55 protein-coding genes and 1 pseudogene (1 of these 56 only partly in view) are annotated in these 55,905 nt (G+C 71.1%); 17 read left to right on the top strand and 39 right to left on the bottom strand.

The annotated features are described in order from the left end of the window. Positions 1–935, bottom strand: the 5' portion of a protein-coding gene (locus BIV23_RS16315) for a hypothetical protein (RefSeq protein WP_071381579.1). 493 nt of this gene lie to the left of the window's left edge; the window shows 935 of its 1,428 coding nt (coding positions 1–935); the start codon lies at positions 933–935; the stop codon falls past the left edge of the window. A gap of 277 nt (positions 936–1,212) precedes the next feature. On the opposite strand from BIV23_RS16315, the gene BIV23_RS16310 reads away from it, so the two are divergent. Continuing rightward, on the top strand, positions 1,213–3,039 hold the full coding sequence (locus tag BIV23_RS16310) for an endonuclease/exonuclease/phosphatase family protein (RefSeq protein WP_071381578.1): 1,827 nt from the start codon (positions 1,213–1,215) through the stop codon (positions 3,037–3,039). A gap of 13 nt (positions 3,040–3,052) precedes the next feature. On the opposite strand, the gene BIV23_RS16305 is transcribed toward BIV23_RS16310, so the two are convergent. From BIV23_RS16305 to BIV23_RS50335, 4 genes are all read right to left on the bottom strand, one after another. Further along, the gene (locus BIV23_RS16305; protein WP_071381577.1) at positions 3,053–3,802 is read right to left on the bottom strand and encodes an SRPBCC family protein; all 750 of its coding nucleotides are present in this window, start codon (positions 3,800–3,802) and stop codon (positions 3,053–3,055) included. A 15-nt stretch (positions 3,803–3,817) separates the two neighbouring features. Next, positions 3,818–4,510, bottom strand: coding sequence for an ArsR/SmtB family transcription factor (locus BIV23_RS16300; RefSeq protein ID WP_071381576.1), 693 nt, complete (start codon positions 4,508–4,510; stop codon positions 3,818–3,820). Between the two features lie 87 nt (positions 4,511–4,597). Next, complete coding sequence (locus tag BIV23_RS16295; protein WP_071381575.1) at positions 4,598–5,284, bottom strand: hypothetical protein; 687 nt, start codon at positions 5,282–5,284, stop codon at positions 4,598–4,600. Continuing rightward, a complete protein-coding gene (locus BIV23_RS50335) occupies positions 5,281–5,439 on the bottom strand; it encodes a hypothetical protein (RefSeq protein ID WP_177239913.1) in 159 nt (52 codons plus the stop codon). Before BIV23_RS50335 ends, BIV23_RS16295 begins: the two co-directional genes overlap by 4 nt. A 183-nt stretch (positions 5,440–5,622) precedes the next feature. Between BIV23_RS50335 and dapA the strand changes: the two genes are divergently transcribed. After that, the gene (gene dapA, locus BIV23_RS16290) at positions 5,623–6,525 is read left to right on the top strand and encodes a 4-hydroxy-tetrahydrodipicolinate synthase (RefSeq protein WP_071381574.1); all 903 of its coding nucleotides are present in this window, start codon (positions 5,623–5,625) and stop codon (positions 6,523–6,525) included. A 46-nt stretch (positions 6,526–6,571) separates the two neighbouring features. Then, the gene (locus BIV23_RS16285) at positions 6,572–7,078 is read left to right on the top strand and encodes an HAD domain-containing protein (protein WP_071381573.1); all 507 of its coding nucleotides are present in this window, start codon (positions 6,572–6,574) and stop codon (positions 7,076–7,078) included. A gap of 53 nt (positions 7,079–7,131) precedes the next feature. Here BIV23_RS16285 and dapD read toward each other — a convergent pair whose 3' ends face one another. From dapD to BIV23_RS16270, 3 genes are all read right to left on the bottom strand, one after another. Next, positions 7,132–8,118 (bottom strand): 2,3,4,5-tetrahydropyridine-2,6-dicarboxylate N-succinyltransferase, encoded by a 987-nt coding sequence (dapD, locus tag BIV23_RS16280; RefSeq protein ID WP_071381572.1) that lies wholly within the window; start codon positions 8,116–8,118, stop codon positions 7,132–7,134. 73 nt (positions 8,119–8,191) lie between these two features. Beyond that, positions 8,192–8,725, bottom strand: coding sequence for a TetR/AcrR family transcriptional regulator (locus tag BIV23_RS16275; protein WP_071381571.1), 534 nt, complete (start codon positions 8,723–8,725; stop codon positions 8,192–8,194). A gap of 58 nt (positions 8,726–8,783) precedes the next feature. After that, entirely contained in the window at positions 8,784–9,107 is a 324-nt protein-coding gene (locus BIV23_RS16270; protein WP_071381570.1) for a DMT family transporter, read from the bottom strand. Between the two features lie 106 nt (positions 9,108–9,213). On the opposite strand from BIV23_RS16270, the gene BIV23_RS16265 reads away from it, so the two are divergent. Then, a complete protein-coding gene (locus tag BIV23_RS16265) occupies positions 9,214–10,023 on the top strand; it encodes an AbfB domain-containing protein (protein WP_071381569.1) in 810 nt (269 codons plus the stop codon). A 59-nt stretch (positions 10,024–10,082) separates the two neighbouring features. Here the strand turns inward: BIV23_RS16265 and BIV23_RS16260 are convergent, their stop codons facing one another. From BIV23_RS16260 to BIV23_RS16225, 8 genes are read right to left on the bottom strand one after another with little or no spacing between them, the layout of a single operon-like run. Next, complete coding sequence (locus tag BIV23_RS16260) at positions 10,083–10,415, bottom strand: metal-sulfur cluster assembly factor (RefSeq protein ID WP_031166063.1); 333 nt, start codon at positions 10,413–10,415, stop codon at positions 10,083–10,085. Then, positions 10,412–10,879, bottom strand: coding sequence for a Fe-S cluster assembly sulfur transfer protein SufU (gene sufU, locus BIV23_RS16255; protein ID WP_071381568.1), 468 nt, complete (start codon positions 10,877–10,879; stop codon positions 10,412–10,414). Before sufU ends, BIV23_RS16260 begins: the two co-directional genes overlap by 4 nt. A gap of 18 nt (positions 10,880–10,897) precedes the next feature. After that, positions 10,898–12,154, bottom strand: a complete 1,257-nt coding sequence (locus tag BIV23_RS16250) for a cysteine desulfurase (protein WP_071381567.1) — start codon at positions 12,152–12,154, stop codon at positions 10,898–10,900. Beyond that, positions 12,151–12,915, bottom strand: coding sequence for a Fe-S cluster assembly ATPase SufC (gene sufC, locus BIV23_RS16245; RefSeq protein ID WP_071381566.1), 765 nt, complete (start codon positions 12,913–12,915; stop codon positions 12,151–12,153). Before sufC ends, BIV23_RS16250 begins: the two co-directional genes overlap by 4 nt. Positions 12,916–12,922: 7 nt before the next feature. Then, positions 12,923–13,252, bottom strand: a complete 330-nt coding sequence (locus BIV23_RS16240) for a non-heme iron oxygenase ferredoxin subunit (protein WP_071381565.1) — start codon at positions 13,250–13,252, stop codon at positions 12,923–12,925. Further along, positions 13,249–14,433, bottom strand: coding sequence for a Fe-S cluster assembly protein SufD (sufD, locus tag BIV23_RS16235; protein WP_071381564.1), 1,185 nt, complete (start codon positions 14,431–14,433; stop codon positions 13,249–13,251). The genes BIV23_RS16240 and sufD overlap by 4 nt, the downstream gene beginning before the upstream one ends. Positions 14,434–14,490: 57 nt before the next feature. Then, positions 14,491–15,912: a Fe-S cluster assembly protein SufB gene (gene sufB, locus BIV23_RS16230; protein WP_071381563.1), complete on the bottom strand. Its 1,422-nt coding sequence runs from the start codon at positions 15,910–15,912 to the stop codon at positions 14,491–14,493. Further along, on the bottom strand, positions 15,909–16,643 hold the full coding sequence (locus BIV23_RS16225; protein ID WP_071381562.1) for a helix-turn-helix transcriptional regulator: 735 nt from the start codon (positions 16,641–16,643) through the stop codon (positions 15,909–15,911). Before BIV23_RS16225 ends, sufB begins: the two co-directional genes overlap by 4 nt. Before the next feature lie 183 nt (positions 16,644–16,826). Between BIV23_RS16225 and BIV23_RS16220 the strand changes: the two genes are divergently transcribed. The 4 genes from BIV23_RS16220 (at position 16,827) to BIV23_RS16205 (ending at position 20,457) form a co-directional block, all read left to right on the top strand. Further along, complete coding sequence (locus BIV23_RS16220) at positions 16,827–17,627, top strand: AAC(3) family N-acetyltransferase (RefSeq protein WP_071381561.1); 801 nt, start codon at positions 16,827–16,829, stop codon at positions 17,625–17,627. Positions 17,628–17,673: 46 nt separating this feature from the next. Continuing rightward, positions 17,674–18,597, top strand: coding sequence for an ABC transporter ATP-binding protein (locus BIV23_RS16215; RefSeq protein ID WP_071381560.1), 924 nt, complete (start codon positions 17,674–17,676; stop codon positions 18,595–18,597). After that, positions 18,594–19,379, top strand: a complete 786-nt coding sequence (locus tag BIV23_RS16210; protein WP_071381559.1) for an ABC transporter permease — start codon at positions 18,594–18,596, stop codon at positions 19,377–19,379. The genes BIV23_RS16215 and BIV23_RS16210 overlap by 4 nt, the downstream gene beginning before the upstream one ends. Positions 19,380–19,446: 67 nt before the next feature. After that, positions 19,447–20,457 (top strand): COX15/CtaA family protein, encoded by a 1,011-nt coding sequence (locus BIV23_RS16205; RefSeq protein WP_071381558.1) that lies wholly within the window; start codon positions 19,447–19,449, stop codon positions 20,455–20,457. Between the two features lie 57 nt (positions 20,458–20,514). Here the strand turns inward: BIV23_RS16205 and BIV23_RS16200 are convergent, their stop codons facing one another. The 4 genes from BIV23_RS16200 to BIV23_RS16185 form a co-directional block, all read right to left on the bottom strand. Continuing rightward, complete coding sequence (locus tag BIV23_RS16200; protein WP_071381557.1) at positions 20,515–21,255, bottom strand: nucleotidyltransferase domain-containing protein; 741 nt, start codon at positions 21,253–21,255, stop codon at positions 20,515–20,517. Positions 21,256–21,273: 18 nt separating this feature from the next. Continuing rightward, positions 21,274–22,380, bottom strand: a complete 1,107-nt coding sequence (locus BIV23_RS16195; protein ID WP_071381556.1) for an amidohydrolase family protein — start codon at positions 22,378–22,380, stop codon at positions 21,274–21,276. Positions 22,381–22,496: 116 nt separating this feature from the next. Then, positions 22,497–22,817: a hypothetical protein gene (locus BIV23_RS16190; protein WP_071381555.1), complete on the bottom strand. Its 321-nt coding sequence runs from the start codon at positions 22,815–22,817 to the stop codon at positions 22,497–22,499. 58 nt (positions 22,818–22,875) lie between these two features. Further along, complete coding sequence (locus BIV23_RS16185) at positions 22,876–23,880, bottom strand: heme o synthase (protein WP_425443496.1); 1,005 nt, start codon at positions 23,878–23,880, stop codon at positions 22,876–22,878. Positions 23,881–24,268: 388 nt separating this feature from the next. On the opposite strand from BIV23_RS16185, the gene tkt reads away from it, so the two are divergent. The 5 genes from tkt to pgl are packed head-to-tail and all read left to right on the top strand — an operon-like array spanning position 24,269 to position 30,861. After that, complete coding sequence (gene tkt, locus BIV23_RS16180) at positions 24,269–26,356, top strand: transketolase (RefSeq protein WP_071381553.1); 2,088 nt, start codon at positions 24,269–24,271, stop codon at positions 26,354–26,356. Between the two features lie 33 nt (positions 26,357–26,389). Further along, positions 26,390–27,508 (top strand): transaldolase, encoded by a 1,119-nt coding sequence (tal, locus tag BIV23_RS16175; RefSeq protein ID WP_071381552.1) that lies wholly within the window; start codon positions 26,390–26,392, stop codon positions 27,506–27,508. 1 nt (position 27,509) lies between these two features. Next, the gene (gene zwf / locus BIV23_RS16170) at positions 27,510–29,048 is read left to right on the top strand and encodes a glucose-6-phosphate dehydrogenase (RefSeq protein WP_071381551.1); all 1,539 of its coding nucleotides are present in this window, start codon (positions 27,510–27,512) and stop codon (positions 29,046–29,048) included. After that, positions 29,045–30,082 (top strand): glucose-6-phosphate dehydrogenase assembly protein OpcA, encoded by a 1,038-nt coding sequence (gene opcA, locus BIV23_RS16165; RefSeq protein ID WP_071381550.1) that lies wholly within the window; start codon positions 29,045–29,047, stop codon positions 30,080–30,082. The genes zwf and opcA overlap by 4 nt, the downstream gene beginning before the upstream one ends. Beyond that, positions 30,079–30,861, top strand: a complete 783-nt coding sequence (pgl, locus tag BIV23_RS16160; RefSeq protein ID WP_071381549.1) for a 6-phosphogluconolactonase — start codon at positions 30,079–30,081, stop codon at positions 30,859–30,861. Before opcA ends, pgl begins: the two co-directional genes overlap by 4 nt. 48 nt (positions 30,862–30,909) lie before the next feature. On the opposite strand, the gene BIV23_RS16155 is transcribed toward pgl, so the two are convergent. The 5 genes from BIV23_RS16155 to BIV23_RS16135 form a co-directional block, all read right to left on the bottom strand. Then, complete coding sequence (locus BIV23_RS16155) at positions 30,910–31,749, bottom strand: carbohydrate ABC transporter permease (protein WP_071381548.1); 840 nt, start codon at positions 31,747–31,749, stop codon at positions 30,910–30,912. Next, complete coding sequence (locus BIV23_RS16150; RefSeq protein WP_071381547.1) at positions 31,746–33,098, bottom strand: ABC transporter permease subunit; 1,353 nt, start codon at positions 33,096–33,098, stop codon at positions 31,746–31,748. Before BIV23_RS16150 ends, BIV23_RS16155 begins: the two co-directional genes overlap by 4 nt. Positions 33,099–33,112: 14 nt before the next feature. Next, positions 33,113–34,438 (bottom strand): ABC transporter substrate-binding protein, encoded by a 1,326-nt coding sequence (locus BIV23_RS16145; RefSeq protein ID WP_071381546.1) that lies wholly within the window; start codon positions 34,436–34,438, stop codon positions 33,113–33,115. A gap of 39 nt (positions 34,439–34,477) precedes the next feature. Continuing rightward, entirely contained in the window at positions 34,478–36,088 is a 1,611-nt protein-coding gene (locus BIV23_RS16140; protein ID WP_177239912.1) for a glycoside hydrolase family 13 protein, read from the bottom strand. A 154-nt stretch (positions 36,089–36,242) separates the two neighbouring features. Next, positions 36,243–37,514: an ABC transporter substrate-binding protein gene (locus BIV23_RS16135; RefSeq protein WP_071381544.1), complete on the bottom strand. Its 1,272-nt coding sequence runs from the start codon at positions 37,512–37,514 to the stop codon at positions 36,243–36,245. 132 nt (positions 37,515–37,646) lie between these two features. Between BIV23_RS16135 and BIV23_RS16130 the strand changes: the two genes are divergently transcribed. From BIV23_RS16130 to BIV23_RS16120, 3 genes are read left to right on the top strand one after another with little or no spacing between them, the layout of a single operon-like run. Beyond that, positions 37,647–38,153 carry a PadR family transcriptional regulator gene (locus tag BIV23_RS16130; protein WP_071381543.1) on the top strand — a complete coding sequence of 169 codons (507 nt, stop codon included), beginning with the start codon at positions 37,647–37,649 and terminating at the stop codon, positions 38,151–38,153. Next, positions 38,150–38,899, top strand: coding sequence for an ABC transporter ATP-binding protein (locus BIV23_RS16125; protein ID WP_071381542.1), 750 nt, complete (start codon positions 38,150–38,152; stop codon positions 38,897–38,899). Before BIV23_RS16130 ends, BIV23_RS16125 begins: the two co-directional genes overlap by 4 nt. A 19-nt stretch (positions 38,900–38,918) precedes the next feature. Beyond that, positions 38,919–41,201 (top strand): FtsX-like permease family protein, encoded by a 2,283-nt coding sequence (locus BIV23_RS16120; protein WP_071381667.1) that lies wholly within the window; start codon positions 38,919–38,921, stop codon positions 41,199–41,201. A gap of 91 nt (positions 41,202–41,292) precedes the next feature. Here the strand turns inward: BIV23_RS16120 and pgi are convergent, their stop codons facing one another. The 13 genes and pseudogenes from pgi to BIV23_RS51875 all read right to left on the bottom strand — a co-directional run bounded on the left by pgi (position 41,293) and on the right by BIV23_RS51875 (position 53,915). Then, positions 41,293–42,945, bottom strand: coding sequence for a glucose-6-phosphate isomerase (gene pgi, locus BIV23_RS16115; RefSeq protein ID WP_071381541.1), 1,653 nt, complete (start codon positions 42,943–42,945; stop codon positions 41,293–41,295). 225 nt (positions 42,946–43,170) lie between these two features. After that, positions 43,171–43,506 (bottom strand): RNA polymerase-binding protein RbpA, encoded by a 336-nt coding sequence (locus BIV23_RS16110; RefSeq protein ID WP_003957010.1) that lies wholly within the window; start codon positions 43,504–43,506, stop codon positions 43,171–43,173. 227 nt (positions 43,507–43,733) lie between these two features. After that, complete coding sequence (gene secG / locus BIV23_RS16105) at positions 43,734–43,970, bottom strand: preprotein translocase subunit SecG (protein WP_079173197.1); 237 nt, start codon at positions 43,968–43,970, stop codon at positions 43,734–43,736. Positions 43,971–44,092: 122 nt separating this feature from the next. Beyond that, the gene (gene tpiA / locus BIV23_RS16100; protein ID WP_071381540.1) at positions 44,093–44,869 is read right to left on the bottom strand and encodes a triose-phosphate isomerase; all 777 of its coding nucleotides are present in this window, start codon (positions 44,867–44,869) and stop codon (positions 44,093–44,095) included. A 6-nt stretch (positions 44,870–44,875) separates the two neighbouring features. Then, positions 44,876–46,087 carry a phosphoglycerate kinase gene (locus BIV23_RS16095; protein ID WP_071381539.1) on the bottom strand — a complete coding sequence of 404 codons (1,212 nt, stop codon included), beginning with the start codon at positions 46,085–46,087 and terminating at the stop codon, positions 44,876–44,878. 134 nt (positions 46,088–46,221) lie between these two features. Beyond that, complete coding sequence (gene gap / locus BIV23_RS16090; protein ID WP_071381538.1) at positions 46,222–47,229, bottom strand: type I glyceraldehyde-3-phosphate dehydrogenase; 1,008 nt, start codon at positions 47,227–47,229, stop codon at positions 46,222–46,224. Between the two features lie 353 nt (positions 47,230–47,582). Further along, positions 47,583–48,068 (bottom strand): annotated as a pseudogene (locus tag BIV23_RS16085) (zinc carboxypeptidase); the annotation flags it as partial. A gap of 269 nt (positions 48,069–48,337) precedes the next feature. Next, positions 48,338–49,327, bottom strand: a complete 990-nt coding sequence (whiA, locus tag BIV23_RS16080; RefSeq protein ID WP_071381536.1) for a DNA-binding protein WhiA — start codon at positions 49,325–49,327, stop codon at positions 48,338–48,340. Then, positions 49,318–50,385, bottom strand: a complete 1,068-nt coding sequence (locus BIV23_RS16075) for a gluconeogenesis factor YvcK family protein (RefSeq protein WP_071370848.1) — start codon at positions 50,383–50,385, stop codon at positions 49,318–49,320. The genes whiA and BIV23_RS16075 overlap by 10 nt, the downstream gene beginning before the upstream one ends. After that, positions 50,382–51,401: an RNase adapter RapZ gene (rapZ, locus tag BIV23_RS16070; RefSeq protein ID WP_071381535.1), complete on the bottom strand. Its 1,020-nt coding sequence runs from the start codon at positions 51,399–51,401 to the stop codon at positions 50,382–50,384. Before rapZ ends, BIV23_RS16075 begins: the two co-directional genes overlap by 4 nt. Continuing rightward, positions 51,398–53,482, bottom strand: a complete 2,085-nt coding sequence (gene uvrC / locus BIV23_RS16065) for an excinuclease ABC subunit UvrC (protein ID WP_071381534.1) — start codon at positions 53,480–53,482, stop codon at positions 51,398–51,400. The genes rapZ and uvrC overlap by 4 nt, the downstream gene beginning before the upstream one ends. A 68-nt stretch (positions 53,483–53,550) precedes the next feature. Beyond that, a complete protein-coding gene (locus tag BIV23_RS51880; RefSeq protein WP_245790547.1) occupies positions 53,551–53,700 on the bottom strand; it encodes a hypothetical protein in 150 nt (49 codons plus the stop codon). Then, on the bottom strand, positions 53,697–53,915 hold the full coding sequence (locus tag BIV23_RS51875; protein WP_107471181.1) for a hypothetical protein: 219 nt from the start codon (positions 53,913–53,915) through the stop codon (positions 53,697–53,699). The genes BIV23_RS51880 and BIV23_RS51875 overlap by 4 nt, the downstream gene beginning before the upstream one ends. Before the next feature lie 284 nt (positions 53,916–54,199). Between BIV23_RS51875 and BIV23_RS16055 the strand changes: the two genes are divergently transcribed. Beyond that, on the top strand, positions 54,200–55,147 hold the full coding sequence (locus BIV23_RS16055) for a hypothetical protein (protein ID WP_071381533.1): 948 nt from the start codon (positions 54,200–54,202) through the stop codon (positions 55,145–55,147). A gap of 108 nt (positions 55,148–55,255) precedes the next feature. On the opposite strand, the gene BIV23_RS16050 is transcribed toward BIV23_RS16055, so the two are convergent. After that, positions 55,256–55,681, bottom strand: a complete 426-nt coding sequence (locus tag BIV23_RS16050; protein WP_071381532.1) for a Rieske (2Fe-2S) protein — start codon at positions 55,679–55,681, stop codon at positions 55,256–55,258. Positions 55,682–55,905: the final 224 nt, after the last annotated feature.

Here is a 55,905-nt window from a genome sequence, read left to right as displayed (position 1 = left end):
TCGGCCTGGGCCGCCGACGGCCCGAATCCGGCCGTGCCGTCGAGCAGCGCGTCCGCGCCCTTGTCGGCCAGCTCCCCGACGGCCGGCGCCTCGAAGCCGGCGTCCAGCAGCCGCGCCCGCAGCCCGTACGCGCCGAGCGGGGTGAGCCGGACCATGCCGTAGCGGGAGACGTCGGTGTCGTCGACCAGCTCCGCCGGTTCCTCGCCGGTGTCGGCCATGAGGGCCTCGTCGACGGGCTGGTACTCCACGAGCCCGACCGGCTCCAGCACCCGGAACTGGTCGTCCAGCCGCATCATCGCGTCGGAGACCTGCTCCAGGACGTCGTTGGTGGGCTCGCCCATGTCGTCGGGGACGATCATCGAGGCGGCGAGGGCGGGCAGCGGGACGGGGCCGTCGCCGGGGCCGTCCTCACTCACGGTCAACAGGTAGAGGTTGCCGAGGACACCGTCGAGGAACTCCGACTCGGCCTCGGGGTCCCAGTCGAGTGACGAGAAATCGACCTCGCCGCCCTCGTCCAGCGCGTCGACCAGATCGTCCAGGTCGGGTACGGCGGCGTCGGCGAGGACGGTCTCGACGGCGGCCAGCCACACGGTGAGCACGTCGTGCGGGGAACCGCCGGTGAGCAGCGCCAGCTCATCTCCCGCCCGGACCGTCCCCTCCTCCTCGTCCACGATCTCGACCAGCCCGGCGTCCACCGCGACCCGCCAGGCCTCCCCGGCGTGGGCGGCGGCGTCGTCCCCGGTCAGTCCGAGCAGTTCGGCGGCGGCCGGAAGCTGTTCCTCGGCCAGGCCGCCGCCGGCGTCCACACGGGTGTCGGGTCCGGCCCAGCGGGCGAGGCGGGCGGCACGGGAGAGCAACGGCGTGGACAGCGCGGCACGCGCCAGCTCCGCTTCGGGACGCAGCCGTACGGGCGGCAGGGGGGAGCTGTCTGACATCGGCTGGTTCTCCTCGGACCGTGAACGGGCTCGACCGCTCAGCCTAGACGGATTTCCACCCATGCCGCCCGGTTCATCTCTCCGTCGGCCGCCGTACATGGCTGAAACCTTGACAACTCCCTTGCACAAGCTGGAGATTGACGCGCGTAGAAGTTCGGGGGACAACTGTTCACTCGGCTCTACGCGTGTCACGGAGGGCGACCAGCCCCCCACGCTCCCGGTCCGCCCCCGTGCCCCACCTCGTCCCGGCGCCTCGTCACATCCCCGGAGGGATCCCTTGCCGAGCAGGTCTTCCGCGCGTCTTGCCGCGCTCACCGTCGCCGCCGTCTGTTCCGCCGCGTCCGCCGTGGTGCTCACCTCTCCCGCGCACGCCGACTCCGTGCGCATCCACGACATCCAGGGCACCACCCGGGTCTCGCCGCTCGCCGGCCAGACGGTGACGGACGTGCCCGGCATCGTCACGGCCACGCGCGCGTACGGCTCCTCCAGAGGTTTCTGGATGCAGGATCCGACCCCGGACGACGACCCGCGCACCAGCGAGGGCGTGTTCGTCTTCACCAGCTCCGCGCCGAAGGTCGCGGTCGGCGACTCGGTGACGGTGACCGGCACGGTCTCCGAGTACGTCCCGGGCGGCGCCTCGTCCGGCAACCAGTCCCTGACGGAGATCACCAAGCCGACGGTCACCACGGTCTCCACCGGCAACCCGGTCCCGGCGCCGGTCGTGATCGACGCGAGGTCGGTCCCGAGCCGGTACACCCCGGCGGGCGACACGGCCGCGAACGGCTCGGTCAACGGCCTGACGCTGCGGCCGTCGACGTACGCCCTGGACTACTACGAGTCCCTGGAGGGCATGAACGTCCAGGTCGCCGACGCCCGCGTGGTCGGCCGCACCGACCCGTACAGCGAGCTGTGGGTCACGGTGAAGCCGCACGAGCACCGCAACCGCCGCGGCGGCACGGTCTACGGCTCCTACGACTCGCAGAACACCGGCCGGCTCCAGATACAGTCGCTGGGCGCGACCGCCGACTTCCCGAAGGCGAACGTCGGCGACACGCTCACCGGCACCACCACCGGCCCGCTCGACTTCAACCAGTACGGCGGCTACACGCTGGTCGCGAGCAAGCTCGGCACGCTGAGGAGCGCGGGCCTGGAGCGCGAGACCACGCGCAAGCAGTCCGGCCGCCAGCTGGCGGTGGCGACGTACAACGTCGAGAACCTCGACCCGTCGGACACCACCTTCGCCCAGCACGCCGCGGCGATCGTCGACAACCTGCGGTCGCCGGACATCGTGTCCCTGGAGGAGATCCAGGACGACAACGGCGCCACGGACGACGGCACCGTCGACGCGAGCGTGACCGTGAACAAGCTGATCGACGCGATCGTCGCGGCAGGCGGCCCCACGTACGACTGGCGCTCCATCAACCCGGTCAACGACCAGGACGGCGGCGAGCCGGGCGGCAACATCCGCCAGGTGTTCCTGTTCAACCCCGCGCGGGTGTCCTTCGTGGACCGCGCGGGCGGCGACTCCACCACCGCGGTCGGCGTCACCAAGGTGAACGGCACGGCGGAGCTGACGGCCTCGCCGGGCCGGGTCGACCCGGCGAACGCGGCCTGGAAGGACAGCCGCAAGCCGCTGGCCGGCCAGTTCGTCTTCCACGGCAAGACCGTCTTCGTGATCGCCAACCACCTGGTCTCCAAGGGCGGCGACCAGCCGCTGACCGCGCAGTACCAGCCGGTGACGCGCAGCTCCGAGATCCAGCGCCATGCGCAGGCGACGGCGGTGAACGCGTTCGTCAAGGACATCCTGAAGGTCCAGAAGAACGCCGACGTCGTCGCGCTCGGCGACATGAACGACTTCGAGTTCTCCGGCACCGCCAAGATCCTCGAAGGAGACGGCGAGCTGTGGTCGGCGATCAAGTCCCTGCCGAGGAGCGAGCGTTACACCTACGACTACCAGGGCAACGAGCAGGTCCTGGACCAGATCCTGATCAGCCCGCAGATCCGGCGCGACGGCGACTTCGCGTACGACAGCGTGCACATCAACGCGGAGTTCAACGACCAGATCAGCGACCACGACCCGCAGGTGCTGCGCTTCCGCCCGTAGGCCTCGACGGGTTTCAGGCCTGGCCGAACACCCCGTTCAGCCAGCCCTGCCAGGCGGTCTCGTTCGCCTCGGCATCGGCGTCCGGCGCGAAGTCGTGGACGCTGATGCCGAGCGGGGCGCCCCAGTGGCCGCGCCCGAAGAACCGGATGAGCGCGCCCTCGGTGCGCAGCCCGAGGAAGTACGGGTTGCGGTAGTCGACCACGGCGTCCAGGGTCCGTCCGCCGGGCCCCCGGACGCCGGTCTTCGTCCCCGCGGCCGCCTCGTCCGGCAGGCCGAGGGCGTGGGCGGCGGCGGCGAGCGCCTGCTGGGTCGCCGACACTGCGGGTCCGTTGACCTGGGCGAAGGTGACCGGGCGGGGCGCGAAGTGCGTGAGGTACTCGCACAGGGTGTGCAGATAGAAGTTGGTGTGCTTGCTCGCGCCGTCGTACTGGTTGTTCCAGTCGTCGGTGAAGATGCCGCTGTGTACGTAGCGCACCCAGGCGCGGCGGCCCTCGTCGCGGGGCTCGATGGTGTAGTCGAGCTGGTTGGCCGACTGGGTGGGCATGCCCGTGTTCTCGCTGCGGTTGGTGTAGCGGTGGGGCGGATCCCAGGCGGTGACGGTGGATCCGAAGGGTCCCGAACCGCCGACGCGGGGCTCGGGCGGGTCCATCGGCCAGAGGTAGGCGCCGGACGCGTTGACGACCGCGTCCCACACCTGCTCGGGCGGGACGTCGACCTCGAACTCGCGGACGATCTCGAATTCCTTGGGTGATTCCTGGGACATGGCGGGGGCTCCTGCTTACTGATCCGGTACGGGGATGGGCTGGTCCTCGACGGCGGGGTCGACGGCTGGGCCGACCGCGGGATCCGCGACCGCGGGATCCTCGGGCACGGGTCCTTCGAGCACGGGTTCTTTGAGCGTGGGGTGGAGGGCGACGACGATCCGGTGGTCCCGGCCGCCCTCGGCGCCCGGGGCGTCGTACTTGCGGACCAGGGCGCTCACGCCCGCCGTCAGCTCCTGCACGAAGGCCGCGCGGTCGGCCGCGGAGGCGAAGCGGACCTGGCCGTCCAGGGCGTAGGTCGCCAGCTGCCGCCGGGCCTTGGCGGCGCCGGTGATCAGCGCGCCGACGTCCCGCACCAGACGGGCACCGAGCGCGAGCAGCCAGCGCGCGGACAGCTGGTCCCGGAAGCGCTCCGGATCCGGCTGCACGGCGGGCAGAGCGGCCGGCGAGATGACGTACGACGCGGCGGTCGCGCGCATCAGCCGCTCGGTGACATTGCCCTTGCGGCGCTCCCCGGCCAGTTCGACCAGGCCGTGCCGCTCCAGCGCCTTGAGGTGGTAGTTCACCTTCTGCCGGGGCAGTCCGACCTTGCCGGCCAGCATCGCGGCCGACGCGGGCTCGGCTGCCAGCTCGGCGAGCAGCCGGGCCCGTACGGGGTCCAGCGACACGGCCGCCGCCTCGGGGTCCTCGATCACGGTCACGTCCAGCATGCGTCCACCCTCGCACCGAAAACTTTTTTTGTCCAGACGGATCAATTTTTCGGTGAGAGGGCGGCGGTGACGCGGGACGGGTGACGGCTAAGGGGTTCCCCCCTGTTCGCCGAGCCGAGCGAGCTGGGTCTGGAACCAGTCGAGGCGCGCCTGCAGCAGGGCGGCCTCGGCGGCGAGTTCGGGCACGCCGAACTCCGCGTCGGACGCCGGGTTCAGCGCCGGCAGCGCCGTACCGCCTCCGCCGCGCGCCACGACCTTCAGCCCCTCCCCGGCCAGCCGCGCGAACCCGGCGAGCGAGACCGACGTACGCCCGCGCACGCAGCCGGCGCAGACGGGGACGAGGGCGAGCCAGCCGGGGCGGCCCCAGCCGGCGTCGGCGAGCGCGACGGCGCCGGCCCCGCAGGCGCACGGGCCGGCGGTGGCCGCGCGCACCCGCTGGCGGGCGTAGCGGAAGCCGCGCTCGAAGCGGATGTAGGCGCCGAGCACGGTGATCTCCAGCAGGAGCGCGGTGCGGTGCTCGGCGGTGCACAGCATGGCCTCGGCGGCCGCGCGGTCGTGGACGCAGTGGAAACCGCAGTCGCACAGCCGCGCGGGCGGGCGGTGCCGTCGGCCGTAGACACAGGAGGCGTCGTCGAGCACGCCGTACGGCAGCGCGCCGCCGAGCGACACCCCCGTGAACCGGGCCCGGGTGCCGTCCTGGGACAGCACCGGGTGGGCGATCTTGTATCCGGTCGGCGGCTCCGTCGGGCGTTCCGCCGGGAGCCGCAGTCTCATCGGGCGGCCGGGACCTCTTCGCGGGCCGGCTCCGCCGGTTCGACGTGGACGGTGGCGGCGTCGGTGGCGGCGCCCTCGGGGAGCGGGAGCTCTTCCTCGTGGACGAGCGGCCGCTCCTCGGCGACCCCGGTGGCCAGTGCCTTGCCGAGCTTCATGGTGCCTCCCATGACGGACTGACGGACTGACGGACGTCACGCGCCCCTTCGGCCATAGTGACCCATGAGGGCCCGAGTTGGACACAGCGCCTTCGGCCGCACACCAACTCATCAGAGATACTTAGGTATATCCCTTAGAAAAATTAAGTAGAGCTACGTCATCGCGCTGCCGAGACTACTCCCATGACGAGCACACGCGACACCGCCCGGCCCTTCGGCCGCACCCTCTGCGCGATGATCACGCCGTTCACCGAGGCGGGCGCCCTCGATCTGGACGGGGCCGGGAGTCTGGCCGCGCGCCTGGTGGCCGAGGGCTGCGACGGCCTGGTGCTGAACGGCACCACGGGTGAGTCGCCCACCACCTCGGACACGGAGAAGGCGGAGCTGGTCGCGGCCGTCCGGGACGCGGTCGGCGACCGGGTGGCCCTGGTCGCGGGCGTGGGCAGCGCCGACACCCGGCACACGGTCGAGCTGGCACTCGGGGCGCAGAAGGCGGGCGCCGACGGGGTGCTGGTGGTGACGCCGTACTACAGCCGGCCCCCGCAGGAGGCGGTCGAGGCACACTTCCGCCAGGTCGCCGACGCGAGCGGACTGCCCGTGATGCTCTACGACATTCCCGGCCGCACCGGCACCCGGATCGAGCCGGACACGATGATCCGGCTGGCCGCACACCCGCGGATCGTGGCGGTCAAGGACTGCTCCAACGACTTCCTCGGCACCCAGAAGGTGCTGGCCCGTACGGAGTTGGCGTACTACGCGGGCTGCGACGAGCATGTGCTGGCGCTGTACGCGATCGGCGCGGCGGGCTGCGTGAGCACGGTCGGCAACGCCGCCCTGGGCCACATCGCGGCCATCCTCGACGCCTTCGACGCGGGCGACACCGCCCGGGCGCGCGAACTCCAGCTGCGTGCCACGCCGTTGATCGAGGCGATGATGGGCGCGGGCCTGCCGGGCACGGTCACCGCCAAGGCCCTTCTCGCCCGGCTCGGCCTGCCCGCGGGCCCGGTGCGCGCCCCGCTGCTGCCCGCCGACCGGGCGACCGCCGACGGGCTGCTGGCGCTGTACGAGGAGCTGACGGCAGCCTGATCAGCGGTCGGCGAACCCCGGCCGCCGCCTGCCGTACGGTGGCCCCGTGACCCGCCCCCTGCTGTTTCTGGACGTCGACGGCCCCCTGAACCCGTACGCGGCGCGGCCGGAACGCCGGCCCGCGGGCTACACGACGATCCGGGTGCCCCTCGCCTACCGGCGGCCCCTGCGGGTCTGGCTGAACCCGGCCCACGGCCCGGCGCTGCTCCGGCTCGGCTACGAACTGGTCTGGGCGACGAGCTGGCTGGCGGAGGCCAACGTGTGGATCGCACCGGTCGTCGGCCTGCCCGCCGACCTGCCGTACGTCGACTTCGGCCGGGGCCTGTTCGCCGAGCGCCCGGACGGCGTCCACTGGAAGACGGAGGCGATCGTGGCGTACGCCTCGGGCCGGCCGTTCGCCTGGGTGGACGACGAGCAGAGCCCGACGGACACGCTGTACGTCAGGGCCCGTCACCCCGGTCCGGCCCTGCTGCACCACGTCGATCCGCGGGTCGGCCTGCGGGAGGGCGACTTCGCGGTCCTGCGGGAGTTCGCGGCAGGCGTCGGCACCTGACAGAAGCGCCCCTCACCAGGCGGTGAAGGGCGCTTCCGGGCGTGCGGTGCGCGTCAGTTGTGGCTGTGCAGGATGTCGTTCAGGCCGCCCCAGACCGCGTTGTTCGGGCGGGCCTCGACCACGCCGGTGACGGAGTTGCGGCGGAAGAGGATGTTGGAGGCGCCGTTCAGCTCGCGGGCCTTGACGATCTGGCCGTCGGGCATGGTGACCCGGGTGCCCGCGGTGACGTACAGGCCGGCCTCGACGACGCACTCGTCGCCGAGCGCGATGCCGACGCCCGCCTCGGCGCCGATGAGGCAGCGCTCGCCGATGGAGATGCGCACGTTACCGCCACCGGACAGGGTGCCCATGGTGGAGGCGCCGCCGCCGATGTCCGAGCCGTCGCCGACCACGACACCGGCGGAGATGCGGCCCTCGACCATCGAGGTGCCGAGCGTGCCGGCGTTGAAGTTGACGAAGCCCTCGTGCATGACCGTGGTGCCCGCGGCCAGGTGCGCGCCGAGGCGGACCCGGTCGGCGTCGGCGATGCGGACGCCCTTCGGGGCGACGTAGTCCGTCATGCGCGGGAACTTGTCGATCGAGGTGACCTGGAGGTGCAGGCCCTCGGCGCGGGCGTTGAGGCGCACCGTCTCGATGTCGTCCACGGCGACCGGGCCGAGCGAGGTCCAGGCGACGTTGGCGAGGTGGCCGAAGATGCCGTCCAGGCTCTGGCCGTGCGGCTTGACCAGGCGGTGCGAGAGCAGGTGCAGGCGCAGGTAGGTGTCGTGCGCGTCGATCGGCTTCTCGTCCAGCGAGGCGATGACCGTGCGGACCGCGACCACCTCGACGCCCCGGCGGGCGTCCGGGCCGACCGCCTTGGTCGCGCCCTCGCCCAGCAGCTCGGCGGCCTGCTCGGCGGTCAGCCGCTCGGTACCGGCCGGGCCGGGCTGCTCGACCAGCTCGGGGGCCGGGAACCAGGTGTCGAGGACGGTGCCGTCGGAGGCGATCGTGGCGAGGCCGGCGGCGACGGCGCCGGTGGTGCGGGAAGCGGTGTCGGTCATGTGACAAAACCTAACGTGAGCGGCCTCGCGGAGGCGAACCGGCGCCGGGCCGTCTCACCTGCCGGGCGCGGCTTCAGGGGATCAGACGGGCGAGGGCGGTGCGCGCGTACTCCTCGTCGTACGAACCGCCGGTCAGCAGCACCTGGAGGCAGATGCCGTCCATCAGCGCGAGCAGCGCGCGGGCGGTGACCGGGTCGGTGCGCCGGGCGAGCAGCTCGGCCGCGTCCTCGGTCCACTCGGCGGCGACGGGTCGCAGCGCGGGCCGCCGCAGCGCGGCCAGATACAGCTCGTACTCCAGCTCCACGCCGCTGCGCTCGCCGCCCAGCCAGGCACCGAGTTCGGCGGCCAGTTCGGCGGCGAGATCCCCCTGGCCGCCCGCCGGCAGCCGTTCGGCGAGCCTGCGGCCGAAGCCCTCGTTGGCCTGCCGCAGCGCGGCCACCATCAGCTCTTCGAGGGTGGCGAAGTGGTACGTCGTGGAGCCGAGCGGCACGTCCGCCTCGGCGGCGACGGTGCGGTGGCTCAGTCCGGCGATGCCGTCCCGGCCGACCACGCGGATCGCGGCGTCGAGGATCCGCCGGCGCCGCTCGGGGTCGTAGCGCCGGGCCATCAGTGGCTCGCCCCGCCGAGGATCCGCCGGCGCCGCTCGGGGTCGTAGCGCCGGGCCATCAGTGGCTCGCCCCGCCGAGGTTCAGCACGACCACGCCCCCGATGATCAGCAGGATCCCGGCGACCTTGGTCGCGCTCAGCCCCTCTCCGAACAGCAGCAGCCCGAGGACGGCGATGGTCGCGGTGCCCACCCCGGACCAGATCGCGTACGCGGTGCCGATCTGCACGCTCTTCAGCGTCTGGGCGAGCAGCGCGAAGGAGACGACGTAGCCCAACGTCGTCACGAGCGAAGGCCCCAGCCGGCTGAACCCCGCGCTGTACTTCATCGCCGTCGTCGCGGCGACCTCGGCGGCTATGGCGCCGGCGAGCAAGAGATATCCCATGTGTACGAGCGTACACAACGTATGCGTACGGGTGTACACAACGAGAAAGTTTCACTTTCACAGAAAACGCTCACTGCGGCTCCCCGGGCCGCTAATGTGCGGGCTCATGCCCGACCACACCCCCCGCCCCTGGGAGAGCGGCTGGAGCGCCGACGTCTCCCGGACCCCTGGCACCCGAAGACTCTGGCTGGCCGGTGCGCTGGCACTCGCGACGGTCGTCGCCTGCGTGACGGCATTGGCCGTGGACAGCACGGACCCCGGTCCGGCCGCCGCCGCGGCTCCGCCCGCCCCGCCGGCGGACCACGGCCCCGGCCTGCTCTCCTTCGCCTCCCCGTCGACGCGCACGGCCGCGCCGCCGAAGGGCACGAGCACCGCGCCCTCGACGGCACCGCAGTCGGCCGTCTCCCCCTCGGCCGGACCATCCGCCTCCCCCGTCACGTCCCCGCCCCGTCGAGGGAGTTCACAAGGGAGTGCACAGCGCCCGCCGAAGCCGGCCGCGACGGGGACCTCCGTCCGCTCCGTCAACTACCCGGACCGCTACTGGCACATCAGCGGCGACCACGTGCGGCTCGACCCGATCACCTCCACCGCCGACCGTCTCGCCGCGACCTTCACGGTCGTCAAGGGCCTTGCGAACAGCGGCTGTTACTCCTTCGCCACGGCCGACGGCGGCTACCTCCGCCACCGTGACTTCCTGCTGCGCGCCGAACACGACGACGGCACCGCCCTGTTCCGCCAGGACGCCACGTTCTGCCCCCGCCCCTCGTCCGTCGGCGGCGCGACCATGCTGGAGTCGGTCAACTACCCAGGCCGCTTCCTGCGCCACCAGAACTTCCTGCTGAAGCTGGACCCGTACCAGGACACCGATCCGTACCGGGCCGACTCGGCGTTCCGGCTCGTGGACGCACCGGCCTGACCGCACGAAAGAGCGACGGCACCCGCATCGGGTGCCGTCGCTTCACGCACGCGGTGACGTCAGACGTTGAACCCCAGCGCCCGCAGCTGCTCGCGGCCGTCGTCGGTGATCTTGTCGGGGCCCCACGGCGGCATCCAGACCCAGTTGATGCGCAGCTCGTTGACGAGGCCGTCCGTGGCGGACTTGGCCTGGTCCTCGATGACGTCGGTCAGCGGGCAGGCCGCCGAGGTCAGGGTCATGTCGATCGTCGCGATGTTCGCGTCGTCGATGTGAATGCCGTAGATCAGGCCGAGGTTGACGACGTCGATGCCCAGCTCGGGGTCGACGACGTCGTACAGCGCCTCGCGGAGTTCTTCCTCCGAGGCCGGCTTCATCTCAGCGGTCTCGCTCATGCCGTCTTCCTTTCGGCTTCGGCGCCACCCAGCGCCTGGGCCGTCGCGTCCTTCCACGCCATCCAGCTCAGGAGGGCGCACTTGACCCGCGCGGGGTACTTGGAGACGCCCGCGAACGCGACCGCGTCCTCCAGGACCTCCTCCATGGCGTCGTCGGGCTCGAGCCTGCCCTTGGACTGCATCAGCTCCAGGAAGGTCTCCTGGATCTTCTGCGCCTCGGCCAGTTCCCTGCCGACGAGGAGTTCGTTGAGGACCGACGCGCTCGCCTGGCTGATGGAGCAGCCCTGGCCCTCGTACGACACGTCCTTGATCGTCGTGCCGTCGTACTTCACGCGAAGGGTGATCTCGTCGCCGCACGTCGGGTTCACGTGGTGCACCTCGGCGTCGCCATCCCGAAGACCACGCCCGTGCGGGTTCTTGTAGTGGTCCAGGATGACCTCCTGGTACATCGAATCCAGCTTCACGGTTTCAGCTCACGCCTCTCAGCCGAAGAAGTTCCGTACGTGCTCCAAGCCGTCGACCAGTGCGTCGATCTCGGCCGGCGTGGAGTACAGGTAGAACGACGCTCGCGTGGTCGCAGGAATTCCGTAGCGCAGGCAGACGGGGCGCGCGCAGTGGTGGCCGACGCGGACCGCGATGCCCTGCTCGTCGAGGACCTGGCCCACGTCGTGCGGGTGGATGTCGCCGAGCGTGAAGGAGATCGCCGCGCCCCGGTCCTCGGCCGTGGTGGGGCCGATGATCCTCAGGTCCGGGACCTGTGCCAGGCGCCGCACCGCGTACTCGGTCAGCGCGTGCTCGTGGGCGAGGATCTTCTCCATGCCGATGGAGTTCAGGTAGTCGATCGCGGCGCCGAGGCCGACCGCCTGGGCGATCGGGGGCGTGCCCGCCTCGAACTTGTGGGGCGCGGGAGCGTAGGTCGAGGAGTGCATCGACACCGTCTCGATCATCTCGCCGCCGCCCAGGAACGGAGGCAGGTCCTCCAGCAGCTCCTGGCGGCCCCAGAGGACGCCGATGCCGGTCGGGGCGCACATCTTGTGGCCGGTGAAGGCCACGAAGTCGGCCTGGAGGGCCTGCACGTCCAGGGGCATGTGCGGGGCGGCCTGGGAGGCGTCGACGCAGACCAGCGCACCGACCTCCTGGGCGCGGCGCACTATCGCCTCGACGGGGTTGACCGTGCCCAGGATGTTCGACACCAGCACGAAGGAGACGATCTTCGTCTTCTCGGTGATGACCTCGTCGATGTTCGAGAGGTCGAGACGGCCGTCGTCCGTCAGGCCGAACCACTTCAGCTTCGCGCCCGTGCGCTGCGCGAGCAGCTGCCACGGCACGATGTTGGAGTGGTGCTCCATCTCCGTGATGACGATCTCGGTCTCGTGGTCCACGCGGTAGGGCTCGTCGGCCCAGCCCAGCATGTTCGCCACGAGGTTCAGCGACTCGGAGGCGTTCTTGGTGAAGATCACCTCGTCGCGGCTGGGCGCGTTGATGAACTCGGCGACCTTGTCGCGCGCGCCCTCGTACAGCGCCGTGGCCTCCTCGGCGAGCACATGCACGCCGCGGTGGACATTGGCGTTGTAGCGCTCGTAGTACTCGCTCAGGGCGTCCAGCACCTGGCGCGGCTTCTGCGAGGTCGCCGCGTTGTCCAGGTACACGAGCTTCTTGCCGTCGTGGACCACACGGTCCAGCACGGGGAAGTCCTTGCGGATCGCCTCGGTGTCGAGGAGGCCCGGCAGCTGTGTCACGCGGATACGCCACCCTTCGTGTACGCCTCGTAGCCCTCGTCCTCCAGCTTGTCGGCGAGCTCGGCACCGCCGGACTCGACGATCCGGCCGCCGGAGAAGACGTGGACGAAGTCGGGCTTGATGTAGCGCAGGATGCGCGTGTAGTGCGTGATCAGCAGGGTGCCGACCTCGCCGGTCTCGCGGACGCGGTTGACGCCCTCGGAGACGATGCGGAGCGCGTCGACGTCGAGACCGGAGTCGGTCTCGTCGAGGATCGCGACCTTCGGCTTGAGCAGTTCGAGCTGGAGGATCTCGTGGCGCTTCTTCTCACCGCCGGAGAAGCCCTCGTTGACGTTGCGCTCGGCGAAGGCCGGGTCCATGTTGAGGCGCTCCATGGCCTCCTTGACCTCCTTCACCCAGGTGCGCAGCTTGGGAGCCTCGCCGCGGACGGCGGTGGCGGAGGTGCGCAGGAAGTTGGAGACCGAGACGCCGGGGACCTCGACCGGGTACTGCATCGCCAGGAACAGGCCCGCGCGCGCGCGCTCGTCGACGGACATCTCCAGGACGTCCTCGCCGTCGAGCAGCACGCTGCCGCTGGTGATCGTGTACTTCGGGTGACCCGCGAGGGAGTAGGCGAGGGTCGACTTGCCGGAGCCGTTGGGGCCCATGATGGCGTGCGTCTCGCCCTGCTTCACGGTGAGGTCGACGCCCTTGAGGATCTCCTTCGTGGCGTTGTCGGCCTCGACGGTGACGTGCAGGTCTCGGATTTCAAGCGTTGCCATGGGTGCCTCAGGACTCCTGGGTGAGGGAGACGAGAACGTCGTCCCCTTCGATCTTTACGGGGTATACGGGGACGGGGCGCGTCGCGGGGAGGCCGGACGGCTTGCCGGTGCGGAGGTCGAAGGAGGAGCCGTGCAGCCAGCACTCGATCTGGCAGTCCTCCACCTCGCCCTCGGAGAGGGAGACGTTCGCGTGCGAGCAGATGTCGTAGATCGCGAAGACCTCGCCGTCGGTCTTGACGACCGAGACCGGCGTGCCGTCGAGTTCCACCCGCTTCGGGGTGTCCGTCTCCAGCTCGCTGAGCGCGCAGGCGCGGACGAACGCGGACGAAGCTGTCATGCGACCGACGCCTCCAGCTCCTCCTCGATCTTGGCGAGCAGGCGCTCCTCGATGTCGGCGACACCGATCTGCTGGACCAGCTCGGCGAAGAAGCCGCGGACCACGAGGCGGCGGGCCTCGTGCTCCGGGATGCCGCGGGCCATCAGGTAGAAGAGCTGCTCGTCGTCGAAGCGTCCGGTGGCGGAGGCGTGGCCTGCGCCGACGATCTCGCCGGTCTCGATCTCCAGGTTCGGCACCGAGTCGACGCGCGCGCCGTCCGTGAGGACCAGGTTGCGGTTCATCTCGTAGGTGTCCGTGCCCTCGGCCGCGGCCTCGATGAGGACGTCGCCGATCCAGACCGCGTGCGCCTGCTCGCCCTGCAGCGCGCCCTTGTAGACGACGTTGGACTTGCAGTGCGGGACGTTGTGGTCGACCAGGAGGCGGTGCTCCTGGTGCTGGCCGGCGTCCGTGAAGTACAGCCCGAGCAGCTCGGTTTCGCCGCCGGTGCCGGCGTACGCGACGCGCGGGTGCAGGCGGACGACGTCGCCGCCGAAGGTGACGACGACCGACTTGAAGCTCGCGTCGCGCCCGACGAGGGCGTTGTGCTGGGCCACGTGCACGGCCTTGTCGTCCCAGTCCTGCACCGAGACGACGGTCAGCTTGGCGCCGTCGCCCAGGATGTAGTCGACGTTGGCGGCGAGCACCGCGTCACCGGTGTGGTCGATGACGACGACGGCCTCGGCGAAGGCCTTCAGCTCGACGACCTGGTGGGCGTAGGCCACCCCGCCCTCCCCGTGCACGGCGATGCGGATCGGCTCGGTGAGCACCGTCTCCTTGGGGACGGTGACCACGCCGGCCTTCTCGAACGCCGAGTACGCCTGGGCGGCGACGCGGTCCACCGGGGTGCCCGCCGTGCCGATCCGGGCGTCGTCACGGTCGACGGTCTCGACGATGACGCCCTCGGGGGCCTCCACGACGACCTTCACGCCCGCGCCGGTGGCGACGGCGGTGCCGTCGTGCAGCCCGCGCAGCCGCTCCAGCGGGGTGAACCGCCACTCCTCCTCGCGGCCGTGCGGAACCGGGAAGTCCGCCACGTCGAAGGACGGGGGCGCGCTCATACGCGTGGCGACGGTCGACTCGGCGGCCACCGCGATCTGGCCCGCGGTGGTGGAGCCCACGGGGATGTTCTGAGCCTCAGCCATGGCTGCGGTCTGCTCGCTTTCTTGCGTAAGTGGCTTGATGGGGTGGGCGGTTGGCGCTCAGCCGACCGCGCCTTCCATCTGGAGCTCGATCAGCCGGTTGAGCTCGAGGGCGTACTCCATGGGCAGTTCCTTGGCGATCGGCTCGACGAAGCCGCGCACGATCATCGCCATCGCCTCGAACTCGGTCAGACCGCGGCTCATCAGGTAGAAGAGCTGGTCCTCGGAGACCTTGGAGACGGTCGCCTCGTGGCCCATCGACACGTCGTCCTCGCGGACGTCCACGTAGGGGTACGTGTCCGAGCGGGAGATGGTGTCGACGAGCAGCGCGTCGCACAGCACGTTGGACTTGGAGCCGGCGGCGCCCTCGCCGATCTCGACGAGACCGCGGTACGACGTGCGGCCGCCGCCGCGCGCCACGGACTTCGAGACGATGTTGGAGGAGGTGTTCGGCGCCATGTGGACCATCTTGGAGCCGGCGTCCTGGTGCTGGCCCTCCCCGGCGAAGGCGATGGAGAGGGTCTCGCCCTTGGCGTGCTCGCCCATCAGGTAGACGGCGGGGTACTTCATCGTCACCTTGGAGCCGATGTTGCCGTCGATCCACTCCATGGTCGCGCCCTCGTAGGCCACGGCGCGCTTGGTGACCAGGTTGTAGACGTTGTTCGACCAGTTCTGGATGGTCGTGTAGCGGCAGCGGGCGTTCTTCTTGACGATGATCTCGACGACCGCGGAGTGCAGCGAGTCCGACTTGTAGATCGGGGCGGTGCAGCCCTCGACGTAGTGCACGTAGGCACCCTCGTCGACGATGATCAGGGTCCGCTCGAACTGGCCCATGTTCTCCGTGTTGATGCGGAAGTAGGCCTGGAGCGGGATCTCCACGTGGACGCCCGGCGGCACGTAGATGAAGGAGCCGCCCGACCACACGGCGGTGTTCAGCGAGGCGAACTTGTTGTCGCCGGCGGGGATGACCGTGCCGAAGTACTCCTTGAAGAGCTCCGGGTGCTCCTTCAGCGCGGTGTCGGTGTCGAGGAAGATGACGCCCTGCTCCTCCAGGTCCTCGCGGATCTGGTGGTAGACGACCTCCGACTCGTACTGGGCGGCGACACCGGCGACGAGGCGCTGCTTCTCGGCCTCCGGGATGCCCAGCTTGTCGTAGGTGTTCTTGATGTCCTCGGGCAGGTCCTCCCAGGACTCCGCCTGCTTCTCCGTGGAGCGCACGAAGTACTTGATGTTGTCGAAGTCGATGCCCGAGAGGTCCGAGCCCCAGTTCGGCATCGGCTTCTTCTCGAACAGCTTCAGACCCTTGAGGCGGAGCTTGGTCATCCACTCCGGCTCGGACTTCTTGCCGGAGATGTCCCGGACGACGTCCTCGTTCAGGCCACGGCGCGCGGACGCACCGGCCACGTCGGAGTCGGCCCAGCCGTATTCGTACTTGCCCAGGCCCTCGAGCTCAGGGTGGGCAGTCTCCGTGGGGAGAGTCATGCGGGGTTCCTCCCGGCCGTGCTTGCAGGTGCGTCAGTGGAAATCTTGGGGATGAACGTCGTGCAGACGCCGTCGCCGTGCGCGATGGTCGCCAGTCGCTGGACGTGGGTCCCCAGCAGCTCGGCGAAGATCTCCGTCTCCGCCTCGCACAGCTGGGGGAACTGCTCCGCGACGTGGGCGACCGGGCAGTGGTGCTGGCACAGTTGCTCGCCGACCGGTGCGGTGCGCGCCGTTGCAGCGTACCCGTCCACGCTCAGGGCCTTGGCCAGCGCTTCGGCGCGCTTGTCGGGCGTGACCGCCTCGATCGCCCTGCGGTAGGCGCTCGCCTGGGCGGTGATCCGCGCGCGGGCGAACGCGGCGACGGCCTCAAGGCCACCGCCCTGCTCGGCGATCCAGCGCAGCGCGTCGGCGGCCAGTTTGTCGTACGACTGGTCGAAGGCGTCGCGGCCGCAGTCGGTGAGCGCGAAGACCTTGGCGGGGCGGCCACGCGTGCGCGTGCCGTACACCCGCTGCTCGCGCGCCTCCACGACGTCGTCGGCGACGAGGGCGTCCAGGTGGCGCCGGACGGCGGCCTGGGTCAGCCCCAGCCGGCCGGCCAGCTCGGCGACGGTCGACGGGCCGTGGTCCAGGATGGAGCGGGCGACGCGGTTGCGCGTGGAGCGCTCACCGGTCGCGAGTTCCTCCTGCGGGGCCCCGAGGGGGGTCTCCCGAGCCTCGTCGACGTTTTTCACAACGCCATTGTTGCGTAATTCCGCGGAGCCTGACAAGCGCCGTCGGGATCATCGGACGGTGCCCTGCATCACTTAGGCATACCTAATCTGACCTGCACAAACGATCTTTGATCGATCATCTCCAGGGTCCTGAGCAGCTATTTCGGTGGCGCGGCGCCGGTCCGTCCGGAAGACTCACGGAGCATGCCGACCCTCGATCCGACCGGCCCGCTCGTCACCCGCGACAGCCTCGCCGCGCAGCTGCGGCTGCTCGGCGTCGAGCCCGGCGAGATCCTCCTCGTCCACTCCTCGCTCAGCGCGCTCGGCTGGGTCAACGGAGGCGCGGTCGCCGTCGTGCAGGGCCTGCTCGACGCCCTCGGCCCGGACGGCACGCTCGTCGTCCCGACGCAGAGCGGCGACCTGTCCGACCCGGCGGTGTGGTCGAACCCGCCGGTGCCCGCGCAGTGGTGGGACCGGATCCGGGCCACCATGCCCGCCTACGACCCGCTGATCACGCCCACGCGCGGGGTCGGGGTGATCCCGGAGACCCTGCGGACCTGGCCCGGCGCGCTGCGCAGCGCCCACCCGCAGACCTCCTTCGCGGCCGTCGGCCCGGCCGCGCGCGAGATCACCGGCGGCCACGCGCCCGACTGCCGCCTCGGCGAGCACAGCCCGCTGGCCCGCCTGGAGAAACGGGGTGCCCGGGTCCTGCTGCTGGGCGCCGGATACGAGGCCTGCACGAGTTTCCACCTCGCCGAGTACCGCATACCCGCGCCCCGCGTGGCGGTCGGCCGGCCCGCGCCCGGCGGCGGCTGGGAGACCGTGACCGAGGTCTCGATCACCTCGGACCGCTTCGACGAGCTGGGACACGACTTCGAGCGGGATCGGGACGTCGTACGGGGAAAGGCGGGCGCGGCGGACGTACGGCTGTTCCCGGTGGCGGACGCCGTGGCCTACGCCGAACGCTGGCTGCCGCTGCACCGGCCCCGCGCGGAGGAGTTCTAGCACCCCGGCTCCGGAGCGCCCCGCGCTCTCCCTAGACTCTGGATCCATGCGAAGTGACCCTGTGGTCCAGGTCCAGGCCCTGGTGAAGCGGTACGGCAGGAAGACCGCGGTGGACGGCCTCGACCTGGTGGCCCGGGCCGGCGTGACCGCCGTCCTCGGTCCCAACGGAGCGGGGAAGACGACCACGGTCGAGACCTGCGAGGGGTACCGGAAGCCGGATTCCGGCACGGTGCGCGTCCTGGGCCTCGACCCGGTACGGCAGTCCGCCGAGCTGCGTCCCCGTATCGGCGTGATGCTCCAGTCAGGCGGCGTCTACTCCGGCGCGCGGGCGGACGAGATGCTGCGGCACGTCGCCCGGCTGCACGCGCATCCGCTGGACGTGGACGCGCTGATCGAGCGGCTGGGGCTGGGCGGTTGCGGGCGGACGAGCTACCGCCGGCTCTCCGGCGGCCAGCAGCAGCGGCTCGCGCTCGCCATGGCCGTCGTCGGGCGCCCGGAGCTGGTCTTCCTGGACGAGCCCACGGCCGGCCTCGACCCGCAGGCCCGCCGGGCCACCTGGGACCTGGTGAAGGACCTGCGCGCCGACGGCGTCTCGGTGATCCTCACCACGCACTACATGGAAGAGGCCGAGCAGCTCGCCGACGACGTGGCGATCATCGACGGCGGCAGGGTCATCGCCCAGGGCACCCCCGAGGAGCTGTGCAGGGGCGGCGCCGAGAACACCCTCCGCTTCACCGGCCGCCCCGGCCTCGACGTCGGCTCCCTGCTCAAGGCCCTCCCGGACGGCTGCACGGCCGCCGAGCTGACCCCGGGCGCCTACCGGGTCGTCGGCAGGGTCGACCCGCAGCTGCTGGCCACGGTGGCCTCGTGGTGCGCCCAGCACGGGGTGATGCCGGACCGGATCTCCGTCGAGCGGCACACCCTCGAAGATGTCTTTCTCGAGCTCACGGGCAAGGAGCTGCGCTCATGACGACCGCCACCGGTACCGGTACCGGCACCTACACCCCCGAGCCGGGTGCGGCGCCGCTGCCCCGCATGATCGGGGCGCAGGCGGCGCTGGAGACCAGGATGCTGCTGCGCAACGGCGAGCAGCTGCTGCTGACGGTCGTCATCCCGACCCTGCTGCTGGTGCTGTTCAGCTCCGTGGACATCGTCGACACCGGCAAGGGCAAGGCCGTCGACTTCCTCGCCCCCGGCATCCTGGCCCTCGCCGTGATGTCGACCGCGTTCACCGGGCAGGCCATCGCGACCGGCTTCGAGCGCCGCTACGGCGTGCTGAAGCGGCTCGCCTCCTCGCCGCTGCCCCGCTGGGGGCTGATGGCCGCGAAGACGGCGTCCGTGCTGGTCACGGAGGTCCTCCAGGTCGTCCTGCTGACGGTGATCGCGTTCGCGCTGGGCTGGCACCCGCACGGCGACCCCGCCGCCGTCCTGCTCCTCCTCGTCCTCGGCACGGCCGCCTTCTCCGGGCTCGGCCTGCTGATGGCGGGCACGCTGAAGGCGGAGGCCACCCTGGCCGCCGCCAACCTGGTCTTCCTGCTGCTGCTCGTCGGCGGCGGGGTCGTCGTCCCGCTGGACAAGTTCGGCTCGGCCGGGCAGCACGTCCTCGGGCTGCTGCCGATCTCGGCGCTGTCGGGCGGCCTGCGGGACGTGCTCCAGCACGGGGCCGGCATGCCGTGGGGCGACCTCGGGATCCTCGCCGGGTGGGCGGTCGTCGGGCTCGCGGCGGCGGGGAAGCTCTTCCGCTGGGAGTGAGCCGGGGTGAGCTGCGCGCACGCGTGGGGCGGACCCTCGTGAAAGTGTGCACAAGCGGCGCCCTACCATGGTGCCCGTGCCAAAGCTGACCCGCGCCGACGCCGTAGCCGCCCTGCGCAACCCGCTCGCCTTCATCGCCGCACGCTGGACGCCGGAACCCCGGACCGTGCAGCGGGCGGCCCTCGCCGCGCTCGTCATGTCGGTGGTCATCGTCGTCACCGGCGGTGCCGTGCGCCTGACCGGCTCCGGCCTCGGCTGCCCGACCTGGCCCGAGTGCACCGACGGCTCGCTGACGCCGACGACCGCGCTGAGCTATCACAGCGCCATCGAGTTCGGCAATCGCATGCTGACGTACGTGCTGTGCGCCGCGGTCGGCTGGTCGATCATCGCCGCGCGCTCCGAGAAGCCGTACCGGCGCAGCCTGACCCGGCTGGGCTGGGCGCAGTTCTGGCTCGTGATGGGCAACGCGGTGCTGGGCGGCATCGTGGTGCTCGTCGGCCTCAACCCGTACACGGTCGCGGCGCACTTCCTGCTCGCGACGGCCCTCACCACGGTCGCCGCGGTGATGTGGCAGCGCACCCGCGAGGGCGACGGCGCGCCCCGGGCGCTGGTCGGCAAGGCCGTGCAGCAGCTGGTGTGGTTCCTCGTCGTCGCCTCGGCCCTGCTGATCGCGGCGGGCACGGTGGTGACCGGCGCGGGCCCGCACGCGGGCGACTCCAGCGACGTCAAGCGCATCCCGATCGACTGGGAGACCGTGGCCAAGCTGCACGCCGTGCTCGCCTGGATCGTGGTCACGCTGACCTTCGCCCTGTGGTTCGTCCTCAAGGCGGTCGACGCGCCGAAGGGCCCGCTGCACCGCACCCGGGACCTGTTCCTGATCCTCCTGGGCCAGGGCGTCATCGGCTACGTCCAGTACTTCACCCATCTGCCCGAGGCGCTCGTCGGCCTCCACATGCTCGGCTCCTGCCTCGTGTGGATCGGCGTCCTGCGCGTCCTGCTGGCGCTGCGGGAGCGTCCGGAGGCCGCCGTGGACCTGCCCGGCCCGGCCGCCGAGGTGACGGTGGGCACGCGCGCGTAGCGCGTTTTTCGGCGCCACGCGCGTGTGGTGCGTTTTTCGGCGCCACGCGCGCGTGCGTCAGCCGTACGTGGTGACCAGCACGTCGATCGCAGGGGCGAGGTAGGCGCGGGTCAGCTCGGCGCGGCGGGTGAGCCAGACGTCGTCCGCCGTGGGCGCGGCCGCGTCGTACCGCCTTCGGGTGATGTCCTCCACGACCTCGGCCGGAGCGCCGAGCGACGGGAGTTCGGCGAGCGCCTCCCGCTTCGAGATCAGCCGCCCGTCGCGCAGGGTCACGGTGGCGCGGGCGAAGGTCACCAGGCCCAGGTCGACCCAGACGTCCTGCGTCCACAGCCGGGCCCTCTCGACGTGGGGCCGCCAGAAGTCCCGCTGGTCACGGACGACGAAGGTGCTCAACTGCCGCTCCGGCACGGGCGGCAGCAGGGCGGCCGGTGCCTCGCCGTGCAGCACCCGGCCGAAGTCGTGCAGCTCGCGCCGGGTGACGGGGGTGACCGGACGGCGCATCACCCGCCGGTGCGCCCAGGTGAGGTGGGACCGGTCCGGGTCGTCCAGGGTGGCCGGGGCCAGGTAGCTGCAGTGGAGCTTCGCGGCGAGCGGTTCCGTGCGCAGGCGCCGGTGCAGCGCCACGACCCGTCGTACGGTCGTGAGGCCCACCTCGTCCGGCAGTACGGCGATGAGGTCCAGGTCGCTGCGGCCCTCCTGGTAGTCGCCGCCGGCCAGTGAGCCGTGCGCCCAGACCGCGCGGGGGCGCAGAGGGGTCAGGTCGGTGAGGAACCGGGCGAGCAGGGATTCCGTCGGCATCCGCTCAGTCTGGGCAACTCAGCCCAGCCTGTACACCCGGCGCGCGTTGCCCGACGCGACCATCAGGGCCACCCGCTGGGCGTCCTCCAGGGACCACGCGCCCTCGCCGACCCAGCCACCCAGGACCTGGCCCAGCGCCTCGCGGAACAGCCGGGCCCCGACGACGTGCAGCTCGGGCAGTCCGTGGGCGCCGGTGGAGAAGAGGATCTTGCCGAAGGGTGCCAGCTCCAGGATCTCGGCGAGGACGGTGACGGCCCGGGCCCCGGTGCGCACGAGCGCGGCGCCGGAGTCGGTGTAGACGTGCGCGAAGACACCGGCCAGATGGGCGGCGTGCCGGTGGTACGGATAACCGTGCAGCAGGATCAGATCGGTGCCGAGTCCCGCCGTGGCCCGCACGAAGTCGGTGAGCAGCACCGGGTCGGTGCGGTCGATGCGGGAGCCGGGCTCGCCGAGGCCCGCGTGCAGTTGCAGGGGCCGTCCGGAGGCGACGGCGATCCACAGCAGATGCCGCAGCAGTACGGGGTCGCGCAGCGCCCCGCCGACCGGGCGCCCGGCCAGCCAGCGGCCCGCCGCGCCCCGCACCTCGCCCGGCCCCGGCGGCTCGGGCGCGAGGGCGAGGCCGTGGCGCAGGCCGGCGACGGAGGTGAAGGCGACGGCGTGCGCGGCGGCGCCGTGCACGGACTCGGCGAGGTTGGCGAGGAAGGACTCGACGGTGCCGGAGGTGTCGGCGACCTGCTCCGCGAGCAGCTCCAGCCGGACGATCTCGTGGGCCTCGGCGAATCCGGCGGAGGCCAGCTCGGCGGGGCCGGTGAGGTCGCCGGGCAGGCCGGTGTCGACGAGGTAGGTGGTGATGCCGCTGCCGCGCAGCAGCCGCCGGCCCGCCTCCAGGACGCCCAGTTCCCGGCGCCGGGCCAGATAGCGGGCGGGCGGGCAGTGGGGTTCGAGGCCGAGCAGGGGCGGGCACCAGCGCCGTACGGCGAAGCCCGTCTGGGTGTCGAAGAGGGTGGTGCCGGCCGCGGGCGGGCCCTCGGTGCGGGCGAGTTGGGCCTCGAAGGTGCCGAGGCCCAGTTCCGTGCGGAGCACTCCGTGGCAGTACTGGTCCACCAGGGACGGCGTTTCGATCATCCGGGGCTCCCCGTGAAGACGTGCGCTGCCTTGCACGTCCTAACGGGGGAACGGGGACCGAGGTCGCGGAACAGCCCGGGACTGCGGGTTATTCGGCGGCTTCGGACCGTATGTGGTCAACCCCCGATCTGAATGCCCGCCATCCTCTTCCACTCGTACGGGCCCGTCGCCACCTTGGCCGCGAACTCGCCGTCGAAGGACTCGTGGACGGTGATGCCGGACTTCTCGACGGCCTTCTCGGCGATCTCGGTGCTGGGGGCCACCAGATCGCCCCAGCCGCCGTCCTCGCCGACGAGGACGATGCGGGCGCCGCGTTCGCCGATGTAGGCCACCTGGCCCTCGGCGCCGCCGTGCGCCTTGGCGAAGGCGCTGATCTGGTGGGCGAGCCGGGACACCTTGCGCTCGGCCCGTGCGTCAACCTGCTGCGTGTCTGCCATGACCCCGATGCTACTCACGAGTAGATCGACTGGCGAGAGCGGGCCGCTGTGACGTATGTCAGCGCAGGAAGGGGTCCACCGCGACCGCGACGAAGAGGATCGACACGTAGGTGATCGACCAGTGGAAGAGCCGCATCTCCTTCAGCTTCGCGCCGGTCACCTCGGCCTTCGCCCGGTTCTGGAGGCCGTGCGCCTCCCAGAGCCAGAAGCCGCCGGCCGCGAGGGCGACCACCGTGTAGAACCAGCCGGTGTAGCCGAGAGGGGTCAGCAGGAGGGAGACGGCGACCATCACCCAGCTGTAGATGACGATCTGCCGGGCGACGACCTTGTTGGACGCGATGACCGGGAGCATGGGCACGCCCACGCGCGCGTAGTCCTCCTTGACCTTCATGGACAGCGGCCAGTAGTGCGGCGGGGTCCAGAAGAACATGACGAGGAAGAGGATGACCGGCGCCCAGGACATCGAGTTCGTGACCGAGGACCAGCCGATGAGCACCGGCAGGCAGCCGGCGATGCCGCCCCACACGATGTTCTGCGACGTACGCCGCTTGAGGATCATCGTGTAGACGACGACGTAGAAGAGGAGTGCGCCGAGGGAGAGCCAGGCGCTCAGCCAGTTGACGGTGAGTCCGAACAGCAGCGTCGAGACGACCGCCAGGGTGATGCCGAAGGCGAGGCACTCGCGCGGGCTGACCATGCCGGTCACCAGCGGCCGCTGCGCGGTGCGGTCCATCAGGGCGTCGATGTCACGGTCGATGTACATGTTCAGCGCGTTGGCGCCGCCCGCCGACAGGTAGCCGCCGACGCAGGTGAGCAGGACCAGACCGAGGTCCGGCACGCCCTTCTGCGCCAGGAACATCACCGGAACGGTGGTGATGAGCAGCAGCTCGATGATCCTCGGCTTGGTCAGAGCCACGAACGCCTTGACACGGGCCCCGAACGGCCGGTGAACCGGGCCCTGGCTCGCACCACCCAGCACGCCCTCCCCCAGAGCCTGAAGGGCCTGGGAGGGACCCCCAGGACGTGATTCGACGGCCGTCACGCACACCCCTGACAGAGACATCCCAGCAAGCCCGTCCCTGTGAAGTCCCGGTAAAGGCTCGCGCGTACCACGCCACTTTAGACGTTGCCCATACCCCGACCTTCGCGGGGGTGGGGTCGTGTTGGAGGCCCCCCGGGAGAGGCCTCCCGGAGGCCCCCCATAAGAGGGGACCCACCCCTCGATTGAGCGCTCAGATGACCGGCTCCGTATTCATGTGCCAAATGCCGTCTCGGCCAGTCGGGAGGCGGATCGCACGGACTCCCGGCAGTCTGGAATGAGTCGAAAAAACGCACGTCTTCGCGAGGGTAGGCTCGACAGCGTCCGGTGGGCGGCAAGCCCCCCGGAAGCCGGGTGGGCGCATGCCCCGACAGACCGGCGACCGACATGTGGAGAGGAGCCCTGACCCAGGGTGAGCACCAAGCCGACCACCACAGACCTCGAGTGGACCGAGCTGGACCAGCGGGCCGTCGACACCGCCCGTGTCCTGGCCGCAGACGCCGTACAGAAGGTCGGCAACGGCCATCCCGGTACGGCGATGAGCCTGGCTCCGGCCGCGTACACCCTCTTCCAGAAGGTGATGCGGCACGACCCGGCCGACCCCGAGTGGGTCGGGCGCGACCGTTTCGTGCTGTCCGCCGGCCACTCGTCCCTGACCCTCTACACCCAGCTGTACCTGGCCGGCTTCGGCCTGGAGCTGGACGATCTGAAGGCCTTCCGGACGTGGGGTTCGAAGACCCCTGGCCACCCGGAGTACGGGCACACCAAGGGCGTGGAGACGACGACCGGCCCGCTGGGCCAGGGTGTCGCCAACGCGGTGGGCATGGCGATGGCCGCCCGCTACGAGCGTGGCCTGTTCGACCCGGACGCGCCGCAGGGCGAGTCCCCCTTCGACCACTTCGTCTACTGCATCGCCGGTGACGGCTGCCTCCAGGAGGGCATCTCCGCCGAGGCGTCCTCGCTGGCCGGCCACCAGAAGCTCGGCAACCTGATCCTGCTGTGGGACGACAACCACATCTCGATCGAGGGCGACACCGAGACGGCCGTCTCCGAGGACACCGCTCTGCGCTACGAGGCCTACGGCTGGCACGTGCAGCGCGTGGCGGCCCAGGACAACGGCGACCTGGACCCGGCCGCCATCTACGACGCGGTCCAGAAGGCCAAGGCCGTCACGGACCGGCCGTCGTTCATCGCGATGCGTTCGATCATCGCCTGGCCGGCCCCGAACGCGCAGAACACCGAGGCCGCGCACGGCTCCGCGCTGGGCGACGAGGAGGTCGCGGCCACCAAGCGCGTCCTCGGCTTCGACCCGGAGCAGACCTTCGAGGTCGCGGACGAGGTCATCGCCCACACCCGCAAGGCGCTGGAGCGCGGTGCGCAGGCCAAGGCCGAGTGGGAGAAGTCGCTCCAGGTGTGGCGCGACGACAACGCCGAGCGGGCCGCCGAGTTCGACCGCATCAGCAAGGGCGAGCTGCCCGCCGGCTGGGAGGAGAAGATCCCGGTCTTCGAGCCCGGCAAGGGTGTCGCGACGCGTGCCGCCTCCGGCAAGGTGCTGCAGGCGCTCGGCGCGGTCATCCCCGAGCTGTGGGGCGGCTCCGCCGACCTCGCGGGGTCGAACAACACGACCATCGACAAGGACAGCTCGTTCCTGCCCGAGGGCAACCCGCTGCCGGAGGCCAACCCCTACGGCCGCACGATTCACTACGGCATCCGTGAGCACTCCATGGGCGCCGAGATGAACGGCATCGCCCTGCACGGGAACACCCGTATCTACGGCGGCACGTTCCTCGTCTTCTCCGACTACATGCGCAACGCCGTGCGCCTGTCGGCGCTGATGCACCTGCCGGTGACGTTCGTGTGGACGCACGACTCCATCGGTCTGGGCGAGGACGGCCCGACCCACCAGCCGGTCGAGCACCTGGCCTCGCTGCGCGCCATCCCGGGCCTGAACGTCGTCCGCCCGGCCGACGCCAACGAGACCGCTGTCGCCTGGCGCGAGATCCTGAGGCGCTACACCAAGGAGTTCGGCAAGGGACAGCCGCACGCCTTCGCCCTGACCCGCCAGGGCGTGCCGACGTACGAGCCCAACGAGGATGCGGCGAAGGGTGGTTACGTCCTCTTCGAGGCGGACGGCGGCACCCCGCAGGTGATCCTGATCGCCACCGGGTCCGAGGTGCACGTGGCCGTCGAGGCGCGTGAGCAGCTCCAGGCCGACGGTGTCCCCACGCGCGTGGTGTCGATGCCGTCCGTGGAGTGGTTCGAGGAGCAGGACCAGGGGTACCGGGACTCCGTGCTGCCGCCGTCGGTCAAGGCCCGTGTGTCGGTCGAGGCGGGCATCGGTCTCACGTGGCACAAGTACGTCGGGGACGCCGGCCGCATCGTTTCCCTGGAGCACTTCGGTGCTTCCGCCGACGGCAAGGTGCTCTTCCGCGAGTTCGGCTTCACTGCGGAGAACGTGGCCGCCAAGGCCCGGGAATCCCTCGCCGCCGCCCAGCGCTGACGCTCATATACGACACGTAGGAGATGTAATTCCATGACAGACGCACTCAAGCGCCTCTCCGAGGAAGGCGTCGCGATCTGGCTGGACGACCTGTCGCGCAAGCGGATCACGTCCGGCAACCTCGCCGAGCTGATCGACCAGCAGCACGTCGTGGGCGTCACCACCAACCCGACGATCTTCCAGAAGGCGATCAGCGGCGGCGACGGCTACGAGCAGCAGCTCAGGGACCTCGCCGCCCGCAAGGTCACCGTCGACGAGGCCATCCGCATGATCACGACGGCGGACGTCCGTGACGCCGCCGACATCCTGCGCCCGGTCTTCGACGCCACCGACGGCCAGGACGGCCGGGTCTCCATCGAGGTCGACCCCCGGCTGGCCCACCACACCGAGGCGACGGTCGCCGAGGCCAAGCAGCTGGCCTGGCTGGTGGACCGCCCCAACACCCTGATCAAGATCCCGGCCACCAAGGCGGGTCTGCCGGCGATCGCCGAGGTCATCGGCCGCGGCATCAGCGTCAACGTCACGCTGATCTTCTCGCTGGAGCGCTACCGCGCGGTGATGGACGCCTACCTCACCGGTCTGGAGAAGGCGAAGGAGCGCGGCCTCGACCTGTCGCTCATCCGCTCCGTGGCGTCGTTCTTCGTGTCCCGTGTGGACACCGAGATCGACAAGCGCCTGGACGCCCTCGGCACCGACGAGGCCAAGGCGCTGCGCGGCAAGGCCGCCGTCGCCAACGCGCGCCTCGCCTACCAGGCGTACGAGGAGGTCTTCTCCTCCGACCGCTGGCAGGCGCTGGAGAACGCGGGCGCCCGCAAGCAGCGTCCGCTGTGGGCGTCGACCGGTGTGAAGGACCCGGCGTACCAGGACACGATGTACGTCACCGACCTGGTCGCGCCGAACACGGTCAACACCATGCCGGAGGCCACCCTGGAGGCCGCCGAGGACCACGGCGAGATCACCGGCGACACCATCACCGGCACCTACGAGCAGGCCCGCGCCGACCTCGACGCGGTCGAGAAGCTCGGGATCTCGTACGACGACGTGGTCCAGGTGCTGGAGGACGAGGGCGTCGAGAAGTTCGAGGCGTCCTGGATCGACCTGCTGAAGTCGACCGAGGCGGAGCTCAAGCGCCTCACCCCCTCGGAGGGCTGATTTGTCACCCCTCGTCGGATCCGGAGCGAACCCGCTTCGTGACCCCGCCGACCGACGGCTCCCGCGTATCGCGGGGCCGTCGGGCCTGGTGATCTTCGGCGTCACGGGCGACCTGTCGCGCAAGAAGCTGATGCCCGCCGTGTACGACCTCGCCAACCGGGGTCTGCTGCCGCCGGGCTTCTCGCTGGTGGGCTTCGCCCGCCGCGAGTGGGAGAACGAGGACTTCGCCGCCGAGGTCCACGACGCCGTCAAGGCGCACGCCCGCACGCCGTTCCGTGAGGAGGTCTGGCAGCAGCTCATCCAGGGGATGCGCTTCGTCCAGGGCACCTTCGACGACGACGACGCCTTCGAGCGGCTGCGCGCCACCATCGAGGAGCTGGACAAGGCACAGGGCACGGGCGGCAACTTCGCCTTCTACCTGTCGGTGCCGCCGCGCTCCTTCCCGGTGGTCATCCAGCAGCTGAAGAAGCACGGGCTGGCCGACCAGTCGGGCGGTTCCTGGCGGCGCGCCGTCATCGAGAAGCCCTTCGGCCACGACCTGAAGTCGGCCGAGGAGCTGAACAAGGTCGTGCACGAGGTGTTCGAGCCGGACCAGGTGTTCCGCATCGACCACTACCTCGGCAAGGAGACCGTCCAGAACATCCTGGCGCTGCGCTTCGCCAACACGATGTTCGAGCCGATCTGGAACCGGTCCTTCGTGGACCACGTGCAGATCACCATGGCCGAGGACATCGGCATCGGCGGCCGCGCCGGCTACTACGACGGCATCGGCGCCGCCCGTGACGTCATCCAGAACCACCTCCTCCAGCTCATGGCGCTCACCGCCATGGAGGAGCCGGCCTCCTTCGGCGCGGACGCGCTGGCCGCCGAGAAGGAGAAGGTGCTCGGCGCCGTACGGCTGCCGCGGGACCTGGGCGCCTCGACCGTGCGCGGGCAGTACGCGGGCGGCTGGCAGGGCGGCGAGAAGGTCATCGGCTACCTCGAAGAGGACGGCATCGACGCCAAGTCGAAGACCGACACCTACGCCGCGATCAAGCTGGAGGTCGACAACCGCCGCTGGGCGGGCGTCCCCTTCTATCTGCGCACCGGCAAGCGCCTGGGCCGCCGGGTCACCGAGATCGCGGTGGTGTTCCAGCGGGCCCCGCACTCCCCCTTCGACCACACGGCGACGGAGGAGCTGGGCCAGAACGCGATCGTCATCCGCGTCCAGCCCGACGAGGGCATCACGGTCCGCTTCGGCTCCAAGGTGCCGGGCACCTCGATGGAGATCCGGGACGTGTCGATGGACTTCGCCTACGGCGAGTCCTTCACCGAGTCGTCGCCGGAGGCGTACGAGCGGCTGATCCTGGACGTGCTGCTGGGCGACGCCAACCTCTTCCCGCGCACGGAGGAGGTCGAGCTGTCCTGGAAGATCCTCGACCCGATCGAGCAGTACTGGGACAAGCACGGCAGGCCCGCGCAGTACCCGTCGGGCACGTGGGGCCCCGCCGAGGCGGACGAGATGCTCGCACGAGACGGACGGAGCTGGCGCCGGCCATGAAGATAGACCTGACCGACACCACCGCCGGCGACATCAACAAGGCGCTCGTCCGGGGCCGCCGGGCCATCGGCACCCCGGCCGTGGGGATGGTCCTGACCCTCGTCATCGTGACCGACGAGGAGAACGCCTACGACGCGCTGAAGGCCGCGGGCGACGCCTCGCGCGAGCACCCTTCGCGCACGCTCGTGGTCATCAAGCGGGTCTCCCGCACCCCGCGCGACCGTACGACGTCCCGGCTGGACGCCGAGGTGCGGGTGGGCGCGGACGCGGGCACTGGCGAGACGGTCGTCCTGCGGCTGTACGGCGAGGTGTCCGACCACGCCGACTCGGTCGTCCTGCCGCTGCTGCTGCCGGACGCCCCGGTCGTGGTGTGGTGGCCGGTGAACGCCCCGGTGGACCCGGCGAACGACCCGCTGGGCGCGCTCGCCCAGCGCCGGGTCACCGACACCTACGCCGCCGAGCAGCCGGTGCGGGAGCTGTCGGCCCGCGCCGAGGCCTACACGCCCGGCGACACCGACCTGTCCTGGACCCGGATCACGCCGTGGCGCTCGATGCTCGCGGCGGCCCTGGACCAGGTCACCTGCGAGGTGCGGGGCGTCGAGGTGGAGGGCGAGGAGTTCAACCCGAGCTGTGAGCTGCTGGCGATGTGGCTCGCGAACCGGCTGGACGTCCCCGTCCGGCGCTCCCTGTCGTCCGGCCCCGGTCTGACGGCCGTGCGCATGGAGACCACCTGCGGCCCGATCGTGCTGGACCGCGCGGACGGTTCGCTGGCCACGCTGACCATCGAGGGCCAGCCGGCCCGCGCGGTGGCGCTGAAGCGGCGGGAGACCGCCGAGCTGATCGCGGAGGAGCTGCGCCGGCTCGACCCGGACGACACCTACGCGTCGGCGCTGCGCTACGGCGTGGAGCGGCTGAACACGGCGCCGCAGGCCGCGGCGTCCGAGCCGGAGGCGGCCGAGGCGCCCGCGCCCGCGAAGAAGGCGGCCGCCAGGACCGCCAAGAAGGCTCCGGCGAGGAAGGCGGCGGCGAAGTGAGCACTCCGCAGCTGGTGGTCCACCGCGACAAGGAGCTGATGGCGCAGGCCGCCGCGGCCCGTCTGATCACGAAGATCGTGGACGCGCAGGCCTCCCGGGGCACCGCGTCCGTGGTCCTCACCGGTGGCCGCAACGGCAACGGCCTGCTGGCCGCGCTCGCTGCGGCGCCCGCGCGGGACGCCGTCGACTGGGGCCGGCTCGACCTGTGGTGGGGCGACGAGCGCTACCTCCCCGAGGGCGACCCCGAGCGCAATGTCACGCAGGCCCGTGAGGCCCTGCTGGACTCCGTGCCGCTGGACCCGGAGCGCGTGCACGCCATGCCCGCCTCCGACGGCCCGTACGGCAGGGACGTCGAGGCGGCGGCGGAGGCGTACGCGGCGGAGCTGGCGAAGGCGTCCGGGCCGGAGAACCACGGCTCGGTGCCCACCTTCGACGTGCTCATGCTGGGCGTCGGCCCGGACACCCATGTGGCCTCGCTCTTCCCGGAGCTGCCGGCCGTACGGGAGACCGAGCGCACGGTGGTCGGCGTGCACGGCGCGCCCAAGCCGCCGCCGACCCGGATCAGCCTGACCCTGCCCGCGATCCGCTCGGCCCGCGAGGTGTGGCTGCTCGCGGCCGGTGCGGACAAGGCGGAGGCCGCGGCCATCGCCCTGTCGGGCGCGGGCGAGATCCAGGCTCCGGCGGCGGGCGCGAAGGGCCGCCAGCGGACGCTGTGGCTGCTGGACGCCGCCGCGGCCTCGCAGCTGCCGCGGTCGCTGTATCCGCCGTCGTCTCCGTGACGACCGGCTGTGCGTAGGGGCGGCGGGGACCGAGGTCCCCGCCGCCCCTCATTTCACGGAGCCCGCCATCACGCCCTGCACGAAGTGCTTCTGGAACGCGAAGAACACCACGACGGGCACGATCAGGGACAGGAACGCGCCCGGCGCCAGGACGTCGATGTTGCTGCCGAACTGGCGTATCTGGGACTGGAGTTGAACGGTCAGCGGCTGGGACGAGCTGTCGGCGAAGAGCAGGGCGACCAGCATGTCGTTCCACACCCACAGGAACTGGAAGATGGCGAGCGAGGCGATCGCCGGGCGCCCGACCGGCAGGACCAGCCGGGTGAAGATGCGCCACTCGGTGCCGCCGTCCATCCGCGCCGCCTCCAGCATCTCCTTCGGCATCTCCGCGAAGTAGTTCCGCAGCAGGAACACCGCGAAGGGCAGGCCGTAGGCGACATGGAAGAGGACGACTCCGGGGATGGTGCCGAACAGGCCCAGCGCGCCGAAGAGTTTGGCCACCGGCAGCAGACCGATCTGGACCGGCACCACCAACAGGGCCACCACCAGCAGGAAGAGCGGTTCCCTGAGCGGGAAGTCCAGCCAGGCGAAGGCGTATCCGGCGAGGGCCGCGATGACGACGACCAGGGTGGTCGCCGGCACCGAGATCAGCACCGTGTTCCAGAAGGCCTGGGTGATGCCGGAGTTCTTCAGCAGGGCCGTGTAGTTGTCGAAGGACAGCCGGCCGGGACTCGACAGGGCCGTCCACCAGCCGCCCTTGGCGGTGTCCTGGGACGAGCGCAGCGAGGACACGAACAGTCCCGCCAGCGGGGTCAGCCAGACCAGGCCGATCACCACCAGGACGGCCTGCACCAGGCCGTTGCCGAGGCCCCTCCTGACCGCGTTCATCGCTGACTCCTTCGGAAGCGGCGGACGTTGAAGACCATCGCGGGGACGACCAGGAGCAGCAGGAGCACGCCGAGGGCACTGCCGAGGCCCTGGTTGTCGCCGCCGCCGAAGGACACCAGCCACATCTGGGTCGCGAGGACGGTGGCGTCCTCCTGCACCGGCCCGGGCGCGATGATGTAGACGAGGTCGAAGACCTTCATCACGTTGATCACCAGAGTCACGAAGACCACGGTCAGCACGGGGGCCAGCAGCGGCACGGTGATGCGGCGGAAGATCTGCCACTCGTTCGCGCCGTCCATCCGGGCCGCCTCCAGCGCGTCCCGGGGCAGGGCGGCGAGCCCCGCGCCGATCAGCACCATCGCGAAGCCGGTCCAGATCCACAGGTACGCGCCGATGATCGCCGGTGTGACCAGGGCCGGGCCCAGCCAGGAGACGCCCTGGTAGGGCTGGGCGAAGTTGGACTCCGGCAGCCGCACCGTGTACGACCCCGCGGCGAGCCCGGGCAGGCGGAAGGAGCCGTCGGCCGCGGTGGTCGCGCTCGCGACCGCCTTGCCGTCGCGCACCGCCTGGACCGTCATTCCGGGCAGGCCGCTCTCCTTCGGGTCGACCTTGCCCGGCCGGCCGCCCCCGCCGGGGGTGAAGTCGAGGTAGACGACACCGCGCAGTTCACCGGGGGCCGCCTGCTTCGCGGCGGCCGGGTACGCGGGCGCGGCGTTCTTCGGCAGGTCCCCCGGCAGCACGCCGACCATCGGGAGCGTCACGGACTCGCCCGCCCGGGCCGTCGTACGCCAGGAGCCGTCGCGGTCCTCGGTCAGCAGGCCCGCGCGCCCGCGGGCCGTCGGGTAGGCGGACGTGCTCCGGAAGGCGTCGTGGACGGAGACGACGGCCGCGTTGAGCACGCCCCTGTTCGGGTCCGCGTCGTAGGCGAGGCGGAAGATGATGCCGGCGGCGAGGAAGGACACCGCCATCGGCATGAAGAGCAGGAGTTTGAAGGCGGTGGCCCAGCGGACCTTCTCCACCAGCACGGCGAGGATCAGGCCGAGCCCGGTCAGCAGGGCCGGGGCCACGACGACCCAGATCGCGGTGTTGCGGATGGCCTTCAGGGTGGCCGGGTCACGGAACATCTCGGTGTAGTTGCCGGCGCCGACGAAGCGGGTGCCGGAGGCGTCGAAGAGGCTGCGGCCGACGGAGAACAGCACCGGGTAGACGACGAGGGCGCCGAGCAGGAGCAGCGCCGGGAAGACGAAGAGCAGGGCGATCAGCCGGGCGCGCCGCCGGCCGCGGCGCCCGCGCGCCGGGCCGGCGGCCCGCGGGCCCGCCTGCTGTTTCACGACAGTGGTGGCGGTCATGGTGGTGTCGCCGCTCAGTTCCCGTAGGCCTTGGCCGCGGCGGACTCCAGTTGGGCCGCGGTCGCCTTCGGGTCCGAGGGGTCGCGCAGGAAGTCCTGGAGCAGCTTCCACTCCCCCGCGCCCTTGGTGCCGCCGAAGGCGGCGGGGGCCTGGTCGGACATGTCGAAGCGGACCGAGTCGCCCGCGCCGACGAGGGACGTGGCGGTGGCGCGGGTGACGTCGTCGGCGTACGCGGCGAGGTCGAGCTTCCTGTTCGGGGACAGGAAGCCGCCCGCCTTCGCCCAGACGGCGGCCGCCTCGGGGGTGGCGAGGTACTCCAGGAGCTTCATGCCGGCCGTGACGTTCTTGCCGTCCTTGAGGACGACCGCCGCGTCACCGCCGCTGACGACCGGTGCCGGGCCGCCGTCGACCGCGGGGAAGGGGAAGAAGTCCGCGTCCTTGCCGATGGTCCTGCCGAACTGGTCGTGGGCGACGCCGGCCACGAAGTCGCCCTCGTAGACCATGCCGGCCTCGGGCTTGGGTCCGAACACCTTCTCCACCGAGCCGGGGAAGTCCGTGTTCAGGGCCTCCTTCTGGCCGCCCGCGACGAGCTGCTTGTCCTTGAAGAGCTTGCCGAGGGTGGTGAGCGCCCTGACGACGGAGGGGTCGGTCCACTTGAGCTTGTGGGCGGCGAGGGCGTCGTACTTCTGGGGTCCGGCCTGGGAGAGGTAGACGTTCTCGAACCAGTCGGTGAGGGTCCAGCCGTCCTCCCCGCCGACGGCGAAGGCGGCGAGCCCGGAGTCGGAGATCGTGTGCCCGTCCTTGAGCATCTCGTCGTACGTCTTCGGCGGCTTGATCCCGGCCTGGGCGAGCGCATCGGGGCTGTACCAGACGGTGGACTTGTGGGCGGCCTTGAAGTAGAGGCCGTACAGGGTGCCGCCGACGCTGCCGTAGTTCTGCCACACGGGCGCGTAGTCGGCGGTGATCGTCTGCCGGGCCGTCGGCGACAGCGGCTTGAGCCAGCCCTTCTTGGCGAACTGCTGGAGCACGCCGACCTGCGGGACCATCACGACGTCGGGTGCGTCGCCGCCCTCGATCTTGCTGCCGACGACGGTGGAGACGTTGTCGCCGGTGGAGACGAACTGGGTCTTGGCGCCGGTCTTCGCGGTGAACGCGTCCAGCACCTTCTGGAAGTTCTTCTGCTCGGCTCCGGACCAGACACCGGCCACGGTGACGGTCTGGCCGCTGAGCGCCTTGTCACCGCCGCCGGCCGCGACCGGTCCGCCGCCGCAGGCGGTGGCGCCGAGCGCGAGGGCGAGGGCGGTGCAGCTCGTGAGCAGGGTCGTACGTCGTCGCATCATCGCTGACGGGCCTTTCGTGCGGGGAAGTCGGTGGAGGATCTAGAGGTCGTTCAGCCACCAGGCGGCCGTGGAGCCGGGCAGGACGCCGGGCGGGCAGGGGCCGCTGGACAGCAGGGGGGTGCCGGAGACCGGCGCGGGCACGGGGGCGGTGGTGAAGTTGACGGCGCACACGAGGTCGTCGCCGCGGGCGAAGGCGAGGACGCCGGGCGGGGTGTCCAGCCAGCGCAGCGTTCCCTCGCCCAACTGGGGCAGCGATCGCCGCAGTTGGAGGCCGTCTCGGTACAGGTGCCAGAAGGAGCGGGTGTCGGCGAGGGCGCGGTCGGTGGCGTAGGCGGCGAAGTAGTCCGGCTGCGGCAGCCAGGGCTTGGCGGACTCGGCGCCGGAGGTGAAGCCGAACGGCGAGGCCTGCCCGGACCAGGGCAGCGGCACCCGGCATCCGTCGCGGATGCGGGCCCGGCTGCCGGTGCGGCGGAAGATCGGGTCGGTGAGGACGTCGTCGGGCAGGTCGACGACCTCGGGCAGGCCCAGTTCCTCGCCCTGGTAGATGTACGCGGCTCCGGGCAGCGCCAGCATCAGCAGCGCGGCGGCGCGGGCGCGGGCGGCGCCGAGGCCGCTTCCCCCGGTGGCGGGTTCGCCGTAGCGGGTGACGGTGCGGACCTGGTCGTGGTTGTTGAGGACCCAGGTGACCGTGGAGCCGGTGCCGGCGATGTCCTGCATGGCCTCGGAGACGACCTTGCGGAAGGCGTCGGCGTCCCAGGGGGCGCTGAGCAGGTCGAAGAAGAAGGCCTGGTGGAGTTCGTCGGGGCGGACGTACAGGGCGTGTTCGCGGGCGGTGGGCACGGAGACCTCGCCGACGAGGAGGCGTTCGCGGCCGTCGCGGGCGGTGTACTCCTCGCATGTCGCGCGCCACTGCCGCCACACCTCGTGCACCTCGGGCTGGTTCCAGGCGAGCGGGTTGACCGAGTCGCGGGTGCGGGCGTCGGCCTCGGGATCGTCGGAGTCGGGCAGTGCGGGGTGCTTGAACAGGCCGGCGGCGACGTCGATGCGGAAGCCGTCCACCCCCCGGTCGAGCCAGAAGCGCAGGGTCCGGTCGAACTCGGCGGGGATCTCGGGGCTGCGCCAGTTCCAGTCCGGCTGTTCGGGCGTGAACATGTGCAGGTACCACTGGCCGTCGCCGACTCTGGTCCAGGCGGGGCCGCCGAACATGGCGTGCCAGTTGTTGGGCGGCTCGGCGCCGTCCGGGCCGCGGCCGTCGGCGAAGTGGAAGCGGGCGCGGGCCGGGCCGCCGGGCGCGTCGCCCAGTGCCTCGCGGAACCAGGGGTGCTCGCTGGAGCAGTGGTTCGGGACGATGTCGAGGAGCACCTTGATGCCGAGCCGGCGGGCGGCCGTCATCAGCAGGTCGAACTCGGCGAGGTCGCCGAAGATAGGGTCGACACCGCGGTAGTCGGCCACGTCGTAGCCGTGGTCGTGCTGCGGCGAGGGATAGAACGGGCTCAGCCAGATGCCGTCGACGCCGAGCTTCTTCAGGTACGGCAGCCCCGCGCGGACCCCGGCGAGATCGCCGATGCCGTCGCCGGTGCTGTCCAGAAAGCTGCGGACGTAGACCTGGTAGATCACCGCGTCACGCCACCAGCCGTACTTACTCAACATGCATGCATGTTAGGTAGGTGCGTCGCGAAGGTGTCAACGAAAAGAACGGAAACTACTGGGCAGTTGGGGGTTCAAATGCGGATGGAATGGGACATCACACTTCGATTCGAGACGTCCGCGTTACCTAACAAGTAACTAGCGAGATCGTCGGGAGCTACCGACGGGCGATGGCGTCGAGTTCGCGGGCCAGTCGGCGCACGGCCTGCTCGGGCGTCTCGCGTCCGGTCAGGGCGCCGTACACCACCGCCTGCACCACCAGGCTGACCTGGTCGTAGTGCGCGCTCTTGGGGCGCGGCGCGGCGGTGAGCACGGCGGTGCGCAGCGTCGGCAGATAGGGGAACTGCCGGATCAGCGCGGGGTCCTGGTACAGCGCGGCGCGTACGGGCGGCAGCGCGCCCCGGACGAGCACCTGGCGCTGGACCCGCGCGCTGGTGAGGTAGGCGATCAGGCGCGCGGCGGAATCGGGGTGCCGGGCATGGGAGTTGACCGCGAGGTTGGAGCCGCCGAGGACACTGGTCCCGGGCCCGTCGGGGCCGGGCAGGGGTACGGCGCCGATCTTCCCGGCGACCCTGGAGCCCTTGGCGGAGGCGACGGCATAGGCGTAGGGCCAGTTGCGCAGGAAGAGCAGCCGGCCGTCCTGGAAGGCCTGCTTGGACTCCTCCTCCTTCCAGGTCAGCGCCGCCTTCGGGATCCAGCCCTCGCGGACGCCGCGGGCGAGGAAGCCGATGCCCTCGCGGGCGGCGGCCGAGTCGACGGTGACCCGGGTGCCCTCGTCGCCGAGGATGGTGCCGCCCGCCGAGTACACGGCCTCGGCCGCGTTGACCGTGAGGCCCTCGTAGGGCAGGAACTGGCCCGCGTAGCCGCCGAGTCCGTACTGCGGCGCGACGGTCTTCGCGTCGCGCTCCAGCTCGGCCCAGGTGCGCGGCGGCGGCACGCCCGCCTTGGCGAGGACGTCCTTGCGGTACAGCAGGAGTCCGGCGTTCGTGACGTACGGGACCGCGTACAGCCGCCCCGCGTAGGTGGCCGTGTTCACGACCGGCGGCAGGAAGCTCCTCAGCGGGAAGCGGTCCGGGGGCAGCGGGCGGATCCAGCCGGCCGCAGCGAACTCCGAGGTCCAGTTGACGTCGATGTTGAGGACGTCGAAGCGGCTGCGGTCGCCGCCGCGCAGATCGGTCGTCATCTGCGCATGGGTCTCGTCCGCGGAGTCCGGCAGCTCGACGAGGGTGACCTTCTCGCCGGGGTGGGTGCGGTTCCAGCCCTGGAGCAGCGGGCCGAGATAGTTCGTGAGGTCGCCGGCGGTGGCCAGGGTGAGCGGGCCGCGCCCGGCGTCCGCGCCCTCCTCGGCGCGAGCGCCGGAGGTGACGTACCCGGCCGTGATCATGGCGAGAACGAGGAGGCCCCTACCGGCGGCGCGTATCCACCGCATAGGTTCCTCCTTGAACACGTACGCACGGCTCCGGGCACCCTCGCCCCGGGAGTCAGAGGCCATGTATACCTGTTAGGTATGGGCGATACTAGGGCCTGGAGCACATTGTGAGCAGACAGGAGGACAGCACGAGTGCGCCTTGCCCTCCTGGCACTCCTCGCCCGTGGCCCCGCCCACGGCTACGAGCTGAAGCAGGACCTTGAGCAACTGCTGGGCTCCGCGTACCCTCAGCCCAACGTCGGCCAGATCTACGTCACCCTCGGCCGCCTGGAGAAGTCCGGGCTGATCGAGGGCGAGGACGTCGAGCAGTCCAGCCGGCCCAACAAGAAGGTCTACCACCTCACCGACGCCGGGCGGGAGGCGCTGCACGTCTGGTTCGAGGAGACCGAGGACGAGCCGCGGGTGCGGGACGAGTTCTTCATGAAGCTCGCCCTCGCCCCGCAGACCGGTCTCGCCGACCAGATCACCCTCATCAACAAGCAGCGGCGCCAGTACCTCACCACCATGCGCAGTCTGTCGAAGCTGGCCGCGGCCGAGAACCGGGACAACCGAATCGCCCAGTTGCTGATCGAGGGCGCGATGCTGCATCTGCAGGCCGACCTCGACTGGCTGGAGCGGTGCCAGGAGGAACTGGAATGAGCGAGGACAGTGTTCCGGTGCTCCGTGCCGAGGGCCTGGTCAAGACCCACCACGGCGAGGGCGCGCCCGCGCACGCCGTCCGCGGGGTCGATCTGAGCGTGGCCCGGGGCGAGTTCGTGGCGATCACCGGTCCGTCCGGCGCCGGGAAGTCGACACTGCTGCACCTGCTGGGCGGGCTCCAGCGGCCGGACGAGGGCAGCATCTGGCTGGACGGGCGGTGCACGGACTCGTTCGGCGAGGCGCGCTGGGCGGTGGAACGCCGCAAGGCCATCGGGATCGTCTTCCAGTTCTTCAACCTGGTCTCGAACCTGTCCGTCGCCGACAACGTCGAACTGCCCGCCCTGCTGGCCGGTGCCTCGCCGAAGCAGGCCCGCGCCGAGCGCGAGGCGCTGCTGGCCGAGCTGGGCCTCGCGGGCAAGGAGCGCGGAATGCCGGGCGAGCTGTCCGGCGGTGAGCAGCAGCGGGTCGCCCTCGCCCGGGCCCTGGTCAACCATCCCCCGCTGCTGCTGGCCGACGAGCCCGCGGGCAGCCTGGACAGCAAGGGCACCCGCGAGGTGATGCGGCTGCTGTCCCGCTTCCACGCGCGCGGCCAGACCATCGTGCTGGTCACGCATGACGCCCGGCTGGCGAGCGCAGCGGACCGGGTGATCAGTTTCTTCGACGGCCGGATAGCGGACGATGCCGCGCTGGACGGTGCGCCGCCGCGCCGCGCCGGCATCTCCGGCGTGCTGGAGCTGAAGGACTGACGTGCTGGATCTCAGGGACGTGCGGGCCACCCTGCGCTGGGCACACTCCGATCTGCGCAGGCATCGCGGCGAGGCGCTGTTCCTCGTGCTGGCCACCGCCGGCATCGTCGCCTCGCTGCTGCTGGCCGCCGCCCTGTTCGGCTACGCGACCAACCCCTGGCAGCGGACCTTCGCCGAGACGCGCGGGGCACATGTGTGGATCCACACCGCGTCGTCCGCGGACACCGGCAGGCTCGCCCGGCTGGACGGCGTCGCGTCCGTCGCCGGCCCCTACCGCACCGAGTCCGTCACCGTCGCCTCGCGCGGCACCCGCGCCTCCGTGGAGCTGCGCGGCACCGCACGGCTGCCCTCCGTCGGCCGGCCGCTGCTCACCGCCGGACACTGGCTGGACCCGGCCGAGCCGGACGGCGTGGTGCTGGAGAGCGGCCTCGCCCGTGCCCTGCTGGCCGAGCCCGGAGACACCCTCACGCTGCCCGGCACCCCGCGCACCCTCACCGTCGAGGGCGTCGCCGACAGTGCCGAGCCGTCCTACAGCCCCGGCGAGCAGCCGGGCCTGGTCTGGGCCCTGCCCGCCGCACTGCGGACACCCGGCGGCCAGGTCATCGGGTTGCGGCTCGCCGATCCGGCCGACACGGACTACGCGGTGCAGCGCGCCGTCACCGCGCTGGGCGCGGGCGCGGTCGGCGAGGTCTCCACCTGGCAGCAGGCCCGCGCCGCGGCACAGGGTGACAACCGCCTGCTCGGGCAGGTGCTCGGCCTGTTCGGACTCGGCGCGCTGATCGCCGCCGGACTCGCCGTGCACGGGGCGATCGCCACCCGGATCCGCGGCCATCTGCGCGACCTGTCGGTGCTGAAGGCGATCGGCTTCACGCCCGGCCAGGTCGTCCGGATCTTCCTGCTCCAGCACCTCGCCTACGCCCTGCTCGGCGCCGTGGCCGCCGCCGCCCTCACCCAGACGCTGGGCAGCCGGATCCCCGGGCGGCTCGGCGACGCCGTGGGCGTGTGGCAGGGGCTGCCGGGGCACACCATGGCGCTGTTGGCGGTGCCCGTCGGCGCGGTGCTGTTCATCGGCCTGACCACGGGCCTCGCGGCCTGGCGGGCCGGCCGGGTGCCGCCGGTCCCGGTGCCGCGCCCGGCTGTGTCGGCGGGCGGCCGGCTCACCGGCCCGGCCCGGCGGGCGCTCGGCACGCGGCTGCCGGCCGCGCTGGTCCTCGGCTGTCACAAGCTGCTGACGGGGCGCGGACGGTCGTTGACCGGCGTCGCCCGGCTCACCCTGCCGTTGCTGCTGATCGTGGTGGCGCTCAGCGCGTGGACCACGCTCGACCGCTTCCACACCGACCCGGCCCGGGTCGGTCTGCCCACCTCGCTCACGGTCCGCACGGACGGCGCACCGGCACCGGCGGACCTGCACTCCCTGCTGGCCGGGGACTCCCGCGTCGCCGCCGTGTATCCGGGGGTCGAACTGGCCGCGCTGGTACCCGGGCAGACCGCGACCATCGCCCTGCGCGGCCTCGGCACCGACGCCCGGCCCTACCCCTGCGCCCTCGCCGAGGGCCGGGCCGCGCACGGACCGGACGAGGCGGTGGCCGGGCAGGGGCTGCTGGACCTGCTGCACGCGCGGGTCGGCGACTGGGTACGGATGACGGTCGGCGACCGGCCGCAGATCCTGCACATCGTCGGCCGCAGCATCGAACCGCAGAACGCCGGCCGGGTCGTGACGGCCTCCCTGGACACCCTCCGCGAGAACGACCCGCAGCTCGCCCCGGCCTTCTACGAGCTGCGGCTGCGCCCGGGCGCCGACCCGCACCGGGTGGCCGCCGCGCTCACCACCGCCGGCCGGGGCCACCTGGACGTGCACGCCGTGACCAACCCGGCCGACGGACTGTCCCCGCTGCGCGCGGTCGTCGCCGGCCTGATCGCCGTGCTCGCCCTCATCGGGCTGGTGGAACTGCTCACCGCGATCGGCGGCAGCGTGCGCGAGGGCGAACGGGACGTGCTCGCCTTCAAGGCGATCGGCATGTCCCCACGGCAGATCACCGCGATCACCGTCACGGCCACGAGCGCCACGGCCCTGGCCGCGACGCTCACCGCCACGGTCCTCGGCCTGCCCCTGGCCCACCGGCTCATCGACGCCCAGGGCGCATCCAGCGGAATCGGCGCGGGAATCGCCCGCTCCCCCTCCCCCGGACTGCTTCTCGCGCTCGGCACGGCCACCGTCCTGGGAGCAGCCGGACTCGCCACGATCCCCGCCGCCCGCGCAGCACGCAAACGCCTCGCGGACACCCTGAGCGCGGCGGCCTGACCCCGGCGCCCGTGCCTGCCGGGCGGGGCGGGACGGGAAGCAGCCGCACTCCCCGCCACCCGCGCGGTACCGGGGCAGTTGTGCGTGCCGGTCAGCCGCGGCCGCGCAGGGCGCGGTACTTGGCGACCAGGGCCTTGGTCGAGGCGTCCAGGCCGGGTACCTCCGCGCCCTCGGTCAGTGCCGGTTCCACCCGCTTGGCAAGGACCTTGCCCAGCTCGACGCCCCACTGGTCGAAGGAGTCGATGTTCCACACCGCGCCCTGCACGAAGACCTTGTGCTCGTAGAGGGCGACGAGCTGGCCGAGGACGGACGGGGTGAGTTCCCTGGCCAGGATGGTCGTGGTCGGCCGGTTGCCCTGGAAGGTCTTGTGCGCGACCAGTTCCTCGGCCACCCCCTCCGCGCGGACCTCCTCGGCGGTCTTGCCGAAGGCGAGGGCCTGGGTCTGGGCGAAGAAGTTGGCCATCAACAGGTCGTGCTGCGCCCGGAGTTCACCGCTCAGCTCGGCCACCGGCTCGGCGAAGCCGATGAAGTCCGCCGGGATCAGCTTGGTGCCCTGGTGGATCAACTGGTAGTAGGCGTGCTGCCCGTTGGTGCCCGGCGTGCCCCACACCACCGGCCCCGTCTGCCACTCCACCTCCTTGCCGTCGCGCGCCACGTACTTGCCGTTGGACTCCATGTCCAACTGCTGGAGATACGCGGTGAACCGGGAGAGGTAGTGGCTGTAGGGCAGGACGGCATGCGACTGGGCGTCGTGGAAGTTGTCGTACCAGATGCCCAGCAGGCCGAGCAGCAGCGGGACGTTGGTCTCGGCGGGGGCGGTGCGGAAGTGCTCGTCGACCAGCCGGAAGCCGTCGAGCATCTCACGGAAGCGGTCCGGGCCGATCGCGATCATCAGGGACAGTCCGATCGCGGAGTCGTACGAGTAGCGGCCGCCGACCCAGTCCCAGAACTCGAACATGTTGGCCGTGTCGATGCCGAACTCGGCGACCTTCTCGGCGTTGGTCGACAGCGCGACGAAGTGCTTGGCCACCGCCGAGTCGTCACCGAGGGCGTCCACCAGCCAGCCGCGGGCGGAGGTGGCGTTGGTGATCGTCTCGATCGTGGTGAAGGTCTTGGAGGCGATGATGAACAGCGTCTCGGCGGGGTCGAGGTCGCGGGTGGCCTCGTGCAGGTCGGCGCCGTCCACGTTGGAGACGAAGCGGACCGTGAGGTCACGGTCGGTGAAGCTGCGGAGCACCTCGTACGCCATCGCCGGGCCGAGATCGGAGCCGCCGATACCGACATTGACCACGTTCTTGATGCGCTTGCCGGTGTGACCGGTCCACGCACCGGAGCGGACGCGGTCGGCGAAGTCGCTCATCTTGTCGAGGACGGCGTGCACCTTGGGGACGACGTTCTCGCCGTCGACCTCGATCACGGCGTCGCGCGGGGCGCGCAGCGCGGTGTGCAGCACGGCGCGGTCCTCGGTGACGTTGATCTTCTCGCCGCGGAACATGGCGTCCCGCAGGCCGAAGACGTCCGTGGCGTCGGCCAGCTCGCGCAGCAGCCGCAGCGTCTCGTCGGTGACCAGGTGCTTGGAGTAGTCGACGTACAGGTCGCCGACCTGGAGCGTGTATCCCGCACCGCGCCCGGGTTCGGCGGCGAACAGCTCCCTGAGATGAGTGTCGGCCAGCTCTTCCCGGTGCTTGGCGAGAGCCGTCCACTCGGGCGTCTGGTTGAGCCTGGTCCGGCCGTCTGCGTTCATTTCCGACCTCAGCCTTCTTTCCTGCACCTGTCGCGTCCCAACCTAGTTGATCAGGACATGGGACGAGCGGACACAACGCTGTCCGCACGGTCAACAACAGGTACGTCCGTACGACGCTCCGGTGCCGGAACCGCGTACGGACGGCGCGGGAGGAGGCAGAGCTGGAGGCAGCGGCTCCGGCCCGGCACCAGTGGGTGCCCGGCCGGTCGCGATGCTCAGGGGCCCCTAGATCTCGCCGCGCAGCTTGGCGAGCGCCTCGGCGAGGATCGCCTCGCCGTCCGCGTCGCTGCGCCGCTCCCGCACATAGGCGAGGTGCGTCTTGTAGGGCTCGGTGCGCGGCGGGTCCGGCGGGTTGTCCCGGTCCTGGCCGGCGGGGAAGCCGCAGCGCGGGCAGTCCCAAGTGTCGGGAACCTGCGCGTCGCTGGCGAAGCTCGGCTGCGTCTCGTGCCCGTTGGAGCACCAGAAGGAGATGCGCAGACGGGGCGCGGACTCGCCACGCTCGGCCTCGCCCATCGGCCCCGCCCCGACCCGGCTTCCTCGGATCGCGTTGCCACTTGCCACGGTCGTAACTCCCTGCGTCATGGTGCCGCGAAGCGAGTCGGCGTTCCGCTTCGCTGCGAGCGCCTCAGTCTACGTAAGGCCCAACGCGCGTCCAGTGATTGGAGTTACAAGCCCCCACACCAAGACGCAAGCCCCATGATAGGCCGCGCCCAGGAGCGCGTACCGAACATGGGGCCTTACCCGCCGAATAGGCGTGATGTGTGTGCTGTGCGCGGCGTGCGGAAGCGTCAGCTGTTCGACTTCATCAGCATGCCGAGGACGATGATGCACGCGAACCAACACAGGCCGACCACGATGGTGATCCGGTCGAGGTTGCGCTCGGCGACCGAGGAGCCGCCGACGGAGGACTGCATGCCGCCACCGAACATGTCGGAGAGGCCGCCGCCCTTCCCCTTGTGCATCAGCACCAGCAGCATCAGCAGCAGGCTGAAGACGATCAGGGCGATCGAGAACCCCAAAACCACGGCTGGACCAACTTCCTCGGATACGGATGGACGACTTCGGAGGGACGACGGGGGCACAGCACACCGGCTGTGCCCCCGCAAGGGTACGACGTATCGCCGCTACCGCCTACTCACAGCGTGTATCACTGATCGCGGAAGCGCACGATCTTGACGAACTCGTCGGCGTCCAGCGAGGCACCACCGACCAGGGCGCCGTCGATGTCGGCCTGCGCCATGATCTCGGCGACGTTGCCCGACTTCACGGAACCGCCGTACTGGATGCGGATCTTGTCGGCCACGTCCTGCGTGTAGAGCTCGGCGAGCTTGGCACGGATGGCGGCGCAGACCTCCTGCGCGTCCTGCGAGCCGCAGACCTTGCCGGTGCCGATGGCCCACACGGGCTCGTAGGCGACCACGATCGTCTCGGCCTGCTCGGCCGGGACGTCCTTCAGACCGCCCTCCAGCTGGGAGAGGGTGTGGGAGACGTGGTCGCCCGCCTCGCGGACGTCCAGCTCCTCGCCGATGCACAGGATCGGGGTGAGGCCGTGCTTGTAGGCGGCCTTGACCTTGGCGTTGACGACCTCGTCGGTCTCGTCGTGGTACTGGCGGCGCTCGGAGTGGCCGATGGCCACGTACGTGCACTTCAGCTTGGACAGCATCGGGCCGGAGATCTCGCCGGTGTAGGCACCGGAGTCGTGCCGCGAGATGTCCTGGGCGCCGTACTTGATCTTGAGCTTGTCGCCGTCGACCAGAGTCTGCACGGAGCGCAGGTCGGTGAACGGCGGCAGGACGGCGACCTCGACGGCCTCGTAGTCCTTGTCGGCCAGGGCGAAGGCGAGCTTCTGGACGTGCGCGATGGCCTCGAGGTGGTTGAGGTTCATCTTCCAGTTGCCCGCCATCAGCGGCGTGCGGGTGGTCATACGGGGTCAGTCCTCCAGTGCGGCGAGGCCGGGGAGCGTCTTGCCCTCGAGGTATTCGAGGGAGGCGCCGCCACCGGTCGAGATGTGGCCGAACGCGTTCTCGTCGAAGCCGAGCGTACGCACGGCCGCGGCGGAGTCACCGCCGCCGACGACGGTGAAGCCCTTGGACTCGACGAGGGCCTGGGCGACCGCCTTGGTGCCCTCGGCGTAGTCGGGGTGCTCGAAGACGCCCATGGGGCCGTTCCAGAAGACGGTGGCCGCGTCGGCGAGCTTCGAGGCGTACAGCTTGCGGGTCTTCGGACCGATGTCCAGGCCCTCCTGGTCGGCGGGGATGGCGTCCGCGGCGACCGTGGTGGGGTTGGCCGGGGCCTTCGTCTTCAGGTCCGGGAACTCCGGCGAGACGAGGACGTCGACGGGGAGCACCAGCTCGACGCCGTTCTTCTCGGCGCGCTCCATGTACTCCTTGACGGCCGGGATCTGGTCCTCCTGGAGGAGGGAGATGCCGACCTCGTGGCCCTTGGCCTTGAGGAAGGTGTAGGCCATGCCGCCGCCGATGAGCAGGCGGTCGGCCTTGCCGAGCAGCTCGTCGATGACGGCGAGCTTGTCGGAGACCTTGGCGCCGCCGAGCGCGACGACGTAGGGCCGCTCGACGTCCTCGGTGAGCTTCTTCAGGACGCCGACCTCGGTGCTGATGAGGTGGCCGGCGTAGTGCGGCAGCTTCTTCGGCAGGTCGTAGACCGAGGCGTGCTGACGGTGCACGGCACCGAAACCGTCACCGACGTAGACGTCGGCGAGGGCGGCCAGCCGGTCCGCGAAGGCGTCGCGCTCGGCGTCGTCCTTGGACGTCTCGCCGGGGTTGAAGCGCAGGTTCTCGATGACCGCGACCTGGCCGGGCTGGAGGCCGTCGACCGCGTCGTGGGCGGCGGGGCCGACGGTGTCCTGGGCGAAGGCGACCGGGGCGCCGAGCAGCTCGCCGAGGCGCTCGGCGGCGGGCAGCAGCGAGAAAGCGGGATCCGGGGCGCCCTTGGGCCGGCCCAGGTGCGAGGCGACGACCACCTTGGCGCCGGCCTCGGCAAGGGCCTTGATGGTGGGCAGGACGGCTCGGATACGGCCGTCGTCGGTGATGGTCGCGCCGTCCAGCGGCACGTTGAGGTCGGCGCGGACGAAGACCCGCTTGCCGCTCACGCCGGCGGCGAGAAGTTCGTCGATCGTCTTCATTGAGTGGACTCCAAAGGAGGGCTCGTGGTGCACCTGATCGTAAAAGGACGTGGTCCGGGCGCAGAACAGGGCCCGGACAGCGCGTCCCTGCGCTGCCCGAGCCCTGCTCTCACTTCAAGATCCTGCTTCGACGATCAGAGCTGGTTGCCGACGAAGACCGTGAGGTCGACGAGGCGGTTGGAGTAGCCCCACTCGTTGTCGTACCAGCCGATGACCTTCACGTTCTTGCCCTCCTGGACCATGGTCAGGGAGGAGTCGAAGGTGCAGGACGCGGGGGCGTTGACGATGTCGGAGGAGACGATCGGGTCCTCGGTGTAGTCGAGGAGGCCCTTCAGCTCGCCCTCGGCGGCCTTCTGGAAGGCGGCGTTGACCTCTTCCTTGGTGACCTCGCGGCCGAGCTCGACGACCAGGTCGGTGACCGAGCCGGTCGGCACCGGGACGCGCATGGCGATGCCGTCCAGCTTGCCCTTGAGCTGCGGGAGCACCAGGGCGGTGGCCTTGGCGGCACCGGTGGTGGTCGGGATGATGTTCTCGGCGGCGGCACGGGCGCGGCGCAGGTCCTTGTGCGGGAAGTCCAGGATGCGCTGGTCGTTCGTGTACGCGTGCACCGTGGTCATCAGACCCTTGACGATGCCGAAGTTCTCGTCGAGGACCTTCGCCATCGGGGCCACACAGTTGGTGGTGCAGGAGGCGTTGGAGATGACGTGGTGGTTCGCCGGGTCGTACTTGTCCTGGTTGACGCCCATCACGATGGTGATGTCCTCATCCTTGGCCGGGGCCGAGATGAGGACCTTCTTCGCGCCACCGGCGATGTGCTTGGCGGCGTCTTCCTTCTTGGTGAAGATGCCGGTCGACTCGATGACGATGTCGACGCCCAGCTCGCCCCAGGGGATGTCGGCCGGGTTGCGCTCGGAGAGCACCTTGATGGTGTGGCCGTCCACGGTGATGGTGTCGGCGGTGTGGGAGACCTCTGCCTTGAGGCGGCCCAGGATCGTGTCGTACTTGAGCAGGTGCGCGGTGGTCGCCGTGTCACCCAGGTCGTTGACAGCCACAACCTCGATGTCGGCACCCTGCTCCAGCAGCGCGCGGAAGTAGTTACGACCGATGCGGCCGAAGCCGTTGATGCCTACGCGGATCGTCACGAACCGATCTCCTCGTTGGTACGCCGGCCATGCGGTGCCGGCGAGCTCTGTTTGGGATGTCCCCGACCACCACCGACCCTACCTCCCTGCGGGCCCCTCGGTGACATCGAGATGGCCCATACACGGGCAGGCGTTCCGTACCCGCCAGTAGGGGTACGGACCGCCTCGGATCGACTGCGGTTTCGCCCGTATTTGATACGGAATGCCGGGCGGTTTTTACTCCTACTTCACTCGTTCGTGAGCGGGTCGGCTCACTTGATCAGTGCCCACGAGGGTCACGTTTACGCACCGTTGAGAGGGCTCCCGCTCACCTGTTGGAACAAGGAGAGCGGGATCTGTCAACGTGGTGGCCCTCACGCCCCGAGCGCGGCGAACGCGTTCCCGAGCAGCGCCGCCCGGCCGGCCGCCGACGGCACCTGCTCCAGCCCGAAACCGAGCAGCACGGTGTCGTCCGTGGTGACCGCCGCGTACGTCCGGAACAGCGCCCCGGTGCGCGTCCGGTCCTTCCGTACGGCCGGGCTGCCGGCGGGCGGTCCGGCCGCGCGCCAGGCGCCCAGCGACGTCTCGCTCGTCCTCGGTGGTGCGGCGAAGGAGGCCGCGAGGGTCAGATGGCGGGTGAGCCACGGATGCCCGCCGATCAGGAACCCCTGCCCGCTGTACGCCGTTGCGGCCGTCGTCGTGGCACTCCCGGCCTCCGCCGGTGTGGTCCAGTCGTCGGCGCCCGCAGTGTGCGCCTCGATCACCGCGTGGTCGTAGCCGGGCTCGGTGTCCCACAGCAGCCGGGCGCTCAGGACAGGCTTGTCGGCGGGTGACATCGGCGTGGAAGACCTTGCTCTCGTCGAGGCCGGGCTTCGGTGAACTCCCGCTCTGTGCCTGGGCGATGGGTGCGAGGCTCGCTCCGCCGATCAGGAGCGCGCCGACAGCGAGAACCGATCTCGCTCTGTGCCTCATGCCCCCCTCGCGGTGGTCCGCGACGGTCCGCCACTACGGCCAACCGCTCATGGCACTCGACCCGGGCGGGGCGATTTCGTGCGGGCGAGCGGGGGTGAAAAAACCGGTGCCGGGGTCTCGACTGGAGCCCGGCACCGGTGTGTTGAGCGTGCGCCGGTCAGCCGGCCAGGTTGTCCGCCAGCTCCTCGCTGAGGTTGGCCTCCGTGCTCGGGATGCCCAGATCGGCGGCGCGCTTGTCGGCCATCGCCAGCAGACGGCGGATCCGGCCCGCGACCGCGTCCTTGGTCAGCGGCGGATCGGCGAGCGCGCCCAACTCCTCCAGCGAGGCCTGCTTGTGCTCCATGCGCAGCCGCCCGGCGGCCGCGAGGTGCTCGGGCACCTCGTCGCCGAGGATCTCCAGCGCCCGCTGCACCCGGGCACCGGCGGCCACGGCGGCGCGGGCCGAACGGCGCAGGTTGGCGTCGTCGAAGTTGGCGAGGCGGTTGGCCGTGGCCCGCACCTCGCGGCGCATCCGGCGCTCCTCCCAGGCGAGCACCGACTCGTGCGCACCGAGCCGGGTCAGCAGCGCGCCGATCGCGTCCCCGTCACGGACGACCACCCGGTCCACGCCCCGCACCTCACGGGCCTTCGCGGCGATCGACAGCCGGCGGGCGGCGCCGACCAGCGCGAGCGCGGCCTCCGGACCCGGGCAGGTGACCTCCAGGGAGGAGGAGCGGCCGGGCTCGGTCAGCGAGCCGTGCGCCAGGAAGGCCCCGCGCCAGGCCGCCTCCGCGTCACAGGTGGCCCCGGAGACCACCTGCGGTGGAAGCCCCCGGATCGGGCGGCCCCGGCCGTCGACCAGACCGGTCTGGCGGGCCAGCTGGTCACCGCCCGCGACCACCCGTACGACATAGCGCGAGCCGCGGCGCAGTCCGCCGGGCGCCATCACGATCAGCTCGGAGCTGTGGCCGAAGATCTCCAGGATGTCCCGCTTGAGACGGCGGGCCGCCATCGCGGTGTCCAGCTCCGCCTCGATCACGATGCGCCCGCTCACCAGGTGAAGGCCGCCGGCGAACCGCAGAATGGCGGAGACCTCCGCCTTCCTGCAACAGGTCCGGGTGACGGGGAGCCGGGAGATCTCGTCCTTCACCGCTGCCGTCATCGCCATGGGCCGATCCTTCCATGCATCCGAAAAATACGGTCGTACGCGGCGGCCAACAGCTCCGGGTCGTGCCGCGGTGAACCGTCGGTCCGGGCCACGGGCGCCAGCTCGACCGCGGCCCCCAGCCGCTTCGCGGCTTCGGTGAGCGAGTCGCGGTCGGGTACGGCGGCCTCGTCGGCCAGCACCACGTCCAGGGCGAGTTTAGGGGCGTGTCGCCCCAAAACCTCCAAATGACGCTGCGGGGAGAAGCCCTCGGTTTCTCCCGGCTGCGGGGCGAGGTTCAAGGAGAGCACCTTGCGCGCCTTGGTCTCGGTGAGGGCGTCCAGCAGCTCGGGGACCAGCAGATGCGGGATGACCGAGGAGAACCAGGAACCGGGGCCGAGCACCACCCAGTCGGCGTCCCGGACCGCCGCCACGGCCTCGGGCACGGCGGGCGGGTCGTGCGGAACGACGTGCACCGACTGCACCTCCCCGGGCGTGAGCGCGACCGTCGCCTGCCCGCGCACGGTGTCCACGTCGTCCGGGCGCTCCGGGTCGTGCCCCTTGACCAGGGCCTGGAGCTCCAGTGGCACGGCCGACATGGGCAGCACGCGGCCGTGCGCGCCGAGCAGCTTGCCGACCAGGTCCAGGGCCTGCACATGGTCGCCAAGCTGCTCCCACAGGGCGACGATCAGCAGATTGCCGACCGCGTGCTCGTGCAGGTCGCCCTTGGACTGGAAGCGGTGCTGGATGACCCGGGCCCAGGTCTGGCCCCAGTCGTCGTCACCGCAGAGCGCGGCCAGCGCCTTGCGCAGATCGCCGGGCGGGAGCACGCCCAGCTCGTCACGGAGCCGGCCGCTGGAACCGCCGTCGTCGGCCACGGTGACGACGGCGGTGAGGTCGCCGGTGATCCGGCGCAGTGCGGCGAGCGAGGCGGACAGGCCCATGCCGCCGCCGAGCGCGACGACCTTGGGCTGGGCGCCCCGGCGGCGGGGCCGGGCGCCGCGGGCCTCGGCCGGGCGCCCGGCGCGCGACTCGGGCACCATCCGGCGCAGTCTGCTCAGCCGCGGTGTACGTTCCGTCATTCCCGTCCCATGTCCCGGTGCACGATCACCGTCTCCACGCCCTCGGCCGCGAGGCGCGCGGCGAGCTTCTCCGACATCGCCACCGAGCGGTGCTTACCGCCGGTACAGCCGATGGCGATGGTCACATACCGCTTGCCCTCGCGCCGGTAGCCGGCCGCGATGAGGCGCAGCAGCTCGGCGTAGCGGTCGAGGAACTCCTTGGCGCCGGGCTGGTTGAAGACATAGGCGGCGACCTCCTCGTTGAGGCCCGAGTACGGACGCAGCTCCGGGACCCAGTGCGGGTTGGGCAGGAACCGCATGTCCGCGACCAGGTCGGCGTCGACCGGCAGACCGTACTTGAAGCCGAACGACATGACGGTGGCCCGCAGCTCGGGCTCCTCCTCGCCGGCGAACTGGGCGTCCATCTTGGCGCGCAGCTCGTGCACGTTGAGGCTGGAGGTGTCGATCACCAGGTCGGCGTCCCCGCGCAGCTCGCGCAGCAGCTCGCGCTCGGCGGCGATACCGTCCACGATGCGGCCGTCACCCTGGAGCGGATGCGGGCGGCGCACCGACTCGAAGCGGCGCACCAACGCCTCGTCCGAGGACTCCAGGAACACGATGCGCCGGGTGACGCCCCGGGTGTCCAGGTCGGCGAGGGACTCGCGCAAGTTGTCGAAGAAGCGCCGGCCGCGCACGTCCACGACGACCGCGATCCGCGCCACGTTGCCCTGCGAGCGGGCGCCCAGCTCCACCATGGTGGGGATGAGGGCGGGCGGGAGGTTGTCCACGACGAACCAGCCGAGGTCCTCCAGACACTTCGCGGCCGTCGACCGGCCCGCTCCGGACATGCCGGAGATGATCACCAGTTCGGGAATGGCCGCTTCGGGGGCCACGGCCGCCGTGACGTCCGTACTCACCTGTACTCCGTTTTCCTGGGCCGCGTGCTGATCGCCCACCGCGGGCTGTGGCCGGTCCTGGCCCGCTTCCTCGTGCGACCGATCTCGCTCGGCCGTGGGGTGTGTCTCGTGCTCGGTCATGTCTCCTGCCCCCGTCGTTCGTCCGGGAGACCCGCGATCGCGGGCTCCCCCGAGGAACCGCCCGTCGTGTCGGGTTCCTCGTCTTCAATGATCTCTCCGGTCGCCGTGTTCACGGCGGGTGCGGCCGGGGCCGCCCGGGCGAGGGCCGCGGCGATGGTCTCGGCCGTCTTCCGGCCTATCCCGGGCACCTCCTGGATCTGTTCGATTGTGGCGGACCGGAGCTTCTTCACCGAGCCGAAATGCTTGATGAGCGCCTGTTTGCGGGTTTCGCCGAGGCCGGGCACGTCGTCCAGGGGGCCGGCGCGGAAGCGCTTGGACCGCTTGACGCGCTGGTAGGTGATCGCGAAGCGGTGGGCCTCGTCCCGTACGCGCTGAAGGAGGTAGAGGCCCTCGCTGGTGCGCGGCAGCACCACCGGGTCGTCCTCGCCCGGCACCCAGACCTCCTCCAATCGCTTGGCGAGGCCGCAGACGGCGATGTCGTCGATCCCCAGCTCGTCCAGGGCGCGCCGGGCCGCCGCGACCTGCGGCTGGCCACCGTCGACGACGACGAGCTGCGGCGGGTAGGCGAACTTCTTGGGCCGGCCCTCGTCGTCCTTGAGGGAGTCGGTGATCTCGTCCGTGCCGGTGAGGAGGGGACCTTCGGCGGCCGCGTCCTCGCCGTCGGACCACTCCCCCGTCTTCTCCTTCTCGGCGAGGTAGCGCCGGAAACGCCGGCTGATCACCTCGTGCATGGAGCGGACGTCGTCCTGGCCCGCGAAGCCCTTGATCTGGAAGCGGCGGTACTCGCTCTTGCGCTGGAGGCCGTCCTCGAAGACGACCATGGAGGCGACCACGTCGTCCCCCTGGAGGTGCGAGATGTCGTAGCACTCGATCCGGAGCGGGGCGCTGTCCAGATCGAGGGCCTCGGCGATCTCCTCCAGGGCACGCGAGCGTGTGGTCAGGTCGGAGGCACGCTTGGTCTTGTGCAGTGCCAGAGCCTGCTGGGCGTTGCGCTGCACGGTCTCCATGAGCGCCTTCTTGTCGCCCCGCTGCGGGATGCGCAGCGACACGTTCGAGTCGCGGCGGCCGGTCAGCCACTCCTGGACCGGTGCGACCGGCTCGGGCAGCGCCGGGACCAGGACCTCCCTGGGGACCGCGTCCCCGCTCTCCTCGCCGTACAGCTGCTGGAGCGCGTGCTCGACGAGGGCTGCGGTGGTGACGTCCTCGACCTTGTCGGTCACCCAGCCGCGCTGGCCGCGCACCCGGCCCCCGCGGACGTGGAAGATCTGGACGGCCGCCTCCAGCTCGTCCTCCGCGACGGCGACGAGGTCGGCGTCGGTCGCGTCGGCGAGCACGACCGCGCTCTTCTCCATGGCCTTCTTCAGGGCCTCGATGTCGTCGCGCAGCCGGGCGGCCCGCTCGTACTCCATCTCCTCGGCCGCCGTCATCATCTGCTTCTCCAGGCGGCGGAGGTACGTGCCCGTGCGGCCCGCCATGAAGTCGCAGAACTCCTCGGCCAGCTCCCGGTGCTCCTCGGGGCTGATCCGGTCGACACAGGGTGCCGAGCACTTGCCGATGTAGCCGAGCAGGCAGGGCCGGCCGGTGCGGGCGGCGTTCTTGAAGACTCCGGCCGAGCAGGTACGCACCGGGAAGACGCGCAGCAGCAGGTCGACGGTGTCCCGGATGGCCCACGCGTGCCCGTAGGGCCCGAAGTACCGCACGCCCTTCTTCTTGTGACCGCGCATCACCTGCACGCGCGGGAACTCCTCGTTCATCGTCACCGCGAGGTACGGATAGCTCTTGTCGTCGCGGTACTTGACGTTGAACCGGGGGTCGTACTCCTTGATCCAGGAGTACTCCAGCTGGAGCGCCTCCACCTCCGTGGACACCACGGTCCACTCCACGGACGCGGCGGTGGTCACCATCGTCCGGGTGCGCGGGTGCAGGTTCGCCAGGTCCTGGAAGTAGTTCGCCAGGCGCTGGCGCAGGCTTTTCGCCTTTCCGACGTAGATCACCCGGCGGTGCTCGTCACGGAACCTGTACACCCCCGGAGAGTCCGGGATCTCACCCGGCCTGGGGCGGTAGCTGGAGGGGTCGGCCATGTCTCACACCCTACTGGCGAGCGCCGACACCGCGTCGGGGCTGTGGACAACGTCCGCACCCGCGCCGTTCACCCGTCCCGGCACCATCCCGCGTAGGCCGGGGGTGCACCGGCGCCGATCACCTGCCGGACGATCCGGAGCGCCTCGTCGAGCGGCACGGTGTCCACGTCGGGATACGTGTCGCACTGCCCGTTCGCGAGCCGGAATCCCCCGCTCACACCCCCGGCCCGGGGGTAACCGCGTGCCCGCCCGGACCGCCGTCCGCGTCGAGGAGCATCACCACCGCGCGCTCGGTGTCGGTCAGCAGGCGTCCGGCGGAACCGGTGAACCAGGCTCCGAGACACCCCGCTGCGATCCCGCACCGCAGCCCGGCGACCGCCTCCAGCGGAGTCACAGCGGTGTCGTCACCGGCGAACGCCCAGGTCTCCGCCACACGCCGATCGTCCCATGCCGCGGCGGGCACCGGCACGACCTGGGGTGCGTCGGTTCCGGGCGCCGGGCCACGGTCCGGCCGGGTGGGGCCATGGCGGGTTCGAGGTGTTGTCGGGGCCTGGTCAACACGCTTCAATGCGGGGGAACTCGGGGCCGGGCACGCCCGCACAACGGGATGCGGCGTGCGCAGTCAGGGGCGTTCACAGCGCCCACGGGGGGTGGTCCCGCAACCAGCGCAGACGGCCCGACCAGCCGTAGCGACACCTCACAGAAAGGCGCCTCGGCATGCGGCATGCCACCGAGCACGCGGACGTCCTCACCACGGAACTGGACATGGTCCTTCGGGGCGGCCCCTTCCATGCGGCGCTGCGCGCCGCCATCGCCGCACGTGGGCTGCCGCTCCAGCGCGTCCAGCACCATCTGTCCCGCCACGGGGTCAAGGTCGGTGTGACCAGCCTGAGTTACTGGCAGCAGGGTGCCCGCCGCCCGCAGCGCCCCGAGTCACTGCGGGCCGTGCGCGCGTTGGAGGAGATCCTCCAGCTGCCGGACGAATCATTGATCCGGCTGCTCGCCGACAGCCACGAGCACACGGTGTCGGGCCGCCCCGGGGTCCGCTCCTACCGCTCCCTGATCGAGGCCTCGGACGTCCTCGACCGGCTCCGGGCCGGCCTCGGCTGGTCCGCCGACGGCGGACTGCACACGCTCGGCCATCACGAATACGTCCGGATCGGCGCCCGGCGCGAACTGGCGGGCCGCGAGGCCCAGCACATCGTGCGGGCCCACCATGACGGCGTCGACCGCTTCCTCGCCGTGCACCACGGCGACCCCGGCTGCCGCCCGCAGGACATCAGTGTGCGGGCCCTGGAGAACTGCCGCACGGGACGCGTCCGCTGGGACCAGGACGCCGGTCTGCTGGTGGCCGAGCTGCTCTTCGGTACCCGGCTGCGTTGCGGCGACACCTTCCTCTTCCGGTACGGCATCGAGGACGGCACGGCCGGGACCTCCCGTGAACACCTCCACCGGTTCTGCTCCCCCGGCGGCCAGTACGCGCTCCAGGTGCGCTTCGACACGGCCGCGCTCCCGGCGCGCTGCCACCGCTTCACCCAGCCCTCGGCGGCGGCCCCCCGCAGCGGCCGACAGGAACTGCCGGTCACCGGACCGCACCACTGCGTCCACGTGGTCGAGCCACGGATCCGGCCGGGCATCGTCGGCATCGCCTGGGACTGGGAGTGAAGTCCCCTACGCCGTAGGCCTGTTGGCCGCCGCAGGTCCGTTGGCCGCCGTAGGGCTATCGTCCGCTGACGGCAGTCAGGACGGTGGGAGTCGGTGTTCGGCTTCCGGTCAGGCGCCCGGGCCGGCGACGATCCTGCCGTTGGTGGTCTTCACCGACAGCTCGGCGAGGGGCTCGGTGGCCGGCTGCTGGACCACCTTGCCGGTCGTGGCGTCGAACTCGCTGCCGTGGCAGGGGCAGATCAAGGTCGTCCCCTGGAGCTTGTTGATGGGGCACCCAGCGTGCGTGCAGATCGTGCTGTACGCCTTCAACGTGCCGTTCTTGTCACGGCTGACGACCACGTTGTGATCCCGGTAGAGCTTGGCGGCGCCCTGGGCGACCTCGCTCTCGGCACCGAGGTCGACGGGCGCGGTCGGGGTGTCCGCCGCCGAGGCACCGCCCGGTGCCGAGCAGGCGGCCAGGCCGAGCCCGGCGACCGGGGCCACGGCGGCCCCTCGAAGGACGGTACGACGGCTCGCGGACGATCGGGCGGGCATCTGGAACTCCACGGGTGAAGGGCTGGGCAGGGCGACCATACCCGGGCAAGGGGGTCGGTTCTGCGGCAGGGGTGGTGCCCCGGAGGGACGGAGGGGGCGGCCGAGAGCGGGACAAGGAGCGCGAAAGCGGGGAGGAGCGGGGTGGGAAGGAGCAGAGGGGCCGCCGGAGAGAGGGAGCGGGCGTGAGGGAAGGGCGGTGAGGGGCAGGCGTGTGGGGGCGGGGC

Origin of the sequence: Streptomyces monashensis (assembly GCF_001866665.1) — a bacterium.
Classification (GTDB): Bacteria; Actinomycetota; Actinomycetes; order Streptomycetales; family Streptomycetaceae; genus Streptomyces; species Streptomyces monashensis.
The sequence above is the reverse complement of the archived record's forward strand: the minus strand, read 5'-3'. Positions and strand labels throughout refer to the sequence as shown.

Bases quoted from the DNA above. Each gene is read 5' to 3' on its own strand.
- BIV23_RS16055 (WP_071381533.1), top strand. From the start codon at position 54,200: ATGCGGCATGCCACCGAGCACGCGGACGTCCTCACCACGGAACTGGAC.
- opcA (WP_071381550.1), top strand. From the start codon at position 29,045: ATGAAGATAGACCTGACCGACACCACCGCCGGCGACATCAACAAGGCG.
- BIV23_RS16220 (WP_071381561.1), top strand. From the start codon at position 16,827: ATGCCGACCCTCGATCCGACCGGCCCGCTCGTCACCCGCGACAGCCTC.
- BIV23_RS16240 (WP_071381565.1), bottom strand. From the start codon at position 13,252: ATGACAGCTTCGTCCGCGTTCGTCCGCGCCTGCGCGCTCAGCGAGCTG.
- BIV23_RS16275 (WP_071381571.1), bottom strand. From the start codon at position 8,725: ATGGCCCGGCGCTACGACCCCGAGCGGCGCCGGCGGATCCTCGACGCC.
- tal (WP_071381552.1), top strand. From the start codon at position 26,390: ATGACAGACGCACTCAAGCGCCTCTCCGAGGAAGGCGTCGCGATCTGG.
- BIV23_RS16190 (WP_071381555.1), bottom strand. From the start codon at position 22,817: ATGGCAGACACGCAGCAGGTTGACGCACGGGCCGAGCGCAAGGTGTCC.
- BIV23_RS16155 (WP_071381548.1), bottom strand. From the start codon at position 31,749: ATGAACGCGGTCAGGAGGGGCCTCGGCAACGGCCTGGTGCAGGCCGTC.
- BIV23_RS16300 (WP_071381576.1), bottom strand. From the start codon at position 4,510: ATGCTGGACGTGACCGTGATCGAGGACCCCGAGGCGGCGGCCGTGTCG.
- BIV23_RS50335 (WP_177239913.1), bottom strand. From the start codon at position 5,439: ATGAAGCTCGGCAAGGCACTGGCCACCGGGGTCGCCGAGGAGCGGCCG.
- BIV23_RS16205 (WP_071381558.1), top strand. From the start codon at position 19,447: ATGGTGCCCGTGCCAAAGCTGACCCGCGCCGACGCCGTAGCCGCCCTG.
- dapA (WP_071381574.1), top strand. From the start codon at position 5,623: ATGACGAGCACACGCGACACCGCCCGGCCCTTCGGCCGCACCCTCTGC.
- BIV23_RS16075 (WP_071370848.1), bottom strand. From the start codon at position 50,385: ATGACGGAACGTACACCGCGGCTGAGCAGACTGCGCCGGATGGTGCCC.
- rapZ (WP_071381535.1), bottom strand. From the start codon at position 51,401: ATGACCGAGCACGAGACACACCCCACGGCCGAGCGAGATCGGTCGCAC.
- BIV23_RS16145 (WP_071381546.1), bottom strand. From the start codon at position 34,438: ATGATGCGACGACGTACGACCCTGCTCACGAGCTGCACCGCCCTCGCC.
- BIV23_RS16150 (WP_071381547.1), bottom strand. From the start codon at position 33,098: ATGACCGCCACCACTGTCGTGAAACAGCAGGCGGGCCCGCGGGCCGCC.
- BIV23_RS16305 (WP_071381577.1), bottom strand. From the start codon at position 3,802: ATGTCCCAGGAATCACCCAAGGAATTCGAGATCGTCCGCGAGTTCGAG.
- pgi (WP_071381541.1), bottom strand. From the start codon at position 42,945: ATGAACGCAGACGGCCGGACCAGGCTCAACCAGACGCCCGAGTGGACG.
- BIV23_RS16140 (WP_177239912.1), bottom strand. From the start codon at position 36,088: ATGTTGAGTAAGTACGGCTGGTGGCGTGACGCGGTGATCTACCAGGTC.
- BIV23_RS16095 (WP_071381539.1), bottom strand. From the start codon at position 46,087: ATGAAGACGATCGACGAACTTCTCGCCGCCGGCGTGAGCGGCAAGCGG.
- BIV23_RS16295 (WP_071381575.1), bottom strand. From the start codon at position 5,284: ATGAGACTGCGGCTCCCGGCGGAACGCCCGACGGAGCCGCCGACCGGA.
- BIV23_RS16270 (WP_071381570.1), bottom strand. From the start codon at position 9,107: ATGGGATATCTCTTGCTCGCCGGCGCCATAGCCGCCGAGGTCGCCGCG.
- BIV23_RS16125 (WP_071381542.1), top strand. From the start codon at position 38,150: ATGAGCGAGGACAGTGTTCCGGTGCTCCGTGCCGAGGGCCTGGTCAAG.
- BIV23_RS16200 (WP_071381557.1), bottom strand. From the start codon at position 21,255: ATGCCGACGGAATCCCTGCTCGCCCGGTTCCTCACCGACCTGACCCCT.
- dapD (WP_071381572.1), bottom strand. From the start codon at position 8,118: ATGACCGACACCGCTTCCCGCACCACCGGCGCCGTCGCCGCCGGCCTC.
- uvrC (WP_071381534.1), bottom strand. From the start codon at position 53,482: ATGGCCGACCCCTCCAGCTACCGCCCCAGGCCGGGTGAGATCCCGGAC.
- tpiA (WP_071381540.1), bottom strand. From the start codon at position 44,869: ATGACCACCCGCACGCCGCTGATGGCGGGCAACTGGAAGATGAACCTC.
- BIV23_RS16260 (WP_031166063.1), bottom strand. From the start codon at position 10,415: ATGAGCGAGACCGCTGAGATGAAGCCGGCCTCGGAGGAAGAACTCCGC.
- BIV23_RS16185 (WP_425443496.1), bottom strand. From the start codon at position 23,880: ATGTCTCTGTCAGGGGTGTGCGTGACGGCCGTCGAATCACGTCCTGGG.
- BIV23_RS16215 (WP_071381560.1), top strand. From the start codon at position 17,674: ATGCGAAGTGACCCTGTGGTCCAGGTCCAGGCCCTGGTGAAGCGGTAC.
- sufD (WP_071381564.1), bottom strand. From the start codon at position 14,433: ATGGCTGAGGCTCAGAACATCCCCGTGGGCTCCACCACCGCGGGCCAG.
- BIV23_RS16210 (WP_071381559.1), top strand. From the start codon at position 18,594: ATGACGACCGCCACCGGTACCGGTACCGGCACCTACACCCCCGAGCCG.
- BIV23_RS16050 (WP_071381532.1), bottom strand. From the start codon at position 55,681: ATGCCCGCCCGATCGTCCGCGAGCCGTCGTACCGTCCTTCGAGGGGCC.
- BIV23_RS16265 (WP_071381569.1), top strand. From the start codon at position 9,214: ATGCCCGACCACACCCCCCGCCCCTGGGAGAGCGGCTGGAGCGCCGAC.
- whiA (WP_071381536.1), bottom strand. From the start codon at position 49,327: ATGGCGATGACGGCAGCGGTGAAGGACGAGATCTCCCGGCTCCCCGTC.
- BIV23_RS16135 (WP_071381544.1), bottom strand. From the start codon at position 37,514: ATGCGGTGGATACGCGCCGCCGGTAGGGGCCTCCTCGTTCTCGCCATG.
- sufB (WP_071381563.1), bottom strand. From the start codon at position 15,912: ATGACTCTCCCCACGGAGACTGCCCACCCTGAGCTCGAGGGCCTGGGC.
- BIV23_RS16195 (WP_071381556.1), bottom strand. From the start codon at position 22,380: ATGATCGAAACGCCGTCCCTGGTGGACCAGTACTGCCACGGAGTGCTC.
- sufC (WP_071381566.1), bottom strand. From the start codon at position 12,915: ATGGCAACGCTTGAAATCCGAGACCTGCACGTCACCGTCGAGGCCGAC.